General features: G+C 66.2%; 52 protein-coding genes. 28 read left to right on the top strand and 24 right to left on the bottom strand.

Going from position 1 to position 56,350, the window contains the following annotated elements; genetic code table 11:
- Positions 1-113: 113 nt before the first annotated feature.
- The 3 genes from mgrA (at position 114) to Q0982_RS07805 (ending at position 2,512) form a co-directional block, all read left to right on the top strand.
- Positions 114-1,157, top strand: a complete 1,044-nt coding sequence (gene mgrA / locus Q0982_RS07815; protein ID WP_299393852.1) for an L-glyceraldehyde 3-phosphate reductase — start codon at positions 114-116, stop codon at positions 1,155-1,157.
- 182 nt (positions 1,158-1,339) lie between these two features.
- Positions 1,340-1,885, top strand: a complete 546-nt coding sequence (locus Q0982_RS07810) for a PAS domain-containing protein (RefSeq protein ID WP_299393849.1) — start codon at positions 1,340-1,342, stop codon at positions 1,883-1,885.
- A 102-nt stretch (positions 1,886-1,987) separates the two neighbouring features.
- Positions 1,988-2,512: a DinB family protein gene (locus tag Q0982_RS07805; RefSeq protein WP_299393847.1), complete on the top strand. Its 525-nt coding sequence runs from the start codon at positions 1,988-1,990 to the stop codon at positions 2,510-2,512.
- 76 nt (positions 2,513-2,588) lie between these two features.
- On the opposite strand, the gene Q0982_RS07800 is transcribed toward Q0982_RS07805, so the two are convergent.
- Positions 2,589-2,930 (bottom strand): ribonuclease E inhibitor RraB, encoded by a 342-nt coding sequence (locus Q0982_RS07800; RefSeq protein WP_299393844.1) that lies wholly within the window; start codon positions 2,928-2,930, stop codon positions 2,589-2,591.
- 49 nt (positions 2,931-2,979) lie between these two features.
- Entirely contained in the window at positions 2,980-3,987 is a 1,008-nt protein-coding gene (locus tag Q0982_RS07795; protein ID WP_299393842.1) for an aldo/keto reductase, read from the bottom strand.
- A 221-nt stretch (positions 3,988-4,208) separates the two neighbouring features.
- On the opposite strand from Q0982_RS07795, the gene Q0982_RS07790 reads away from it, so the two are divergent.
- The 5 genes from Q0982_RS07790 to Q0982_RS07770 all read left to right on the top strand — a co-directional run bounded on the left by Q0982_RS07790 (position 4,209) and on the right by Q0982_RS07770 (position 7,623).
- Positions 4,209-5,168 (top strand): ABC transporter substrate-binding protein, encoded by a 960-nt coding sequence (locus Q0982_RS07790; protein ID WP_299393839.1) that lies wholly within the window; start codon positions 4,209-4,211, stop codon positions 5,166-5,168.
- Positions 5,169-5,222: 54 nt separating this feature from the next.
- Positions 5,223-6,125, top strand: a complete 903-nt coding sequence (locus Q0982_RS07785) for an ABC transporter permease (RefSeq protein WP_299393837.1) — start codon at positions 5,223-5,225, stop codon at positions 6,123-6,125.
- Positions 6,122-6,916 (top strand): ABC transporter ATP-binding protein, encoded by a 795-nt coding sequence (locus Q0982_RS07780; RefSeq protein WP_299393834.1) that lies wholly within the window; start codon positions 6,122-6,124, stop codon positions 6,914-6,916. Before Q0982_RS07785 ends, Q0982_RS07780 begins: the two co-directional genes overlap by 4 nt.
- An 84-nt stretch (positions 6,917-7,000) precedes the next feature.
- On the top strand, positions 7,001-7,225 hold the full coding sequence (locus Q0982_RS07775; RefSeq protein WP_299393832.1) for an AbrB family transcriptional regulator: 225 nt from the start codon (positions 7,001-7,003) through the stop codon (positions 7,223-7,225).
- Complete coding sequence (locus tag Q0982_RS07770) at positions 7,222-7,623, top strand: type II toxin-antitoxin system death-on-curing family toxin (RefSeq protein WP_299393829.1); 402 nt, start codon at positions 7,222-7,224, stop codon at positions 7,621-7,623. The genes Q0982_RS07775 and Q0982_RS07770 overlap by 4 nt, the downstream gene beginning before the upstream one ends.
- A gap of 28 nt (positions 7,624-7,651) precedes the next feature.
- Here Q0982_RS07770 and Q0982_RS07765 read toward each other — a convergent pair whose 3' ends face one another.
- The gene (locus Q0982_RS07765) at positions 7,652-8,293 is read right to left on the bottom strand and encodes a LysE family translocator (protein WP_299393828.1); all 642 of its coding nucleotides are present in this window, start codon (positions 8,291-8,293) and stop codon (positions 7,652-7,654) included.
- 83 nt (positions 8,294-8,376) lie between these two features.
- Positions 8,377-8,613, bottom strand: a complete 237-nt coding sequence (locus tag Q0982_RS07760; RefSeq protein ID WP_299393825.1) for a hypothetical protein — start codon at positions 8,611-8,613, stop codon at positions 8,377-8,379.
- A gap of 324 nt (positions 8,614-8,937) precedes the next feature.
- Between Q0982_RS07760 and Q0982_RS07755 the strand changes: the two genes are divergently transcribed.
- The 6 genes from Q0982_RS07755 (at position 8,938) to Q0982_RS07730 (ending at position 16,792) form a co-directional block, all read left to right on the top strand.
- Complete coding sequence (locus Q0982_RS07755; RefSeq protein ID WP_299393823.1) at positions 8,938-9,666, top strand: hypothetical protein; 729 nt, start codon at positions 8,938-8,940, stop codon at positions 9,664-9,666.
- A gap of 205 nt (positions 9,667-9,871) precedes the next feature.
- Entirely contained in the window at positions 9,872-12,406 is a 2,535-nt protein-coding gene (locus Q0982_RS07750) for a mechanosensitive ion channel domain-containing protein (RefSeq protein WP_299393821.1), read from the top strand.
- Between the two features lie 79 nt (positions 12,407-12,485).
- Positions 12,486-14,138, top strand: coding sequence for an ABC transporter substrate-binding protein (locus Q0982_RS07745; protein WP_299393820.1), 1,653 nt, complete (start codon positions 12,486-12,488; stop codon positions 14,136-14,138).
- Positions 14,139-14,270: 132 nt separating this feature from the next.
- Positions 14,271-14,693, top strand: coding sequence for a rhodanese-like domain-containing protein (locus tag Q0982_RS07740; protein ID WP_299393818.1), 423 nt, complete (start codon positions 14,271-14,273; stop codon positions 14,691-14,693).
- 51 nt (positions 14,694-14,744) lie between these two features.
- Positions 14,745-15,938 (top strand): O-succinylhomoserine sulfhydrylase, encoded by a 1,194-nt coding sequence (locus Q0982_RS07735; RefSeq protein WP_299393815.1) that lies wholly within the window; start codon positions 14,745-14,747, stop codon positions 15,936-15,938.
- A 62-nt stretch (positions 15,939-16,000) separates the two neighbouring features.
- Positions 16,001-16,792, top strand: coding sequence for a hypothetical protein (locus Q0982_RS07730; RefSeq protein ID WP_299393813.1), 792 nt, complete (start codon positions 16,001-16,003; stop codon positions 16,790-16,792).
- On the opposite strand, the gene Q0982_RS07725 is transcribed toward Q0982_RS07730, so the two are convergent.
- The 3 genes from Q0982_RS07725 to Q0982_RS07715 all read right to left on the bottom strand — a co-directional run bounded on the left by Q0982_RS07725 (position 16,768) and on the right by Q0982_RS07715 (position 18,389).
- Positions 16,768-17,205, bottom strand: coding sequence for a tellurite resistance TerB family protein (locus tag Q0982_RS07725; RefSeq protein ID WP_299393811.1), 438 nt, complete (start codon positions 17,203-17,205; stop codon positions 16,768-16,770). The genes Q0982_RS07730 and Q0982_RS07725 overlap by 25 nt on opposite strands.
- A gap of 83 nt (positions 17,206-17,288) precedes the next feature.
- Positions 17,289-17,789 (bottom strand): DUF4275 family protein, encoded by a 501-nt coding sequence (locus Q0982_RS07720; protein ID WP_299393809.1) that lies wholly within the window; start codon positions 17,787-17,789, stop codon positions 17,289-17,291.
- A 45-nt stretch (positions 17,790-17,834) separates the two neighbouring features.
- Entirely contained in the window at positions 17,835-18,389 is a 555-nt protein-coding gene (locus Q0982_RS07715; protein ID WP_299393807.1) for an AAA family ATPase, read from the bottom strand.
- 95 nt (positions 18,390-18,484) lie between these two features.
- Here Q0982_RS07715 and Q0982_RS07710 point away from each other — a divergent pair, with 95 nt between their 5' ends.
- Positions 18,485-18,907, top strand: a complete 423-nt coding sequence (locus Q0982_RS07710; protein ID WP_299393805.1) for a hypothetical protein — start codon at positions 18,485-18,487, stop codon at positions 18,905-18,907.
- Positions 18,908-18,961: 54 nt separating this feature from the next.
- Here Q0982_RS07710 and Q0982_RS07705 read toward each other — a convergent pair whose 3' ends face one another.
- From Q0982_RS07705 to Q0982_RS07695, 3 genes are all read right to left on the bottom strand, one after another.
- On the bottom strand, positions 18,962-19,471 hold the full coding sequence (locus Q0982_RS07705) for a hypothetical protein (RefSeq protein ID WP_299393802.1): 510 nt from the start codon (positions 19,469-19,471) through the stop codon (positions 18,962-18,964).
- Positions 19,472-19,520: 49 nt separating this feature from the next.
- Complete coding sequence (locus Q0982_RS07700; RefSeq protein ID WP_299393800.1) at positions 19,521-20,132, bottom strand: ABC transporter substrate-binding protein; 612 nt, start codon at positions 20,130-20,132, stop codon at positions 19,521-19,523.
- A 282-nt stretch (positions 20,133-20,414) separates the two neighbouring features.
- A complete protein-coding gene (locus Q0982_RS07695) occupies positions 20,415-21,947 on the bottom strand; it encodes a hypothetical protein (RefSeq protein ID WP_299393798.1) in 1,533 nt (510 codons plus the stop codon).
- A gap of 269 nt (positions 21,948-22,216) precedes the next feature.
- On the opposite strand from Q0982_RS07695, the gene hpnA reads away from it, so the two are divergent.
- Positions 22,217-23,209 (top strand): hopanoid-associated sugar epimerase, encoded by a 993-nt coding sequence (gene hpnA / locus Q0982_RS07690; protein ID WP_299393795.1) that lies wholly within the window; start codon positions 22,217-22,219, stop codon positions 23,207-23,209.
- A gap of 249 nt (positions 23,210-23,458) precedes the next feature.
- Positions 23,459-24,601: an adenosyl-hopene transferase HpnH gene (gene hpnH / locus Q0982_RS07685; protein ID WP_299393793.1), complete on the top strand. Its 1,143-nt coding sequence runs from the start codon at positions 23,459-23,461 to the stop codon at positions 24,599-24,601.
- Here the strand turns inward: hpnH and Q0982_RS07680 are convergent.
- From Q0982_RS07680 to Q0982_RS07650, 7 genes are all read right to left on the bottom strand, one after another.
- A complete protein-coding gene (locus Q0982_RS07680; protein ID WP_299393790.1) occupies positions 24,581-25,291 on the bottom strand; it encodes a hypothetical protein in 711 nt (236 codons plus the stop codon). The genes hpnH and Q0982_RS07680 overlap by 21 nt on opposite strands.
- 14 nt (positions 25,292-25,305) lie before the next feature.
- Complete coding sequence (gene shc / locus Q0982_RS07675) at positions 25,306-27,255, bottom strand: squalene--hopene cyclase (RefSeq protein WP_322096976.1); 1,950 nt, start codon at positions 27,253-27,255, stop codon at positions 25,306-25,308.
- Between the two features lie 200 nt (positions 27,256-27,455).
- Positions 27,456-28,754 (bottom strand): hydroxysqualene dehydroxylase HpnE, encoded by a 1,299-nt coding sequence (gene hpnE / locus Q0982_RS07670; protein WP_299393787.1) that lies wholly within the window; start codon positions 28,752-28,754, stop codon positions 27,456-27,458.
- A gap of 4 nt (positions 28,755-28,758) precedes the next feature.
- A complete protein-coding gene (hpnD, locus tag Q0982_RS07665; RefSeq protein WP_299393784.1) occupies positions 28,759-29,634 on the bottom strand; it encodes a presqualene diphosphate synthase HpnD in 876 nt (291 codons plus the stop codon).
- Positions 29,631-30,515, bottom strand: a complete 885-nt coding sequence (hpnC, locus tag Q0982_RS07660) for a squalene synthase HpnC (RefSeq protein WP_299393783.1) — start codon at positions 30,513-30,515, stop codon at positions 29,631-29,633. Before hpnC ends, hpnD begins: the two co-directional genes overlap by 4 nt.
- Positions 30,516-30,621: 106 nt before the next feature.
- The gene (locus tag Q0982_RS07655; protein ID WP_299393780.1) at positions 30,622-31,821 is read right to left on the bottom strand and encodes a glycosyltransferase; all 1,200 of its coding nucleotides are present in this window, start codon (positions 31,819-31,821) and stop codon (positions 30,622-30,624) included.
- Positions 31,818-32,411 (bottom strand): HD family hydrolase, encoded by a 594-nt coding sequence (locus tag Q0982_RS07650; RefSeq protein ID WP_299393779.1) that lies wholly within the window; start codon positions 32,409-32,411, stop codon positions 31,818-31,820. The genes Q0982_RS07655 and Q0982_RS07650 overlap by 4 nt, the downstream gene beginning before the upstream one ends.
- 220 nt (positions 32,412-32,631) lie before the next feature.
- Here Q0982_RS07650 and Q0982_RS07645 point away from each other — a divergent pair, with 220 nt between their 5' ends.
- Positions 32,632-33,786 carry a TIGR03364 family FAD-dependent oxidoreductase gene (locus Q0982_RS07645; RefSeq protein ID WP_299393778.1) on the top strand — a complete coding sequence of 385 codons (1,155 nt, stop codon included), beginning with the start codon at positions 32,632-32,634 and terminating at the stop codon, positions 33,784-33,786.
- Positions 33,783-34,595 carry a phosphonoacetaldehyde hydrolase gene (phnX, locus tag Q0982_RS07640; RefSeq protein ID WP_299393775.1) on the top strand — a complete coding sequence of 271 codons (813 nt, stop codon included), beginning with the start codon at positions 33,783-33,785 and terminating at the stop codon, positions 34,593-34,595. Before Q0982_RS07645 ends, phnX begins: the two co-directional genes overlap by 4 nt.
- 130 nt (positions 34,596-34,725) lie before the next feature.
- On the opposite strand, the gene Q0982_RS07635 is transcribed toward phnX, so the two are convergent.
- Complete coding sequence (locus Q0982_RS07635) at positions 34,726-35,727, bottom strand: Gfo/Idh/MocA family protein (protein ID WP_299393773.1); 1,002 nt, start codon at positions 35,725-35,727, stop codon at positions 34,726-34,728.
- Between the two features lie 34 nt (positions 35,728-35,761).
- On the bottom strand, positions 35,762-36,715 hold the full coding sequence (locus tag Q0982_RS07630) for an NAD(P)-dependent oxidoreductase (protein WP_299393770.1): 954 nt from the start codon (positions 36,713-36,715) through the stop codon (positions 35,762-35,764).
- A gap of 224 nt (positions 36,716-36,939) precedes the next feature.
- Here Q0982_RS07630 and Q0982_RS07625 point away from each other — a divergent pair, with 224 nt between their 5' ends.
- Positions 36,940-38,124 carry a mandelate racemase/muconate lactonizing enzyme family protein gene (locus tag Q0982_RS07625; RefSeq protein WP_299393768.1) on the top strand — a complete coding sequence of 395 codons (1,185 nt, stop codon included), beginning with the start codon at positions 36,940-36,942 and terminating at the stop codon, positions 38,122-38,124.
- Positions 38,125-38,259: 135 nt separating this feature from the next.
- Positions 38,260-39,858, top strand: a complete 1,599-nt coding sequence (locus Q0982_RS07620; RefSeq protein ID WP_299393766.1) for an MBL fold metallo-hydrolase — start codon at positions 38,260-38,262, stop codon at positions 39,856-39,858.
- A 15-nt stretch (positions 39,859-39,873) separates the two neighbouring features.
- Here Q0982_RS07620 and glsA read toward each other — a convergent pair whose 3' ends face one another.
- Together glsA and Q0982_RS07610 are read right to left on the bottom strand one after the other, a co-directional pair.
- The gene (gene glsA, locus Q0982_RS07615; protein ID WP_299393764.1) at positions 39,874-42,063 is read right to left on the bottom strand and encodes a glutaminase A; all 2,190 of its coding nucleotides are present in this window, start codon (positions 42,061-42,063) and stop codon (positions 39,874-39,876) included.
- A 132-nt stretch (positions 42,064-42,195) separates the two neighbouring features.
- A complete protein-coding gene (locus tag Q0982_RS07610) occupies positions 42,196-43,455 on the bottom strand; it encodes an ammonium transporter (protein ID WP_299393762.1) in 1,260 nt (419 codons plus the stop codon).
- 502 nt (positions 43,456-43,957) lie between these two features.
- Between Q0982_RS07610 and Q0982_RS07605 the strand changes: the two genes are divergently transcribed.
- Positions 43,958-45,556, top strand: coding sequence for an ABC transporter substrate-binding protein (locus Q0982_RS07605; RefSeq protein WP_299393761.1), 1,599 nt, complete (start codon positions 43,958-43,960; stop codon positions 45,554-45,556).
- 52 nt (positions 45,557-45,608) lie between these two features.
- Here the strand turns inward: Q0982_RS07605 and Q0982_RS07600 are convergent, their stop codons facing one another.
- Positions 45,609-45,851, bottom strand: a complete 243-nt coding sequence (locus Q0982_RS07600; RefSeq protein WP_299393758.1) for a YdcH family protein — start codon at positions 45,849-45,851, stop codon at positions 45,609-45,611.
- Between the two features lie 171 nt (positions 45,852-46,022).
- Between Q0982_RS07600 and Q0982_RS07595 the strand changes: the two genes are divergently transcribed.
- The 5 genes from Q0982_RS07595 to Q0982_RS07575 all read left to right on the top strand — a co-directional run bounded on the left by Q0982_RS07595 (position 46,023) and on the right by Q0982_RS07575 (position 52,169).
- Positions 46,023-46,412 carry a MerR family transcriptional regulator gene (locus Q0982_RS07595; protein ID WP_299393756.1) on the top strand — a complete coding sequence of 130 codons (390 nt, stop codon included), beginning with the start codon at positions 46,023-46,025 and terminating at the stop codon, positions 46,410-46,412.
- A gap of 113 nt (positions 46,413-46,525) precedes the next feature.
- Entirely contained in the window at positions 46,526-47,596 is a 1,071-nt protein-coding gene (locus Q0982_RS07590; RefSeq protein ID WP_299393753.1) for a nuclear transport factor 2 family protein, read from the top strand.
- Positions 47,597-47,741: 145 nt separating this feature from the next.
- Positions 47,742-48,914 (top strand): 4-hydroxybenzoate 3-monooxygenase, encoded by a 1,173-nt coding sequence (gene pobA, locus Q0982_RS07585; protein WP_299393751.1) that lies wholly within the window; start codon positions 47,742-47,744, stop codon positions 48,912-48,914.
- Positions 48,915-49,096: 182 nt separating this feature from the next.
- Entirely contained in the window at positions 49,097-51,307 is a 2,211-nt protein-coding gene (locus tag Q0982_RS07580; RefSeq protein WP_299393748.1) for a C45 family peptidase, read from the top strand.
- 445 nt (positions 51,308-51,752) lie between these two features.
- A complete protein-coding gene (locus Q0982_RS07575; RefSeq protein ID WP_299393746.1) occupies positions 51,753-52,169 on the top strand; it encodes a VOC family protein in 417 nt (138 codons plus the stop codon).
- 61 nt (positions 52,170-52,230) lie between these two features.
- Here the strand turns inward: Q0982_RS07575 and Q0982_RS07570 are convergent, their stop codons facing one another.
- Both Q0982_RS07570 and Q0982_RS07565 read right to left on the bottom strand, forming a co-directional pair.
- Positions 52,231-53,460 carry a YbiU family protein gene (locus Q0982_RS07570; protein ID WP_299393742.1) on the bottom strand — a complete coding sequence of 410 codons (1,230 nt, stop codon included), beginning with the start codon at positions 53,458-53,460 and terminating at the stop codon, positions 52,231-52,233.
- Positions 53,461-53,470: 10 nt separating this feature from the next.
- The gene (locus Q0982_RS07565) at positions 53,471-54,628 is read right to left on the bottom strand and encodes a LacI family transcriptional regulator (RefSeq protein ID WP_299393739.1); all 1,158 of its coding nucleotides are present in this window, start codon (positions 54,626-54,628) and stop codon (positions 53,471-53,473) included.
- Positions 54,629-54,880: 252 nt separating this feature from the next.
- Here Q0982_RS07565 and Q0982_RS07560 point away from each other — a divergent pair, with 252 nt between their 5' ends.
- Complete coding sequence (locus tag Q0982_RS07560; protein WP_322096975.1) at positions 54,881-56,152, top strand: ABC transporter substrate-binding protein; 1,272 nt, start codon at positions 54,881-54,883, stop codon at positions 56,150-56,152.
- Positions 56,153-56,350 lie beyond the last annotated feature (198 nt).

The following is a 56,350-nucleotide window of genomic DNA, read 5'->3' as shown; positions in this document are numbered from 1 at the left end:
ACCGTTGCCCTTGACACTAAGTTGTACTTTAACAATTCTAAGACCTGATCGGGGCGCCGCCGGTGCCCGGTTCCCGCCGTCTCTCCGTCCGCCCAACCTCTGGAGGCCCCGCCATGTCAGATACCGTCCCCTATGTCGCCCGCGACAAACGTTATGACGGCATGACTTTCCGGCGCTGCGGCCACAGCGGTCTCGACCTGCCGGCGATCTCCCTGGGACTGTGGCACAACTTCGGCGGTGACAGGCCCTACGAGAACGGCCGCGCCATCTGCCGCCGCGCCTTCGATCTCGGTATCACCCACTTCGACCTCGCCAACAACTACGGGCCGCCGCCGGGCTCGGCCGAGGCCAACTTTGGGCGCATGCTGGCGCGCGACTTCGCGCCCTACCGCGACGAACTCATCATCTCGACCAAGGCCGGCTACGACATGTGGCCCGGCCCCTACGGCATCTGGGGCAGCCGCAAGTATCTGACGGCCAGCCTCGACCAGAGCCTCAAGCGCATGGGGCTCGACTACGTCGACATCTTCTATTCTCACCGCTTCGATCCCAACACGCCGCTGGAAGAAACGATGGGCGCGCTCGATGCCGCTGTGCGCCAGGGCAAGGCGCTCTACGTCGGCATCTCCTCCTATGGGCCGCAGAAGACCCGTGAGGCGGCGAAGATCCTGCGCGACCTCGGCACGCCCTGCCTCATCCACCAGCCAAGCTATTCCATGCTCAATCGCTGGATCGAGGAGGAGGGCCTGCTCGACGTCCTCGACGATGCGGGCATCGGCTGCATCGCCTTCTCGCCGCTGGCCCAGGGCATGCTGAGCAGCAAATACCTCAAGGAGGTGCCGCAGGACAGCCGCGCCGCTGCCGACAAGTCGCTGCGCCCGGACTTCATCTCGGAGGAAAACCTCGCCAAGATCCGCGGCCTCAACGAGATCGCCCAGCGGCGCGGCCAGAGCCTGGCCCAGATGGCGATCGCCTGGGTGCTGCGCGACCGGCGGGTCACCTCTGCGCTGATCGGCGCGAGCCGGGTGGAGCAGGTGGAGGACTGCGTGGCCGCCCTCGACCACCTGACCTTTACCGAGGCCGAACTGGCTGAAATCGATTCCTTCGCGACCGAGAGCGGGCTTAATCTCTGGGCCGCGTCCAGCGCGCACGGGTGACCGCCGCAGGAGCCGCCGCAGGAACGGCCACCCCGCGCGCACATAGCAGTCTTTGCATTTCGCTCAACCAAGGCTTGTCTGTAGTCGATTCGTTCAACTTTTATCTCCTCCTGACGGGGCAAGCCTGTTAGGATTCGGAGCGGTCTTTGGGGGTAAGAGGACCGAGGCTAAGGGGCAAAGGGGTGTTCGGGCTGATCGAAAGCCAGCCGCTGAAGCTGCTGCTGACGCATTATCTGGAAGTACGGGGCGCGCGCCGCCTGCCGGCACGTCGTGATATCGACGCCCTCAAGCTGGGCCCGGTGCTGTCGGTCATCTGGATCAACGAGTACGAGCCGGAGGCCGGAACCTTCCGCTACCGCCTGGCCGGCGAGGAGGTGAACGCGGTCTTCGGCACCTCGGTTTCCGGCCGCCTGCTCTCCGACTTCGTCGCCGAGGAGTTCTTTGCGCCGGTGAACGAGAACTTCCTCAGGGTCATCGACGCTGAAGAGGCCATGCTGGTCAGCGGCCCCATGTACCGCTGTGCGGAGCGGGTGGCCATCGGCGAGCGCCTCGCCCTGCCGCTGTCAAGCGACGGCGAGAAAGCGGACGGGATCATCGGCGCGACGGTGCGGCGCTCCCTCGTCGATCTCGACAGCGTCGCCTTCCAGGACCAGCAGCGGACCTTCGTTTCCATTGATGACCTGGAAAACCCCGTTGCCGGACGGGCTGCCAACGGTCCCGGCTGCTAGCCGTTTCCAAGAACGGTTCCTCTGCTCTGTGGGCTTGAGCCCTTGGCTCCGCTGTGGTGCAGTGCCGGGCCATCGCATGCGGACAGCACGGAAGGAGCGCTCGTGGAACCACCCCGCGGCGGGCTGATCATGCCCGGCTATCTGAGAGAAATGACGGCCTACAACGCGTGGCAGACCGGCGTCGTCGTCGGCCACCTGGATGCACTCGGCGAGGCGGAGCGGACAGCGGAGCGCGGCCTCTTCTTCGGTTCCCTCCACCGCACCTTCGATCACATCGCCACCATCGACCGCTGGATTCTGGATGTGGTGGAAGACGTCGGGGTCAAGGCCATCGACCTGAAGGACATGGTCTTTGGTGACTGGCCTGATCTGAAGGCCGAGCGCGACCGCCTCGACCGCCGCATCGATGCCCTCGCAGCGCAGGCCGATCAGGCCTGGCTGGACGGCATCGTCGTAATCGAAAGCAGGTCCTTCGGGCGCACCCGCCGCATACCGCGCGGCCTCTACCTCGTGCAGATGTTCAACCACCAGACCCACCACCGCAGCCAGATCACCACCGAACTCTGGCGCATGGGCATCGACTACGGCGGCACCGACATCCCCTTCAGGCCGGACAGCCCTTACTAGGCTTTGCCGATAAGACTCTGGCAGTTTGTGTCAGCGGGGGCGCAAGACGATGACTGCGCTGAGTTGCGATCCCTGGCTAGTCCTCAAGGAAACCCCATCCATCCGGCTCGTAGCCGTGTTGCAAGGCGATTTCCGTTGTTTCCCGCTCGAGGTTCCAGATCGATTCCGGCGTCAGAACCATCGCCGGCGCCTTGGCTTCGATCGTGCGTTGGTCAGAGTAGGCGCGAGTCTCCATGCCGACTTTTCGCAGAGCTTCGACAAAGTCATCGGGGTTGCCGCCGCACGAACCCGGCACGAATTGGAGCTCCAAGTTATAGGGGCGGCTGAAGTCGACGCCCTTGGTCTTTAGGTCGTTCCAGACCCAGTCGGTTTCGCGGCGCTGTTTCTCCCAGTCACGGTGGCCTTCCGTCTCGGGCATTGGTTGGCTCTCCAGAAAACACAGGTTCCAGAAACAGGAGTGATGCCGCTCACCACCCCGGCCGGCCGGTCAGCGGATAGCGCGGGTCGTTGTAGCCGGGGGTGGAGGGATGGCCGGGCGCCACAAGGGAATTCATCAGCGCCTCGTCCTCTGGGTCGAAGCTGTGCTCGAGGGCGCCGAGATAGCCTTCCCAGTGTTCCATGGTGCGCGGGCCGGCGAGGATCGAGGTGACGATGGGGTTGGCCAGCACCCAGTTGATGGCGAAGTCGGCGGCGGTCATGCCCTTGGCCTCGGCATGGGCCCTGATGGTCTGGGCGATGATCAGGGACTCCTCGCGGAACTCGGTCTCCATGATGCGCACGTCGTTGCGTGCTGCGCGGGTGCCCTCGGCGGGCGCCGCGCCGGGCGCGTACTTGCCGGTCAGGACGCCGCGGGCCAGCGGGCTGTAGGGCACGACACCCAGGCCGTAGTATTCGCAGGCCGGCAGGATCTCCACCTCCGGCACGCGGATCATGGCGTTGTAGTAAGGCTGGCAGACCACCGGCCGGGCGAGCCCCGCCAGTTCGGCCAGGCGGACCAGTTCGCAGATGCGCCAGGCGCGGAAGTTGGAGACGCCCCAGTAGATCGCCTTGCCGGAGCTGATGACGTCGGCGACGGCGGTGATCACCTCCTCCAGCGGCGTGGAGTAGTCGTCCAGGTGCAGATACCAGATGTCGACGTAGTCGGTGTCCAGGCGGTCGAGGCTGTCTTCGATGGCCTGCAGCAGCCACTTGCGGCCCAGGCCGGCGGCGTTGGCGTGACCGTCCTTCACCGGATTGCCCGCCTTGGTGGCGAGAACCCAGGCATCGCGCTCGGCGGCGATGGCACGGCCGACGATTTCCTCCGAGCGGCCCTGGGCGTATTGATCGGCGGTATCGATGAAGTTCACCCCCTGGTCGCGGGCGTGATCGATGATGCGCCGCGCCTCGGCCTCTTCGGTCTGGTCGCCGAACATCATGGTGCCGAGACAGACGGGGGAGACGGTCAGGCCGCTGCGGCCAAGCTTGCGCATGTCCATGGGGGAACCTCGCTTCGGGATGGGGCTGAAGTCTTGGATGAGCTGGGAAATGACGGAGGCCAGTCTAGTCCGATCCCGGTCGGACGGGCAACGATCCGTCTCTTGTTGCAGCGGGTGTTGCAGGACTGAAACAGCTTCGGTCTTGGACTGCCGCGGGGCCGCATGCTAAGGCAATGGCAACACTCCGAACTTCCATAAACAGAGAGAACGGGAGCGGGACCATGCGCTTTGGAACCTTGCTATCCACCCTGGCCCTGGCGGCCTTCGCCGCGACGGCAACGCAGGCGGCCGATATCACCGTGGCCACCACCGCCATCGTTGAACACCCGGCCCTGGATGCCGCACGCGACGGCGTGCGCGACGAGCTGGCCGCCGCCGGCTACGAAGAAGGCCGGAACCTGCGCTTTCTTTATGAAAGCGCCCAGGGCAACCCGGCGACCGCCGCGCAGATCGCCCGCAAGTTCGTCGGCGAGGCGCCCGACGTGATCGTGCCGATTTCCACGCCATCGGCCCAGGCCGTGGTCTCGGCCACCAAGGATATTCCCATCGTCTTCACCGCCGTCACCGACCCGGTCGGGGCGAAGCTGGTGGGCGACCCGATGAAGCCCGGCGCCAACGTCACCGGCATGAGCGATCTCTCGCCCATCGGCAAGCACCTCGATCTCATCAAGCAGATCTCTCCCGACGCCGCCTCCATCGGGGTGCCCTTCAATCCCGGCGAAGCCAATTCCATGACCTTGCTGGAACTGGTAAAGCAGGAGGCGCCGGCGCGCGGCCTGACGGTCGTCGAAGCGCCGGCAACCAAGTCCTCGGAGGTTCTGGGCGCGGCCCAGAGCCTGGTCGGCAAGGCCGATGTCATCTACGTGCCGACCGACAACACCATCGTCTCGGCCTTCGAGGCCGTGGTGAAGGTCGGCATCGACAACAAGGTGCCGGTCTACGCCGGCGACACCGACTCGGTGGCGCGCGGCGCCATCGCCGCCCTCGGCTTCAACTACTACGACCTGGGGCGCCAGACCGGCCGCATGGTGCTGCGGGTGCTGAAAGGCGAGGCGCCCGGCGACATCGCGGTGGAGGGCGTGGAGATCACAGAGCTCTATGTGAACCCTGGCATGGCCGAGAAAATGGGCGTCGCCATTCCCGATGCGCTGATCCAGCAAGCCAAGGAGGTGGTGCGCTAGACACCGTCGCCGCCCGCTTCAGGGTCGCGCCGCCGCAAGCGGACCTGAACTGCCATGAACCTCGTTTCCTTCCTCGGGGCGGTCGAGATCGGCCTGGTCTACGGTCTCGTCGCCCTGGGGGTTTATCTCTCCTTCCGCATCCTGAACTTTCCCGATCTCACCGTCGACGGCAGCTTCCCATTGGGTGCGGCGGTGGCGGCGACGCTGATCGTCGCCGGCGTCGATCCCTTTGTCGCCACGGCGGTTGCGGTGGTGGCCGGGGGGATGGCCGGTCTGGTGACGGCCGTATTGAACCTGCGCTTCGGCATCCTGCACCTGCTCGCCTCCATCCTCACCATGATCGCGCTCTACTCGGTGAACCTGCGCATCATGGGCCGGCCCAACGTCGCCCTGATCACGGAGCCCACGGTTCTCACGCCTTTTGAGGGCTTCGGGCTCTCCGGCCTCTATCTGAAGCCCCTGGTGGGCTTTGTCGTGGTGGCGCTGGTAGCGGCCTGCATCGCCTGGTTCCTGATCACCAACTACGGCCTCGGCATGCGGGCCACCGGCGCCAACCCGCGCATGGCGCGCGCCCAGGGCATCGCCACCGCCAAGGTAACGGCCACCGGCATGGCGTTGTCCAATGCCATGGTTGCGCTGGGCGGCGCGCTCTTTGCCCAGATGAACGGCTTTGCCGACATCACCATCGGCACCGGCACCATCGTCGTCGGCCTTGCCGCCGTCATCGCAGGCGAGGCGATCTTCCGCGTGCGCGGCGTGGTGGTGGCGGTGGTGGCCTGCCTGCTGGGTTCCATCATCTACCGCCTTGCCATCGCCCTGGCGCTCAATGCCGATGCCCTGGGCCTGAAGGCCGCCGACCTCAACCTGGTCACCGCCGTGCTGGTGACCCTGGCGCTGATTCTGCCGGGCGCGCGCAACCCGCTGAAGAGTCTCTTGAAGAAGGGGAAGCGCGCATGATCCGGGTCGAGGACCTGCGGGTCACCTTCAACGCCGGCACCATCATGGAGACCCGCGCCCTCCAGGGGATGAGCGTCGAGATCGGCGCCGGCGAGTTCGTGACCGTGATCGGCTCCAACGGTGCCGGCAAGACGACGCTGCTGAACTGCCTCACCGGCGAGGTGCCGCTCACCTCCGGGCGCATCGTCATCGACGGCACCGACGTCACGGCCTGGCCGGCGCCGCGCCGTGCCGCCCTGGTGGCGCGCGTCTTTCAGGACCCCCTGGCCGGCACCTGCGAGGATCTCACCATCGAGGAGAACCTGGCCCTGGCGGCGGCGCGCGGCACCAGCCGCGGCCTCGACAAGGCTTTGACGGCTGCGCGGCGCGACGAGTTCCGGCAGAAGATCTCCCGCCTCGGCCTCAACCTCGAGAACCGCCTCGGCGACCGCATGGGGCTGCTCTCCGGCGGGCAGCGCCAGGCGGTCAGCCTGGTCATGGCAACCCTTCGGCCCACCAAGATCCTGCTGCTGGACGAGCACACGGCCGCGCTCGATCCGCGCATGCAGGCCTTCGTCCTCGACCTCACCCGGGACTTGGTGGAGGCGGAGAATCTCACCACCCTCATGGTGACCCACTCGATGCGCCAGGCCCTTTCCCTGGGCAGCCGCAGCCTGATGCTGCACGAGGGGCGGGTCGTCCTGGACGTCACCGGGGACGAGCGCGCCCGGCTGGGCGTGGGCGATCTCATGGCGCTCTTCGCCAAGGTGCGCGGCGAGGAACTCGACAGCGACTCCCTGTTGCTGAGCTAGGACCGCTTCAAGATAATTATACAAATGTATAATTCTGCGGGCTATGATCCGGGCGCGTTTTCCACCTCAGCAGGACCGCATGCCATGGCCGAACCCGTGAAGATCCGAAAGATCGGCAACTCCCTGGGCGTGACTCTTTCAGAGCATGTGAAGGCGATGGGCCTGAAGGAAGGCGACAGCCTGTACGTCGTGAAGACCCGCGAGGGCATCGAACTCACTCCCTTCGATCCCGATTTTGCCGAGGCCGTGGATGCCGCCGGCGACTTCATGCGGCGCTATCCGAGCGCCATGAAGAAGCTTGCGGAATGACGGACTATCGATGGCTGACCCAGGCCATGGTGGAGGCATTCCATCGCGAGTCCATCGCCCGCTTCGGCGGAAGCGATGGAATCCGCGATCCCGGTTTGCTGGAAAGTGCGCTGGCGCGGCCACGTAATCGCGCGGCCTATGAGGAGAGTGCGTCGCCCTTTGCATTGGCGGCGGAGTACACTCTCGGCATTGTCCGCAACCATCCCTTTGTCGATGGCAACAAGCGCAGCGGCATCCTGGCGGGCGCCGTCTTTCTGAGCATCAACGGTTGTGATTTCGAACCGGAAGAGACAGCCATCGTCCAGATGATCGTCGGTCTGGCGGCCAGCGAAGTGGACGAGACCGTTCTGACCGAATGGTTCCAGGAGTTCTCCAAACTCCGCGAAGCCGACGTGTGACTGCAGCCCGCGTCGCCGGGCACCGCGTTTAGCTCCGCCGTAGCGTAAGCGTAAAGAGGCCGGCGCCGATCAGCAGCGCGCCGCCGATGCGGTTCAGCAGGCGGCGCCAAGCGGCTGCGGCCAGCCGGCTTCTGAGCGCGCCGGCCATCATGGCGTAGGCCGAGTTGATCGGCAGGACCAGCAGCAGGAATGTGGCGCCGAGAAGGGCCATCTGCGGCAGCACGGGACGGCCGGGATCGAGAAACTGCGGGAAGAAGGCGGAGAAGAAGATGATGCCCTTGGGGTTCAGCAGGGTGACCAGAAAGGCATCGCGCAGCATCCGCCCCTGGGCGTCGCGGTCGTCTGCACCGGGGCCGTCGTTTGAACCCGGGAGCTCCGCCGGTGCGGCTGCCGCCCGCCACTGACGGACGCCGAGATAGATGAGGTAGGCGGCGCCGGCCCATTTCACAGCGGTGAAAACTTCCGCCGAAGCTGCAAGCAGGGCGCCGAGGCCGGCGAAGGACAGCATCATCGTGGTGGCGATCCCCGGCAGCACGCCCAAAACCGTCGTCAGCCCGGCTCTGCGCCCGCGGCGCAGCGTGTAGGCCACCACCACCAGGTTTGTGGGACCGGGAATCGCAATGACCACGGCGGCGGCGAGGAGAAAGGCGAACCAGACTTCGAACGGCATCGGCGGCGACTCCCGAGTTTTTCTTTGGTGCTGCGGTTCGTACCGCTGCCGATGCTCGCTGAACGCCGGACGTCAGTCCAGATTCATTCTTCCCCGTCTTTCTTCGTCAGCGCATGGCGCAGACGCTCCTGGAACTTGCCGCCGTCCTGACGGGTCGCCAGAAACTGCCGTACGGCCTCTCCGGCGGCCTCGCGGTCATAAGGCTCCCAACCGTCGATCTTGCGCAGGAACTGATTGATCGCCTGCGGATCGATACGATCGCGCAGGGCGCTCAGTTGCCGCAGAAGCTGACGGCGGGGATCGTCCGATGACTTGCTCATACCTGGTCCGGCGGGCCTTTCCGACGAAGCTGCTGTGCCTCACTTTTGTCACTCTACAGCGCTATGCGGTAAGGTTTCGTTAACGTCCTTTAAAGCCTGGAAGGCCGGGCGTTTCGGCGTCCGCCGGCTTGCCTGGCCTCTGGCGTGGTGGTAGAAGATGCTCCCATCTCGATCAAAGAGCACGCGATTTCAAGTGCTTAGCTTGGCGGCTCAGGCAACTGGCGGCTGTCTTGCCGGTCGGTTGAGGATCGCCGTCCCAATCTGCCGCCAGAGACCGGACCCAAAAACGGGGGGTAGCATGAACAAGCGAAAGTACCGAACGGTATGTCCTTAGGCCTACACGAAAACCGCCAGCGCCGCCGCCGGCGCTTCTGGTGGGCCGTGACCAAGTGGTCGCTGGCCCTGATCGCCATCGTTGCGGCCGGTGCCTACTCCTACCGTATCGGTTCCCAGCTTGCGGCCCGCGACGTGACCAAGGCCGAGCAGCGCATCGTCGAGCTCACAGAGGAAGTCGGTGGGCTGGAGCGGCAGTCCGCGGCCCTGGCCAGCGAGCTGGCGAAGTCCAAGGAGTCCATTGCCGCTTGGCAGGCGCGCTACGAGCGCGAGGTGCCGACGGGCTTCGTTCGCGAGCTGATGAGTCTCGTGCAGCAGAAGCTGGATGCGGGCGCCGATCAGGAGCGGCTCGCCTTCCTGGTTTCTACGGCACAGAAACCGCGCACCTGTGACGAGACGCCGCAGACCAAGCGTTTCATCGTCACCACCTCCCTGCAAAGTGGGGCGAACGACGCCGTCAGCTTCGCCGACCGCAGCATCACGGTCACGGCCAGCGGCACGGCGGCGCGCGATGCAAGCGGGAACATCGAGGCCTGGTTCGATCCCAACCAGCCCGTGAAGATTGCCTTTACGGAGCTGGGCGGAAAGTCCGTGACCGCCGAAGGGGCGCTGCCGCTGCACCGCTCCATCGTCGTCGGCGACGACGAGTACCGCTTCACCTTTCTGCCCGGCGCCCGGGGCTTTCTGTCTGTAACCGCCGACCGCTGCGACTATCCCTGAGCCGAATCGCAGGCGCTTGAGTGGGCGCTGATCCGCCAGCGGCGCGCCGGGCCGAGAACCCCGATCAATCACTGATTTCAGGGGCTGCTGCGCGGCTGGCGTGCCCGGATGCGCCGGGCCTTGAGCCACTGGGCTCGCGGTTTCCCCGGCCCGGTGCAGCATGCTAGGTTTTGGCGACCGCCCTTCGCCGGAAGAGGTGACAGCCTTGCGTTTTCCTGCCGCTTTTGACGTGCTTTGCGCTGCCGTCCTGGCGCTGATCCTCTTTCTTCCGCAGCCTTCCTCGGCGCAGTCGACAACGGGGCCCGAGACCTCGTCGGTCCTGGCCGAGCAGTGGACCCGCACGCTCGACCTCGTGGAGCAGCAGCTTCGGCGCGCCGACACCACAGCCGAGGACGCCCGCAGCTTTCTCGACGTCACCGCGCGTGTCCGCCGGGAAGCCACAGAGATCAAGGGTGTGGCCGAGGATAGTATCGGGGATCTGGAAAGAAGGCTCGAAGTCCTGGGGCCGGCTCCCGATGTCGAGGCGGCCTCGGAGGACGAGGAGCTTGCGGCACAGCGCCAAGAGATCGAGGACGAACTGAAGGGGCTGCGCGCCCGCGTCGTCCAGGCCAACCTCTCGATCGTTCGGGCCGACGAGTTGGACCGTCTGGTCGGCGCACTCTCCCAGCGCAAGCGCTTCGAGGCGCTGTTTCGGGTCTACCCTTTTCCTTGGTCGCCGGACACCTGGGCCCGCGGCGTCCCGGAGTTTTTCGACGTTCTGGGCAAGATCGCGCGCTCGCCGATCATATGGTGGCAGGCCCTGGAAGGGGAGGAACGGCGCGCTGCAGTTCCCACCCGTGTCGCGATCCTGCTCATTCTTGCGGTTGCCGTTGGCTGGCTGCTGCGGCGCTGGCTGCTGAGACGCTACGATCGCAATCCCGCACTCATGGAGCCCAGCTACGGATTTCGCCTGATCGCCGGCATCGCCAATGCCGCTGCCCGGGGCATCGTTCCGGCCCTCATGTTCGGCGGGCTGCTCTATCTCGCGATTTCCAGCGGTGCCGCGGAGCGCAGCCTGTTCTGGGCACTGCTCGCGCTCTGCTTTGCCGTGATGATCTTCTTTTCGCTGGCCTGGGCACTGCCCTATGCGGTGCTTTCGCCGGATATGCCGCAGTGGCGCCTGCTGAACGTTTCGCCCGACAACGCCCGCGTCCTCGGGCGCCGCTTCACCCTGCTGGCGGCGTTCGTGGCGGTCGAGGTTTTCTTGACCGAGGCGCACAAGCTGATCGGTGTGACCGACACCTACTTTGCCCTTTCGACCTTTGTCCTAAACGTTCTTCCGGCGCTGGTGCTGATCGACATGACGCGGCGCAGCCGCTGGCTGAAGGCGGCCGAGGCGGGCACGGGTGACGATGCGGTCCCGAGTGCGCCTCAGACGGTGGTCCAGTCGAGTTTCTGGAAACTGACGCGGCGTCTCTTCATGCTGCTGGCGATTGCCAGCCTTCTGGCCTCGCTGGTCGGCTATGTGGATCTCGGCGACTTTCTGCTGCTGAATCTCGTGCTCAGCGCCATCAGCCTGGGCGGGCTCGTGATCCTGCGCGGGCTGGGACGCGAGCTTGTCGGCGTCTATCTGCGCTCCGGTTTCATGACCGAATACCTGGCGATCCGTCACGTTGCCCGCAGACGGATCAAGTTCTGGCTGCGCATGCTGCTGGATGGGGCCCTTGCCGTAGTCGGTGCGCTGCTGATCGCCTCCATCTGGTTGTCGCCCTTCGGCGAGTTCTGGACCGACGCGCGCCGGCTGGCGACGGGGATTTCCATCGGCGGCGTCACCATCTCCCTGGCCGACGTCTTTGCGGCCATCGTCGTCTTTGCCGTCGCCCTGCTGTTGACGCGGCTGTTCCAGAGATTTCTGCGCAACCAGGTTCTGCCGGAGTCCGGTTTCGACTCCGGTGTCCAGCACTCGCTGGCTGCCGGCTTCGGCTACCTGGGGATCATCCTCGCGACGATGTTCGGCATTTCGGCGCTGGGCATCGACCTGTCCAACATCGCCCTCATCGCCGGTGCGCTCTCCGTCGGCATCGGCTTCGGCCTGCAGACCGTCGTCAGCAACTTCGTCTCGGGCATCATTCTGCTCATCGAACGACCGATCAAGGTGGGCGACTGGGTGGTGGTCGGCGCCAACGAGGGCTTCGTCAAGCAGATCACCGTGCGCTCCACGGAGTTGCAGACCTTTCAGCGTGCCTCGGTGATCATTCCCAATTCGGACTTCATCTCGACCCCGGTGATCAACTGGACCCACAAGGATCACTACGGCCGCATCGAAGTGCCGGTCGGCGTCGCCTACGGATCGGATGTGGAGAAGGTGAAAGAAATCCTGCTCGGCTGCGCGCAGCGCCACGAGCAGGTGCTGACCTCGCCGGAGCCCCATGTGTTGTTCATGAACTTCGGCAACAGCAGCCTCGACTTCGAACTGCGCTGCTTCACCAATGAAGTGAGCTATCGGCTTTTGATCGGCAGCGACCTGCGGTTCGAGATCGACCGGCAGTTCCGCGAGGCCGGGATCGAGATTCCCTTCCCGCAACGTGTCGTTCACATGGCGGATTCCGGCGCCGCTGCGCCGACAGAGGAAGCGCCCGTTGGTCCGTACTTCGGGTCCGGCCCCGAAGCTGCCGGGCCCAAGGCCCGCTCCGGCGATTCAAAGGCCCCCGATCCCAGGGTCCTGGGCTCGGAAAGCCCGGACTCCGATGGATCTACCTGAGCGGCCGGCCTAGTCGCCACGTTCAGCGGCGACTGGAAATTCCCCACGATAAGACTATCCTCTCTACTGGGGAGTGGCCATGGATCGAGACCATCACCACCCGCTAATCGGGTCTTTGCGCCGGCGATTGGCGGACGGCGCCTTGAGTCGTCGGGCCTTTCTGCGCCGGGCGACCTTGCTGGGGCTTGCCCCCGCGGCCGCCTACGCGATGGCGGGCCTGAAGGCGGCGCCGACGGCCGCTTTGGTGTCAGAGAGCCACCGCGGCGGACGCCTGACCCTCGGCATGAGGATCCAGCCGGTCACCGATCCCCATGCACTCAACTGGCTGCCGGCAGCCAATCTGGTGCATCAGGTCTGTCAGCCGCTGACCTGGACCGGCTTTGACAGTGTGACGCGTCCCAAGCTGTTGTCTTCTTGGTCGGTTTCGCCGGATCTGCGCAGTTGGGACTTGTTTCTGAGGCAGGACGTGACCTGGCACAGCGGCCGTGTCTTCACGGCCGACGACGTCATCTGGAACCTGCGCCGATTGCTCGACCCTGCAACCGGCTCTTCAGCGCTTGGTCTGATGCAGTCGTACCTGCTGGCGGACGGGCCCTGCGAAGCCTGCGACGGGCCGGCGCTCTGGGATGCTGCCGCAATCGAAAAGGTGGACGACTTCCATGTCCGGCTGAACCTCAGGCGCCCGCAGGTGGCGGTGCCTGAACACCTCTTCCACTACACCAACGTCATGCTGGATCCCGACGACGGCGGCCGTTTCGGTTTGGGTGCCAACGGGACCGGCCCCTTCGCGCTTGTCGACTTTGCCGTTGGCGAGGGTGCGGTCCTGCAGGCCCAGCACGGCCGCTCCACCTTTGCCGCCTGCCTGGACGAACTGCGGCTGATCGACCTGGGGGACGATCCGAATGCCGCGGCGGCGGCCCTGGTGTCGCGTCAGGTGGACGGCCTCGATCGTTGCGACTACGCGGTCGCCGAAGGTCTCGCCGACAATCCTGATTTTGAGATCCACCGGACCGCGACGACGGCCACCGCGCTCTTGCAGATGAAGGTCGACGTGCCGCCCTTTGATGACGTGCGCGTGCGCCGGGCGATGCGCCTGGCACTCGACCCGGATGCGATCACGCGGCTGGCGCTGCGCGGCTTCGGCGTTCCCGCCGAACATCATCTGGTGTCGCCCGCGCATCCGGACTACGCCGCGCTGCCGCCGATGGGCCGCGATCTTGACGAGGCGCGCCGGCTGTTGGCGGCGGCCGGGTATCCGGACGGCATCGAAATCCGGATCAGCTGCAAATCCTGGCCGGCCTGGGAGCTTTCAGCGGTTCAGGCCATGGTCGAGCAGTATGCCGAAGCGGGTATCCGCGCCGCCATCGAGGTGATGCCCGCGCCCCGCTTCTGGGAGGTCTGGGACAAGGTTCCGCTGGCCTTCGTCGAGTGGGCGCCGCGGCCGCTCGGTTTCATGCTTCTGGGTCTGACGGTCCGCTCCGGCGTGCCTTGGAACAGCACGGGCTTTTCCGACGCGCGCATCGATACCCTCCTGACAGAGGCGGAAGCGACCCTGGATCCGGCGGCGCGCCAGGGGCTGCTGCGCCAGGTCCAGACCCGGATGCAGGAAATCGGTCCTATGGTGCAGCCCTCCTGGCTTTCCGTGGTGACCGTGATGTCGAAGCGTGTGAAGGGCTTCCGCCTTCACCCCACGACCTTGCTTTCCGCGGCAGACTATTCGGTCGCGCCTTAGCTTTCGCTGTACAAAGGCGGTTGCGTCCGGTGACGGGATGCCTAAACTCGCCTGCCCCGAAAGGGGTCTTGGGCCATTGCGCAGGAGAGGCCGCAGGCGCCCGGGGCCCGGCGATCAATTGGGAGAGGCGTTATGCAAGACGGCTATGCGGGCGACCTGCGCCCGGCGGAGGCCTGGGAACTGCTGAAGGAAAACCCCAAGGCGGTTCTGGTCGACGTGCGCACCCTGCCGGAGTGGAACTTCGTCGGTCTGCCGCGGCTGGACAGCCTGAGCAAGGAGACCATCTGCGTGTCCTGGCAGAGCTTTCCGGACATGGGCATGAATGCAGCCTTTGTGGAAGAGGTGGCGGCCCGGGGTGTTGGCAAGGATCAGCCGGTTCTGCTGATCTGCCGTTCCGGCGCGCGCTCGCGCTCGGCGGCCATGGCACTCACCGCAGCCGGCTTCGGGCCCTGCTACAATGTTGCCGAGGGTTTCGAAGGCGACCGCGACGGCGATCTGCACCGTGGCTCCGTTGGCGGCTGGAAGGTGGCCGGCCTGCCCTGGGCCCAGGGCTGAGCCCGGGCGAAACCGGCAAGGGCAAGGCAAGGGCAGGAAGGAAACGAAAAGGTGCCCAAGGATTCCAACAGAACGCGGCGCTGGCGGCCGCAGACCGAGTTGGTGCGCGGCGGCCAGGCGCGCAGCGCTTTCGATGAGACCAGCGAAGCACTCTACCTGACCTCCGGCTATGTCTACTCTTCGGCAGAAGAGGCGGAAGCCGCCTTCAAGGGCGACAAGGAGCGTTTCGTCTATTCGCGCTACGCCAACCCCACGGTCGCCATGTTCGAAGAGCGTCTGCGCCTGCTTGAGGGTGCAGAGGCCTGCCGCGCGACCGCCAGCGGCATGGGCGCGGTCTTCGCCGCTTTGATCTGCCAACTCAAAGCCGGCGACCGGGTGGTGGCCTCCCGCGCGCTCTTCGGTTCCTGCCACTACATTGTCGCTGAGATGCTGCCGCGTTACGGCATCGAAACGCTGCTTGTCGACGGCACGGACATGGCGGCCTGGGAAGCCGCCCTGTCGAAGCCGGCCACCTGCGTGTTCCTGGAAACGCCCTCCAATCCGACGCTGGAGATCATCGATCTGAAGACAGTGAGCGACCTCGCTCATGCCGCCGGCGCCTCGGTGGTGGTGGACAATGTCTTCGCCACGCCGATGCTGCAGCGCCCGCTCGACTTCGGTGCCGACGTGGTGGTCTATTCCGCCACCAAGCACATCGACGGGCAGGGGCGCTGCATGGGCGGTGCGATCCTCTCCAGCGAGGCCTTCATCAAGGACCACCTGCAGAACTACTACCGCCACACCGGCCCCTCCATGAGCCCCTTCAATGCCTGGGTCATGCTGAAGGGCCTGGAGACCCTGGATCTGCGGGTCCAGCGCCACTGCGCGAATGCTTTGGCGGTGGCGGAATTCCTGGAGGCCCAGCCCGGCGTCACCCGGGTGTTCTATCCCGGCCTCGCCAGCCATCCCCAGGCGGCGCTGGCCAGGCGCCAGATGAAGGGTGCCAGCACCATGGTCGCCCTGGATCTGGAGGGCGGCAAGGAGCGTGCCTTCCGCTTCCTGAACGCGCTGGAGGTGATCGACATCTCCAACAACCTGGGCGACGCCAAGAGCCTCATCACCCATCCGGCCACCACCACCCACCAGCGCCTCTCGCCGGAAGACCGCGCCGAGCAGGGCATCGGCGACGGCCTGCTGCGGCTTTCCGTCGGCCTGGAAGACCCGGCCGACCTGATCGAGGACCTGGAACTGGCGTTGAAGGCCTGAACACCCGCCTCTAAGCTTGCTGGCGAGCCACATCGACTGGGGGACGAACGCGCAGCATGCAGATGACGCTCGATGCGGACAGGATCATCGCGACAATCGATACGCTGGCAAAGCGGATCGGCGAACGCTTCCCCGAGGCCGGGCTGCGCGAGGTGGCCGAGGACTTTACGCGGGTCGCCCGGGAGATGCGCAGCGACGCCCTGGCGCTGGGACGGCCCAACTGGCGCCTGCGGCTGATCACGGTCGGTATTCTTGCGGCCGGCGTTGTGCTCTTCGCGTTGGTCTTCAAGGAGCTTCACTTCAGCTCTCCGCTGCCCGAAGCCACGACCCTCGTGCAGATCATCGAACCGGCCGCCAACATCGCCATCATCATGGCGCTCGGCATCGCCTTCGTCGTCAGCCTTGAATCGCGCTGGAAGCGGAAGCGGGCCCTGACCTCGCTGCATTCCCTGCGCTCGATGATCCACGTGATCGACATGTACCAGCTCACCAAGAGCCCGAGCGTGCTCCTGGATGCGATCGAGCCCACCGCCAGCTCCCCGAAGCGCGAAATGGGCCGCCAGGAGATCGAACGCTATCTCGACTACTGCTCTGAGATGCTGTCGCTCTGCGGCAAGATTGCGGCCCTCTATACGCAGAGCGTTCAGGACGCGGTGGTCATCGACACCGTGAACGAGTTGGAGGAGCTCTCCACCAACCTCTCGCGCAAGATCTGGCAGAAGATCATGATTCTCGATCTCGCCGTCCAGGGCAGGGGGCAGAACAGGGGGCAGAACAGGGGGCAGAACAGGGGGCAGGGCGGGGAGCAGGGCAGCGAGCGCGCCGCGGTTCAGGAAACTGTGGGATCGGCGTAGCCGGCCGGGTCCAGCCCGAGGGCGCCGCAGATCTCTTCGAAGACCTGTCTCTCGCTTTCGCTGAAGACGCCGTCGGCGGCGCAGAGGGCCAGCACCACGCCGGGGATCACCGCGGCGCAGTCCCTGTCTTCGGCGATGCGCCGCAGCTTGCCGAGAAGCACGCTGCGGGCATGATCGCCCTCGCTGCGCAGGTCGTGGATGTACTCGTCCAGGATCGCCACGGCTTTCTGCGGATCGTAGACCTTGAGGCCTTCCAGGCGTTCCAGGATCTCGTCCAGGCGGTAGCGCTCGGAGAGCTGGATCTCGCCGTCCGCCAGCATGGCCATGGCAGACGCGGCCATGGTGGCCTTCAGGAACGGTTTGTTGCGCTGCCTTGCGACCGCGGTCTGGATGAACTCCAAGGACTCCAACACGATGCTGCACCTCTCCGGTCCGCCAAGCCGCCAGTGTGACTCGCTGGGCGACAGATTGCCATTACAGTTGTGGATCGAGGCCGTCAGCTACGGAAAACCCCGCGCTCACCCCACTCGGCTCGTGAGAAGTAGGGCCCATACCACTCATTCTCATGGGTGAAGACCATGGTCCATGCGAAGTCACTGGGTGCGACATAGACGTCGAAGCGAAGGCGGGAAGAGTCCGGAGGGACGGCGCTTGAACAGCGAAATGCCGCACTGGAACTGCGTTCCGGCAGCACGAGGAGTTCGCGCGCCGGCTGCGCGGAGTATTCCTGAAGAGCCTGCCGCCCGGCCACATGGGGGAAGTGGTTATGACTGAAGGTGTGCCAAGAGTAGCCGCCGGAGACGCCTAGGATGCGTTTGCCGAACGCAGCGGGAACCGGCGCACAGTAGAGTTTTCGCCAAGCCCGCAGCAGCGTCCAGCTTTCCTTGCGCGGGATTTCACTGACGCACCCTCCGGCTTCGACGACAATGCCAAGCAGATCGCTTCCTGGTCCTGCTCCTTCATGACGCCGGTCAAAAAGTCTCCGGCAGCTTTCCATAGCACTTTTAGCTCGCCCCGTAAGCCCGCGCAAAACCGGCGCAGGCTAACAAAGCGCCCGGCAGGCCGCCAGGATGAAGCGGGCCCGTTCCGCAACGCTGACCCGGGGCACCTCGATCAGCTCATAGCCCAGTTCGCTGTAGATCTCTGCCATAACCCGGCAGGTGGCGGCGGCGACCTCCGCCGTCTGCTTGCGCTCCGCATCGCCGCTGAAGATTTCCGGCCAGGGCGGAAAGAGAAAAACCTTTCGCGCATAGCGCCGATCTTGCGCGGCCTTCAGGACGTGAGCCGAGACCGGCAGCCCCTCCAGGCGCAGGTAGCCGACGATGTCCGGCAGCCCGCGGTCGAAGAACACGGGGCCGCTTGCCTCTGCCTGCGCCTCAAAGGCGCGCAATTCCCAGGACAGCATGACTTCGGCATAGAGGGCGCGGTCGCGCCAGGGCAGGGCGGCGCCGTCGATCGCCACCTGCTGGCGGATGATCGCGCGCCCGGCTTCCGCGGAGCAACGATGGCCGGCCGCACCGAGGGCCTCGATCACGCTGGTCTTGCCGGCCCCCGGCCCGCCGGTGAACGCGGTGAAGTGGTTGTTGCGCGCGCTCATAGGTGCGTTCCTTCAACAATGGCGCTTGGGAAGAGGGCGTGGGAGAGTGTCCCGGAGACTTGGCATCCGATTGGGGTCCGGTCACTATCGAACCCATGAAGACTCTCCAACTCAAGTGGGTGCTGCGCCACGGCAATGCCCAGCACAGCTTTCTGGACTTCGTCGTGTCCGGGCGCTCGCTTTATGGCGAGCTTCGTCGGCGCGGTGACGACTATGTGTCCTGTCTTGGCTGGTTGGCGGACCCTCAGGACGATCATGCCCGCGCCCGCCTCCTGTTAGAGCGCCCGGGGGACCTGCCGAGCGGCCGTGTTGCACTCTACATTTGTCCGCAGTGTGGCGACCTCGGTTGCGGAACCGTCTCGGTCGCGGTGGTGTGCGACGATGACGGTTTTGTCTGGCAGGACTTCGGCTATGAGAGCGATGACGGCGAAGCCTTCACGCCCTTGGAAAGGCTCGGACCTTTTCGGTTTCAGGCCGAAGCCTACAGAAGCGCCATCGTGACTTATCCGAAGCGTTGACGTGTTTCGGGCCTGCATGTTTCAGAGCCGGTTTGCGGCTGCCTCGATCACAGTTCAATCCCACCACATCGCGGTGCAGAGCCCGGCCCGGGCGGCCTCGTCATAGAATGCGGCAAGTGCTCTCATGTGGTCGGGAAACACCGCATCGGGATGATGGTCCAGCTGCATTTTGACAGCGTCGCAAGCCTTCTGCCGGTCAGTGGGCAGCCAGCCGGTCAGCTCTTCCCAAGCGATCGTCTGAAAGCCACTCGCGACCCGGGCAACTTCCTCTTTCGACAGACAGGTGACGTCCGAATAGACCCAGTCAGAGCCAGGCCCACGGCGGCAGTTGGTATTGACCAGGCGTGCGCCGTTGCAGGCGAGAAAGAGAGCGAGCTTCGCCTCAGGAAGCTGGTGGCTTGCTTCAAGGTAGTGTTCGAGCACCCTGGGCGCCCAATTGAGATCCAGATGATCGGTTTTGCAACGAAGTTCGTAGCCGATCAGCCTGTTGAGCTCCGCTTCGCTGTTGCTGCAGGCTTCAAGTTCGGCCTCGGTCAGGCGGACAATCTGTTGGGTAACTGCCATCTGGTTTGTGGCTTGCGTTGCGGGATCGGGGGCGCAGTGATCCTAGCCGTCACTGCTGCTGATCGCCATAGCCCGCCGTCTTGTCCTTCAGGGCGGTGATGAGGGCGTCGAGGCCCTGGTTCTGCACGATGCTGCTGTATTCCGAACGGCGGGCGGCGATCTCCGAGTACTTGGCGTCCAGGAAGGTATCGATGAGGCGCCAGCCCCCGCCCGCCTGATCCAGTCGGGCGAGATAGTCGATGGCGATGATCTCCCCATCGGTCTTCACCAGTTGGTTCCGGACCAGCACGGTGCCGCGGCGCGCCGGCTGCTCGCCGGTAACCTCGAAGCGCTCGCCGGAATAGCCGTCGAAGCGGTCAGCGAAGACGGCGATGCTGAAGGCGGTGAAGGCCTCGGTAAAGGCAGCCTGCTCCTCCGCGCTGGCGGTGCGCCAATGGCGCCCAAGGGCGGCCCGCGCCATCAGCGGGAAGTCGAAGACCGCCTCCAGGTCCGGGGCCAGGCGGTCGTAGCGCCCCTGATAGCCCAGGGCCTCGGCCTCCTGCATTACGCCGATCAGGGTTGCGTTCAGGCGCTCGACCGTGGCGCCGGCGCCCTCCTCGGCCTGCGCCGGTGCCAGGAGCAACAGGTAGCTAATGAGAGCAGTCAGGATGAAAGGACGCATGACAAGGTTAAGCGAGCGTGGGGCCTTTTGAAGCTTGGGCGCCCAGGTCGGTTGGCATGGCGCCCTGCGGATACCAGGGTGAGGTCGGTCCAGGGACCGACCGTTCGTTTGTTCAGCTTAGCCATGCATACTGCATCGCGACAAGCGCGATAGTGGCCAGGCAGCCGCACAGTTGTCTCGTCCGCCACTGCAGGAAACCCCGGCGCCTCGCAGTGAGAGCGCGGGAAACTGCAGTCCCTGCCAATGGGGACGGATTAGAGCAATCTGCTCGGCAGAACGGGTTCAGTGGACCGCAGCGTTTTCTCGACTCGAGCGGCGTTTCACCAGCCCTGAGACCTTTTTCTTCTTGTCGCAGCCTTTTGGAGCGCCGGAGCGGGTTCGCGAAGAGAGCGGCTCGCTCACGGACACTGTTCGTCGTTCCGGCTTGAGGCCCGGCGCTCGCGCACCGGTTTCCACATACGCGGGGTCCGGCATCTGAGGGGAAACGCCCTCCCACTCATTGGCTCGATAGATGCGCTGCAGGGTCGTTTGGGAGCGTTGAAGGACGTAGTCCTCTGGCTTCGGCAGTTCGGCGGTAAACGTCCAGCGGAAAGGCAACTTTTCACCGCTGACACCCGTTTTGATGTAGCCGTCTTCCGTGACAAGACCCCCATTGGCAAATATCAGATCCATGACGGAGATGTCTTCGCCGTCAGCGGTCATGAAGCGCGTTCCAAGGCGGATCAGCCCGGTTTCGCTGACCTTCATCATTCCGTTCTTCTGTGTCTCACCAATGACGGCATGGATAAAACGATCCCCCAGCGTGCCAAGCGCACATCCGGTGCCGGCTCGGACTTTGCTGCCATCCTCCATCACCAGCGCACCATCAGAGCGGAGAATGTCCAGAACAGGTACGTACCGGCCATCGAACCTGCCATCGCCGCACAGCGTTACATGGCCGGGTGTGATCATCAGGCCGAAGACATCCAGAATCTCTTTGGACCTGTTCTGGAACGTGCGCACGACGCGTCCGGGTTGGAGAGTCCCGTCTTTGTCGGGGGAAAGGACCCAGTCATTTCTGCGAATCTGCTCAATCGGCTTCTTTGAACCGTCTGCCATTGAAATCAGTGTGCCTGCAGCGAAACAGCGATCAGCGAACAGCTCATCGATATTGTGGTACTCTCGCAGGGATACATCTATCTCGTCTCTGTAGACCTTCTGAAGGACCAGCTTCCCATGTTTGTCGTACTGTTTGATGGTGATATTGATAACATTTGTGAATTTCCCAACACTGCCGCCTTGGCCGACGATCTCAGTCTTCTCTACGGTCTTTGAACCATCCAGATAGTTGTAAGTGATCTCCACCGGTCCGTCGCGGTATCCCAATGCGTCATGGAGTTCAACTGCTATCGCTCCGCAAACTTTGGACCCCAGTTCTCCGCCGAGATATCCGCCTGCAACAGCACCGATTCCAACTCCAGTTGCGGCGCCGGCCGCTCCTCCGGCTGCTCCTCCGGCCAACCCGCAGAGAAACGAACCGATTCCCTCGAAGATGTCTTTTGTTGTAACCGAACCGTCCGAAGCTTGATCGGCCGCGATTCCTACGGCGCCTATTGCCGCTCCGGCGAGTCCGCCTTTGGGAAGGTGCGGGTTGTTGCTGAAGGCCTCATTTACTGAGATGGACAGGTTGGCCGCACCTGCCATGTTTGAGCCGATCGAGTTTTCCTTCGCTGGACCCGGACCTCCATCACCACCCACAGGTCCATAGTACTTGGTGGTCACAGTTGCTGTATCGTAATACTGAGTAGTAACTGCGGGATTCGTGAAGCCGCCCATTTGATCGCTCTCCCTGTCCATAAAGACTAGACATGAAACAGTGTGGGTGAACGGCGGTCGGTTCACACTTCAAGCTAACAGTCGTTACGGACTTATGAAAGTGCAATTGTCGACGTTAAAGATCTTGATCCGCGTCTTCGCACACCGAAAGCTGGCACTGCCAACACCCAACAGTTGTTGTGATCCAGATTGCCTGATCTTCGCGTGTTTTTCGTAACGCAAGTTGTCTCAGGTTGCTGCGACCCGCTGCCGGAGGCAAGCTGTCGGCCATGACGATACTGGTAACCGGAGGCACGGGCTTCGTCGGTTCCGCCGTGGTGCGGGCGCTGATCGCGCGGGGCGAGCGGCCACGCTGTCTGGTGCGCCCGGGCAGCGACCGGCGCAACCTGGAGGGGCTGGGCGTCGACTTGGCCGAGGGCGATCTCACCCAGGGCGAGTCGCTGGCGGAAGCCCTGAAGGGCTGCACCGCGCTGTTCCACGTCGCCGCCGACTACCGCATTTGGGTGCGCGACCCGGAGACCATGCACCGCGCCAACGTCGAAGGCACGCGCCAACTCATGCAGCAGGCCCTCAGGCAGGGCGTGCAGCGCATCGTCTACACCTCCTCCGTTGCCGTTCTGGGCAAGGCACCGGGCGGTGCGCCGGCCAACGAGGAGACGCCGGTGACCCTGGATGACATGATCGGCGTCTACAAGCGCTCCAAGTTCCTGGCGGAGCAGGAGGTGCAGCGCCTCGAGCGGGAGGAGGGGCTGCCGGTGGTGACGGTCAATCCCTCCACCCCTATCGGGCCGCGCGACGTGAAGCCGACCCCCACCGGGCGCGTGGTGGTGGAGGCGGCGGCCGGGCGCATGCCGGCTTTCGTCGACACCGGGCTCAACGTGGTCCACGTCGACGACGTGGCGGAGGGCCACATGCAGGCCTACGACAAGGGCGCGGTGGGGCAGCGCTACGTGCTGGGCGGGGAGAATCTGGGCTTGGCCGAGATCCTGGCGGTAGTGGCCGCGCGGCGCGGGCGCAAGGCGCCGACGATCCGCCTGCCGCGCCGCCCGCTGATGCCCCTGGCCCATCTGGCGGAGGCCTGGGCCCGGCTCACCAAGGGCCCCGAGCCCCTGCTCACCGTCGACGGGCTTAAGATGGCGGCCCGGCCCATGTATTTCTCCCACGATAAGGCCGCCAAGGCCCTGGACTACCGCCCGCGCCCGGCCGCCGAGGCCATCCACGACGCCGTCGACTGGTTCGAATCGGCAGGCTATCTGCGCTAGAGGCTGCCCGCGCTGGCGTCCTTCGAGACGGCGCTGCCGCGCCTCCTCAGGACGAGGCCTAAGCTGGCGCCTCATCGTGAGGAGCCACCGCAGGTGGCGTCTCGAACCATGGGTCCCGTGCCCCAATACCCTTACGGCACCTATGTCCTTAAAGTGAATAGGGTGGTGTTGGGCCGCGAAATCGCTAGACTGCGGGGAGTCGGGCAAGAAACCCTGCTTTCCGTCCCCTGATCTTTCCGGAGCCTCGCCTTGGCGGTACCCCTGATTCAGCAGCTGCGCGTCGGCGCCTATATCATTAAGCAGCGCCTCAAGGGCAACGAGCGCTATCCTCTGGTGCTGATGCTGGAGCCCCTGTTCCGCTGCAATCTGGCCTGTCCGGGCTGCGGCAAGATCGACTATCCGGACGAGATCCTGAACCGCCGCCTTTCGGTGGCCGAGTGCATCGAGGCGGCGGAGGAAAGCGGCGCGCCCATCATCTCGATCCCCGGCGGCGAGCCGCTGATCCACAAGGAAATCGACCAGATCGTCGAGGCCCTGATCGCGCGCAAGCGCTTCGTCTATCTCTGCACCAACGCCCTGCTGCTGGAAAAGAAGATCGGCCTCTTCAAGCCCAGCCAGTACCTGACCTTCTCCATCCACCTCGACGGGCTGGAAGAAGAGCACGACCGGGCGGTGGACCAGAAGGGGGTCTTCAAGCGGGCGGTGCGCGCCATCGAACTGGCGCGCGACAAGGGCTTCCGCGTCAACGTGAACTGCACCCTCTTCAACAACGCCAAGGCCGAAGAGGTGGCCGAGTTCATGGACTTCGCCCGCGACCTCGGAGTCGAGGGTGTCACCATTTCGCCGGGCTATGCCTACGAGCGGGCGCCGGACCAGGAGCACTTCCTCAACCGGCGCCAGACCAAGGAGCTGTTCCGCGACCTCTTCCGCCGCGGCAAGGGGCGCCAGTGGCGCTTCTCCCAGTCCAGCCTGTTCCTCGACTTCCTGGCCGGGAACCAGAGCTACCACTGCACACCCTGGAGCAACCCGACCCGCAACGTCTTCGGCTGGCAGCGCCCCTGCTACCTGCTGAACGAGGGCTATGCGCCCAGCTTCAAGGCGCTGATGGAGGAGACCGACTGGGCGGGCTACGGCACCGGCAATTACGAGAAGTGCGCCGACTGCATGGTCCACTGCGGTTACGAAGGCACCGCGGTCGCCGACACGGTGAAGCATCCGTTGAAGGCCCTGGGCGTGGCCCTCAAGGGCATCAACACCGAAGGCGAGATGGCGCCGGAAATCGACCTCAGCAAGCAGCGCCCGGCGGTGTTCAGTTTCGAGGATTTCGTCGCCGAAGCCGCGGCCACGCCGAAACCGAAGTCGGCCTCCTCGTCAACCGAAGCCGCCGAATAACCCCTCAACATTCCGGCTCGCCGCCTTGAGGCTCGCCAATGCGCGGCGCGTCCGGCCCGCGAGACGCAGCATGGACGGCAGGTCGCCGGGCCGGCGCGCGAGCCCGCTCACGGCCGCTTGCCAGTCCGCCTTTCCCTCCGCTGTGACTGCCCGGGCCGCAAGCGCCGGCAGCGCATCGCCGGCGGTGTCGGCGATGGCCCGCAGCGCCAGGAAGGGCAGGCCGGCGCGGGCAGCGACGGCGGCGACGGCATGGCTTTCCATATCGACGGCAAGGCAGGCACTGGCGGCATGCGCCTGAGACTTCTGGGCGACGGTGAGCAGGGTTTCGGTGCTGCCGTAGATGGCGCCGCTGCGCAGAACGCTCGCGCTTTCGTTCAGTCTTGCATACAGCGAGCGATGCCAGCCGTCGTGGCAGGGATGATCCTGTCCGCTTGGCGATCGGATGCTCTCGGCGAGGACCAGATCGCCGACATCGAGTGCGGGATGGAGCGCGCCGGCGATGCCGAAGCTCAGAAGCGCGGTGGCGCCCCCGGCCACCAGGTCTTCCGCCAGTTGCACGGCGCGCGCGCTGTCGGCCCCGGCGCAGACAACGGTGATCCGTCTTGAGGATCCAGCGCCACTTGCTGCGATCAGCCGCGCCTCGGAGGCCAGGCCGGTGACGATGCCAAGCCGTGGCGCTGTCGTGCTCACTTGCCGCCCCGGGATTACATGCCGAAGGCGACGCGCCGCTCGTTACTGCGCATGAGGTTGCGGTAGCGCGCCAGGGCCATCAGCGGGAAGTAGGCGCTGTAGCCGTGATAGTGCAGGTAGAAGACCCGCGGGAAGCCGGTGCCGGTCCAATGACGGTCCAGCCAGCGCCGCTCGTCGCGCGGGAAGCCCTGCAGAAAGGCGATGCCGCGGTGCACGGCGTCGCTGTCCACCTCGCCGGCGGCCATCAGGCCGAGCACAGCCCAGGCGGTCTGCGCGGCGGTGGAGGCCTTGCTTTCGTCGCGCCGCTCCGCCCAGTAGGTGGCGCAATCCTCGCCCCAGCCGCCGTCATGGCGCTGGCGGCTCTCCAGCCAGGTGACGGCGCGGCGCACCGGCGTGGAGGAGGGGTCCACGCCGCAGGCGTTCAGCGCCGAGAGCGCCGACCAGGTGCCGTAGACGTAGTTGACCCCCCAGCGGCCGTACCAGGAGCCGTCCGCCTCCTGCTCGCGCAGCAGATAGTCGAGGCCGCGGCGCACGGCGGTGTGATCGCGCCCGTAGCCGAGCTGGGCCAGCATCGACAGGCAGCGCGCCGAGACATCGGCGGTCGGCGGGTCGAGCAGCGCGCCGTGGTCGGCGAAGGGAATGTGGTTCAGATAGTCGAAGGCGTTGTCGGCGTCGAAGGAGCCCCAGCCGCCGTTCTTGCTCTGCATGGCGATGATCCAGCGCGCCGCACGCTCCATCGCCTCCTTGGAGGCTTCGGAGCCGGCCCGGTCCATGGCCATGACCACCACCGCCGTGTCGTCGACGTCGGGGTAGTGGGCGTTCTGGTACTGGAACGGCCAGCCGCCGGCCGGCGCATTGGGGCGCCGCCATGCCCAGTCGCCGCGCACCTCGGTGATCTCCCGCTGCAGCAGCCAGTCGAAGGCCCGGTCGAAGGTGTCGCTGTCGCCGGCCTCGCCGGTCTCCAGCAGGGCGTGGGCCGCCAGGCAGGTGTCCCAGATCGGCGAGAGACAGGGCTGACAGGTGACATGGTCGTCGTCGCGGGCGATCAGCAGACGGTCGATCGCCTCCCGCGTCATGCGGAAGTTGGGCTCGTCCCAGTCGTAGCCGAGGGCGTGAAAGGCCATGGCGGCATTGGCCATGGCCGGGAAGATGCCGCCCAGGCCGTCCTCTCCGTTCAGGCGTTCCTTCACGAAGTCCATGGCGGCCTTGATGGCCTTGCGGCGCTGCGCGCGCGGACGCAGCGGGTCGCTCAACCGCAGTACCTTGTCGATGCCGGCGAAGATGGCGCCCAGCGGGCTGCCGGTCGCGTTCATCTGGTACTGGGCCCGCTCCGGCGCCTGCTCGAAAAGCTCGCGGATGGAAACGCCGCGCGGATTGGCGGCCTGCGGCTTCTGATCCATCAGGATCAGCAGCGGCGCGATCACCGTGCGCGACCAGTAGGACACCTTGGAAAGGTGGAAGGGAAACCAGCGCGGCAGCAGCATGATCTCCACCGGCATCTCCGGCACCGCGCGCCAGGGAACTTCCCCGAAGAGGGCGAGGGCGATACGGGTGAAGACGTTGCTCTGGGCGGCGCCGCCCCGGGCCAGAATGGCTTCGCGGGCGCGCAGCATGTGGGGCGCCTCCGGGTCGTCGCCGGCCAGCTTCAGCGCGAAGTAGGCCTTCACGCTGGCGCTCAGATCCATCTCGCCGTCGTGGAACAGCGGCCAGCCGCCGTCGCCGCCCTGTACGGCGCGCAGGTGGTTGGCGATCTTCGGCTCGACCGCGCGATAGGCATCGCCGTCAACACTGCCGAGAAAGTGCTGCAGGAAGATGTACTCGGCCGGAATGGTCGCGTCGGCTTCCAGCTCGAAGACCCAATGCCCGTCGTCGCGCTGCTGCGCCTTCAGGGCCTCGGTCATCGTCCCGACAAGCTCGTCGACGGCGTTCAGGTCCGGCTTTTGGACCTCAGCCGTCCGTGCCAAGGCCTCTTCGTTTCTGGCCGCGTTGCTCTGTGTCATATCCAGTTGAAGTAACGCCGCCCGGAGAAGGCAGCAAGAGGACCCCGATCTATCGTCACCACGCGACCCGGAAGGACGGCCCCGAATCCCCCGCCTCTCCGGTTCAATGAGCGCAATTGTGAAGAAGCCGGCGGTTGCTGACAAGTCCCTGCAATCGGGCAATTTCAGGGCAATGTCAGTGCCTTGGCGGCCGCGTCCCCGGAGCGGACGGCGGATTCGATGGTCGCCGGCAGGCCCGTTGCCGTCCAGTCACCGGCAAGAAAGAGGTTGCGCCAGGCACTGCGCGTCGGCGGGCGGCGGCGCAGGGCGGCGGGCGTCTGCGCGAAGGTCGCCCGCTTCTCGTTGATCACCCGAATCGGCGGGTTCAGAGCCGGATCGAGATTGAGGGCCCGGGCCGTGTCGGACCACAGCGCCGCGGCGATCTCGTCGTTGGGGCGCTGCGCCAGGGCCGTCGCCGCACTGACGGTGAGGCTGACGATGGATCCGCGCAGGAAAAGCCAATCGGCGGTGCCGCCCAGCAACCCCATGAAGGGCACGTCCTGAGCCCCCTCGGCTTGGCCGGCCTCGAAAGGCCAATGCGGTGCCTGCGGCAAGCGGATGTGGGCGTTTACGATGGCATGACTCTCCCGGGGGACATCCAGGCCCGGCAGCAGTCCTTCCGCGGCCTGCGGCGGCAGCGCCAGGATCACCTGATCGGCGCTGCCGAGCGGAACCGCCTGCCCGGCAAAGTCTAGCCGGGCCGCGCGCTCGCCGCTGAAGTCGATCTGCCGAAGTCGCTGGTTGAAGCGGATTTCGGCACCGCGGTCCGCCAGAAAGGCGAGGGCCGGGTCCACCAGCGCCGGGCCCAGCCCTTCGCGGGCGACCAGGGGCCTGCAGGCGGCCTCGCCGCGGGCGAAGGTCAACTGCAGCATCTGCCACAGCAGCCGGGCCGAGCCTTCCTCGGCCGGTGTGTTGAGCACGGCGACGATCAGCGGCTCCCAGAAGGGGCGCCACAGCGGGTCGCGCGTGTCCAGGCAATCGCCGATTCGCGTGTCGGCGCCGGCAATGGCCAGACGCAGACCCTTGAGGTAGGACGCCAGGCGGGTTCCCGGAACGCGCTGCTTGGGCTTGAGAATCCACCAGGGGATCCGGCCCGCGCTCGGCTTCAGGGTCCAGCGCTGCCCGCTTTCCAGGTCCAGAAAGGGAAAGGCGGCCTGCGCCGGCTGGGTCAGGGCGTCGCCGGCCTGAAGCAGATCGAGGTAATCCAGCACCGCGGTGTTGGCGGTCATCATCAGATGGTTGCCATTGTCGATCAGGCAGTCGAGGCGGGCATCGTGAAACGACCGGCAGCGCCCGCCAGCCTGCGCGGCGGCCTCGTAGAGCGTGACGGCGCGGCCCTGCGCCGCCAGGCGCACCGCCGCCGACAGCCCGGCCAGTCCGGCGCCGACGACGTGAACCCGGCCCGCAGCGGCCGCGTCTGTCATGGCCCTAGAGTCCGTTGCGCAGTGCGATCCACAGTTTCTCCGCCTTGGGAAGGCGCACGCGGGTCGCGTTGTCCCGCCAGCCCTGTTGTTGAAGGCGGGTCAGCAGACGGCGGTAAACGGCCAGCATGATCCGTGCCGGGCGCATGGGCCCGCGCCGGCAGCGCGCCATCAGGGCCTGGGCCTCGGTGAAGCGTTCCTCGGCCATGGCGGCCAGTTCGCGGCAGACGGCGGGCAGCCGCGCATCCTGCAGAACCGTCATGGGATCGCGGCTTTCGATGCCCTGGCGCAGCAGCAGTTCGCGCGGCAGGTAGAGGCGCCCGCGCTCTGCATCCTCGCGCAGATCGCGCAGGATGTTGGTGAACTGCAGCGCATCGCCTTCTGCCAGGGCAAGGCTCTGGGCCTCCGGCTCCTCGGCGCCGAAGGCATGCACCGAAAGCACCCCGACCGCGCCCGCCACGCGCCGGCAGTAAAGCCGGAAGGTCTCCATGTCGGGGGCGCGGATGTCCTCGCGGGCGTCCATTTCCATGCCGTCGATGACGGCGAGGAACTCCGCCTTTGGCAGGCCGTAACAGCGGCGTGGGTGCTGCAAGGCAAGCGTGATGGGGTGGGTCGGACGGCCGTCGTAGAGGCGCCCGATCTCTTCGCGCCAGAAAGCCAGGCCCCGGCGCTTTTCTTCGGCTGCGCCGTCGTCATCGGCGATGTCGTCGACCGCGCGGCAAAAGGCGTAGATCGCGTACATCGCGTGGCGCCGCGGTTTCGGCAGCAGGCGCATGCCCCAGAGGAAGGACGAGCCCGAGGCTGTGGCGATGCTGCGCACATGGGCCATGGCCGCCGCTTCGTCCGTCAGCGCAGCCGGGGTTTCGGGGCGGGCAAGGGTCATCCGCTCTGTCCGGCGATCTGTGGGGCGGCGAAAAGACGCTGGACCTGAACGCCTGCAGCGCCGCCCAGCCCCGCAAAGAGGAAGTCGGCCTTGCTGAGGGCAACGCGTTCGGCCAAAGGGTCGCCGCGGCGCAGACGCCGGCTGAGACGCAGCGCCAGCTTCACGATGACGGCCGACTCCATCGCCAGCCGGCTGGAGCGAAGCTGCCCGGGCAGGCGCTGGGCCTTGATCAGAAGCGCATCGACCCCATCGAGGCAGAGATCGATAACCCGGCGCAGGCCCGGTGGGCTCGCTTTGGCGTCGAGCACCGTCACCTCCAGGCCCTCCGCCGTCAGCCAATCAAGCGGCAGGTAGACGCGATCGAGGGCATGGTAGTCGTCCTGGCAGTCCTGCAGGTGATTCAGGATCTGCAGGGATGTGCAGAGCGCATCTGAGGCCGGATAGCCGCCCGGGTCCTCGCCATGCAGGTCGAGCAGGAAGCGGCCCACCGGATCGGCGGAAAGACGGCAGTAGCCCAGCAGGTCCTCCCAGTCGGTGTAGCGCAGTTTCACCGCGTCCTGGGTGAAGGCGGCCACCAGGTCGCTGCCGCGCGCCGTGGTGATGCCGCGCCGCGCCAGGGTCTCGCGCAGCCGCGCCGCCTTCTCCAGCCCCGGTGCGTCGTTGCCCGCCGATTGCAGGGCGGCGTCGAAGCGTTTCAGGCGGTCGATCTTGTCGTCCGGGGCGAGGGCGGGGTTGTCGGCAATGTCGTCGATGGCGCGCGCAAAGGCGTAGTAGGTCGCCACGTCCGGGCGCAGCGCGGCCGGCAACAGCCAGGAGCCGACGGGAAAGTTCTCGTCGCCCGATCCCTTGCCCGATGGTGTTTCGACGCTGGCAGGCGTCATCCGGTTCTCCTGCTGTGGCAATCCCCCAAGGCGACGATACCCCAAGCGTTTGGCGCTGCATTCGCCGACGCGGCGCTGTTGCGCGAACTTAGCCTGACGGCGCCGATCATTCCAGGCCGCGCTGTCCAGCCTGCACGCGCCCTTTCCAGGTGCCGCCATGGCCCCGCCAATGCCGCAGAGCCGAGTCGAAGGTCATGACGGAGTAGAGCAGGGCAGCCAGCGGCAGCAGCGGTGCCAGCCAGAGGCCCTGCCTGTAGAGCCGCAGAACCGGCAGGACCGTCAGGGTCATGGCGAGCCAGGCCAGCGCGGCGATCAGTGCCGCAGGTATCTGGCCATGCCAGGGTAGCCCCAGCACCAGCAGCGGCGGGGCCAGATAGGTCGCGAACATGCCGACCAGCGTGCCGAGCAGGATCAAAGGGTTGTGCCTCAACTGGGTATAGGCGCTGCGGGCGACCATGTCCCAGATCGCGCCCAGACCAGCATAGGGCCGGATGGAGCGGGCGGTCTCGGCCAGGCCCAGCCAGAGCCCGCGGCTGCCGGACCCGCGCACCTGCTTCACCTTGGCCGCCAGACTGCAGTCGTCGATCAGGGCGCCGCGCAGAACGGCCAGCCCGCCGACTTCTGCCAGCGTCGCGCGCCGCAGCAGGATGCAGCCGCCGGCGGCGGCCGCCGTGGCTTTCTTCGGATCGTTCACCCAGGCGAAGGGATAGAGCTTCTGGAAGAAGTAGATGAAGGGCGGGATCAGCAAGCGCTCCCACAGTCCTTCGCAGCGCAGGGCGACCATCAGGGAAACCAGATCGCGCCCCTCCGAGACCGCCTTGGCGACCAGCCGACGCAGCGCCTGCGGCGGCTGGGCGATGTCCGCATCGCTGAACCAGAGGTAACGGCTGTCCGGGTCGGACTGGCGCAGGCCCTGGTCGAGAGCCCAGAGCTTCCCGGTCCAGCCCTCCGGCAGCGCAGCCGCACGCACCAGATTGAATCGCTCCGGCCGGCTGCTGTCGGCGGCGGCCTGGCGGGCCGCCTCGACAGTGCCGTCCTCGCTGTGGTCGTCGACCAGTACGACGGAGAGATCGCCCGGATAGTCCTGCTCCAGGATGGAGGTCAGCGCGGCCGCGATGACCGCGGCTTCGTTGCGCGCCGGGATGATCGCCGTCACCGCCGGCCAGCGCTCCGGTTCCGGCGCGCTGCCGTCCAGGCGCTCCCGGCAGCGCCAGAAATCGCCGCGGAAGAACCAGAGGTAAGCCCAGATCGCGAGACTGAGTGCGGCGAGGCCCAGGGTAGCGAGGTCGGTGAGTGCCGCGCTCAAGGCGAGAGGGCCTTGTGCAGCGTCTGATAGCGCCGCAGGAACAGGCGCTTGGCCTTCTGCGCCGGCCAGGGCTCCAGATGAATGTCCTGAAAGCGCTTGTGCTGGCCGAACAGCCGGCGGCCCTCTGTGAGCGAGAAGCCGGCGAGCTGGGTTGCCTCCAGGTAGGCCGCCGTGCGGTCTGCGCGCTTGATCAGCTTGGTCAGGGCCTCCGGTTCCCGGCCGGTGAGGCCGAAGCGCAGGCGGATGGCGGTCATCAGGCGGCGCTCCAGGGCTTTGTAGTCCATCCCCACCGCCGCCTTGAAGGGCGTGATGAGGTCGCCGATGACGTACTCGGGCGCGTCATGCAGCAGCGCCGCCAGGCGCTCGGCGGCGGGGGCGGAAGGCTTGAGCGTGCCGACGATTGTCTCGACCAGCAGGCTGTGCTGGGCGACGGAAAACGCCGAAGGGCCGCTCGTCTGGCCATTCCAGCGGGCGACCCGGGCCAGGCCATGGGCGATGTCTTCGATCTCGATGTCCAGCGGCGAAGGATCCAGGAGATCGAGGCGCCGGCCCGACAGCATGCGCTGCCAGGCGCGGGGTTCCGCGCTCATGCCGTCTCCTTTCCCTCCGCGGTTGCGCACTTTGCACCCCAAGGCATACGCAGCGCCGGACGAGGACGCAAGGTCGTGAGAAAACACTTTATGGGGACCTGTGCTTGGCCTAGTGAGTAGGGCGACTAGGAGCCCGGGCGGAAATGCAGAGGGGCAGTAGGTGGCGGGCTGCTATGCAGGGGAAAGCGACGGGTAAGGCGAGGGGGACGGGCCGGCTCTGATGACGGAAACGTTCGATTTGGCGGTGGTCGGCGCCGGCATCGTCGGCCTGGCCCATGCCCTGGCCGCCGCACGCCAGGGCCGCAGGGTTGTGGTCATCGAGCGCGATGCGCGGGCGGCGGGCGCCTCCGTGCGCAACTTCGGCTTTGTCACCATCACCGGACAGCAGCGCGGCGCGCATTGGCGGCGGGCGCTGAGGTCACGGGACGTCTGGGCCGAGGTGGCGCCGCAGGCCGGCATCGATGTGCTCCAGCGTGGGCTCCTGGTGCTGGCCCGCCGGCCCGAAGCTGCGGCGGTTCTGGAGGCTTTTGCCGCGACGGAGATGGGCGAAAGCTGCCGCCTGCTTTCCGCGCAGGAGCTGCGCCGCCAGCATCCGGAGCTCGATCCCCGCCAGCTCTGCCTGGCGCTGCACAGCCCGCACGAACTGAGGGTCGAGTCGCGCGATGCGCTGCCGCGCCTTGCCGCCTGGCTGGAGGAGCGCTGGGGCGTCGCCTTCCGCTGGTCGACCGCCGTGCGGGGCCTCGATCTGCCGCGGCTGGACACCGACCGGGGGCCTGTCTTCGCCGAGGCCGCGGTGGTCTGCCCCAATGCCGATCTGACGACGCTGTTCGCCGAGGAGCTTGGAGGTTACCGCTTGCGGCCCTGCAAGCTGCATATGCTGCGCGTTGACCCGCCGGCCGGCTACCGGCTGCCGGCACCGGTGATGTCCGACCTGTCGCTTGTGCGCTACGAAGGCTACTCGGCCCTGGCGGAAGCGGCGCCCCTGAAAGACCGGCTGCTGCGCGAGCAGGGCGATGCACTGGGCCACGGCATTCATCTGATCGCCGTTCAGAGCGCCGACGGTTCGCTGGTGGTGGGCGATTCCCATCACTACGACGATCCGCCGTCGCCGTTTCAGAGTGAAGCGGTCGACCGCTTGATACTCGAAGAGCTCACCGCGGCCACCGGCCTGCAGGGCTGTTCGGTGCGCGAGCGCTGGACCGGCGTCTACCCCAGCAGCGACGAGCGTGTGGTGCTGGTCGATGCGCCGCGCCAGGACCTGCGCATCGTGATCGTCACCGGCGGGACCGGTGCCTCAACGGCCTTCGCCTTGGGGGAGGAAGTCATCGCCGGTCTTCTGGGTCCGGCGAATTCGGAAAAAGGGGCAGTGGCATGAGCCTTGTGAAGGCTGTCGTCTTCGATTGGGCGGGCACCATGATCGACTTCGGGTCGCGGGCGCCGATGGGCGCTTTCGTCGAGGTCTTCGGCGAATTCGGAGTCGAGCTGACGATTGCCGAGGCGCGGGGCCCCATGGGCCTGCCGAAACTGGAGCACATCAAGGCGCTGGGCGCCCTGCCGCGGGTGGCGGCGGCCTGGCAGGAGGCCCACGGCGGCGCGCCCTTCGACGACGACGCGGCGCAGCGGGTCTACGAGATCTTCGTACCCCTGAATGCGCGGATCGTATCGGACTACGCCGACCTGGTGCCCGGTGCCGCCGCGATGGTGGCCGATCTTCGGGCCCTTGGCGTCAAGATCGGCTCCACCACCGGCTACACCCGCGACATCATGGCGCCGGTGCTGCCCCTGGCGGCGGATCAGGGCTACACGCCGGACAACCTGGTCTGCGCCGGCGACCTGCCGGCCGGGCGGCCCTCGCCGCTGATGATGTACAAGTGCTTCATCGACCTGGCGGTCTGGCCGGCTTCGGCCTGCGTGAAGGTGGACGACACGGAGCCCGGCATAGCCGAGGGCCGCGCCGCGGGGAGCTGGACCGTCGGCGTGTCGCTTTCCGGCAACGAAGTGGGCCTCTCGCCGACGGAACTGGCCGCGGCGCCCGCCGAGGAGCGTGCGGCACTCAATGCCCGCGCCGTCGAGAAGCTGGAGGCCGCGGGGGCGGACTACGTGGTTGACACCGTCGCCGACCTGCCCGGTGTGCTGGACAGGATCGAGGCGCGCATCGCCGCGGGGGAAAGCCCGGGGCTCTGACCGGCCCTGCAGATCGCCCCCTCACCCAACTCCGGCTAACGCTCGGCCACAGCCTCGCCAAGCCTGCTCAACCCTCTCCCCCGCCGGGGGAGAGGGAAGGGTGAGGGGGGATCGGGTTGCATGCCGGGTTTCAGCCGACACTCTCCCACTGGCCGCTCTCGTCGGAACGGAAGAGGGCGTCGAGGATCGCCATGTTCTGGACCGCATCCTTGATCCCGTAGGGCAGCGGCGCTTCACCCAGAACCGCAGCGGCGAAGACGTCGGCCTGTTCGGCATACTGGTCGACGGCCTCCATGTCCTGAACCTGAATTCCGCCGCCGCGCAGATCGCTGCCGTCATCCAGGAACAGACGGGTGGCCTCCCCCTGGGGTGCGTTGAAGGGAATCTCGATCTCCAGGCGCCCGTCGGTGCCGATCAACTGCACGCGCTGATAGGGCACCACCTGGGTCGAGACCGTGAAGTCGACGCGGCGGCCGCCGCCGAAGTCCAACAGGGCGGAGGTCAGGCGGTCGACCTGGAAGTCGGGGTCGCGCTCGATCAGGGCCAGAACGCGCTGGGGTTCGCCCTCGAAGAAGAAGCGCCCCGCCACCATGGGATAGCAGCCGATATCGAGCAGCGCGCCGCCGCCGGTCTCCGGCGCGTTGCGGATGTTGGCGGGGTCGCGGTTGAAGTAGGAGAAGAAGGCCTGGATGGCGCGCAACTCCCCCAGGCGCCCGGCGCGAACCTGGTCCCGCGCCCAGAGCCACTGCGGGTGGAAGCGCACCATGAAGGCCTCCATCACCGGAACCTTGCCTTCGACCGCGCGCAGCCGCTCGGCATCGGCCTTGGTCATGGCGACGGGTTTCTCGCAGAGCACCGCCTTGCCCGCCGCCGCGGCCTGGAGCGTGAGGTCGACGTGCAGGTTGTTGGGCAGGGGGTTGTAGACCGCATCGATGTCCGGATCGGCCAGGAGCTCTTCATAGCTGCCGTAGGCCTTGTCGATCTTGAGGTCCGCAGCCGCCGCCTCGGCGCGGCCGAGATCGCGCGAGGCAATGGCCGTCACCCGGCCGCGCCGGGACCGCTGGATCCCCGGGATCACCTTTTCGGTTCCAATTCTCGCGGTGCTCAGCACCCCCCAACGCAGATCGCTCACACCCGGGCTCCTTCCCCAATTTTCTGGTTGTCTTTTACGCCTGAGACGGCTGCCGGGCCTCATCCTCGCCGCCGCCCATGCCGGCCAGCACCGGCGGAAAGCCCGGCGCGCGCAGCGGCTCCTGCAGCCGGTCTTCCAGCAGCTTTACCGCCTGTGTCGACCAGGCCTCGTCGCCGAAGGTCTGGCGCGCCTCTTCGAAAAGCCCGTTCACCAACTCCGCCATCGCCAAAGGCGTTTCGGTCTGCTGCGCCAATTTCATGGCAAGACGCATGTCCTTCAGCGCCAGCGCCAGGGTGAAGGCGCAGTTGTAGGAGCCGTTCAGCACAAGTTGGCCCTCGGTCTCATGAGCAAAGGAATTGCCGGAAGAGATGCGGATGCCGTGAAAGGCCCGCTCCAGGTCGATGCCGGCGCGCTTGGCCAGCATCATCGCCTCGCCGCTGGCCCAGAGGTGGACGAAGGCCAGCATGTTGGTGATCACCTTCACCACCGAGGCCGCGCCGATGGGGCCCATGTGCTCGATCGCGCCGCCCATGGCCGCCAGCAGCGGCCGGTAGCGCCGGAAGACGGCTTCCTCGCCGCCCACCAGGATGGAGATCTCGCCGCTCCAGGCCCGGTTGGCGCCGCCGGTGATGGGCGCCTCCAGCACGTCGATGCCGCGCCCGGCGGCTTCCTCGGCATAGCGGCGCATGTCGTCGGCGTCGGTGGTGCTCATCTCGAGCCAGAGGCTGCCCGCCGCAAGGGCCGACAGCAGGCCGCCTTCGCCCGGCACCACCGCTGCAACCGCCGCGGGGTTGGGCAGCGAGGTGACCGCGGCGTCGGCGCCCTCGGCGGCGGCAGAGGCGGACTCCGCAAGCCTGGCGCCGGCCTCCGCCAGGGGTGCCGCGCGCGCGGGATCGAGGTCGAAGACGGTGAGGTCGTGCCCGGCGCGTTGCAGGTTGCGCGCCAGGGGGAAGCCCACGTTGCCGAGGCCGATGAAAGCGATCCGCATGGCAGTCATCCGTTCGGGAGTTGCAAGGTTCGGGAAGCAGAGCCTTCCCGTGCGGCGCTGTCCAGCAAATTGCGCAGAGTCACATGAATGGGGCCCGATGTTCGGGGCCATACGTTTCATGGCTTGACGCGGCTCTCCGCAAGGCGTAATCGCCGCGGGTCCGGGGCCGCCTACTGCGAGTTCCCGGCGTCGTGGTCCGTCGTCTGCGCCTTGGGGGTGCCTTCATGAAAGTCAGCGGCTTTGAGGTCTTCGTGGTCGGTACGCCGCCGCCGCACTTCGGCGGGCGTTACTGGATCTTCGTGAAGCTGGAAACCGACAGCGGCGTGACGGGCATCGGCGAGATCTACTCGCTGCCCTTTCACCCCTCCGCGGTCGAGGGCCTGATCGCAGATGTCTGCGAGCGGATGGTGGTGGGCAGCGACCCTTTCCGGATCGAGCAGCTCTGGCGGCGCGTCTACAGCCGCGGCTACAGCCAGCGTCCCGACCCTTCCCTCCTCGCAGTGCTGAGCGGGATCGAGATGGCCTGCTGGGACATCATCGGCAAGGAACTGGGACGCCCTGTCTACGATCTGCTGGGCGGCCGCGTGCACGAGGCACTGCGCAGCTACACCTACCTCTACCCCAAGCCGGGCGAGGACGAGCAGGTCTACCGCGATCCCGACCTGGCGGCGGAGCGCGCGGCGGAGTGCGTGGCCCAGGGCTTCACGGCGGTGAAGTTCGACCCGGCCGGCCCCTACAGCGCTTTCGATCCGCGCCAGCTTTCTCTGGAGGCGCTGGACCGCTGCGCACTCTTCATGAAGCGCCTGCGCGAGGCTGTGGGCTCCTCCTGCGACCTCTTGTTCGGCACCCACGGGCAGATGACGCCGGCCGGCGCGATCCGCCTGGCCAAGCGCATCGAACCCTACGATCCGCTGTGGTTCGAGGAGCCGACCCCGCCGGAGATGCCCACCGCCATGGGGCAGGTGGCGCGGGGCACCTCGATCCCCGTAGCCAGCGGCGAGCGGCTTACCAGCAAGTACGAGTTCGCCGCCCTGCTGCGCGCCGAGGCGGCGGCCATCTTGCAGATGAACCTGGGCAAGGTCGGCGGCATCCTGGAAGCGAAGAAGATCGCTGGCATGGCCGAGACCTTCTATGCCCAGATCGCCCCGCATCTCTACTGCGGGCCGGTGGTCGGCGCCGCCAACATTCAGATCAGCGCCTGCAGCCCCAACTTCCTGATCCTCGAATCGATCCAGACCTGGGGCGGCTTTCATGCCGAGATCCTGAAGCAGCCGATCCGTTGGGAGAACGGCCATGTCCTGCCGCCGGAGGCGCCGGGCCTGGGCGTGGAACTGGACGAAGCGGTTGCCCGCGCCCATCCCTACGACGGCGATGCCCTGCATCTCGAGATGATCGAACGGCCGGCCTGACGCCGCGCCCGTCCGCCTCGATCACGCCGGCACAGAATTTCCTGGCGCCATCGCTCCGCTGCTCTGCCGATTTGGCTGGGCTGCACCGGCCGGCTGTGGGACTCTCCGCTCCGGGTGGACAGGCGGAGCCGAGCGATGCTGTTGAGCTTTTGCGGTGCTGCGGGAACGGTCACCGGGTCCTGCTACTGGCTGCGGACCGGGGACTGCCAGTTCCTCGTCGACTGCGGCATGTTCCAGGGTTCCAAGACCCTGAAGGCGCTGAACTACGGCGCCTTCCCCTTCGATCCCGCGAAGATCGACTTCGTTCTGCTGACCCATGCCCATACCGATCACTCCGGCCTTCTGCCGAAGCTGGTCAAACACGGCTTCAAGGGCCCGATCTTCGCCACCAGGGGCAGCTTCGAACTGCTCGGCTTCATGCTGCCCGACAGCGCCCACATCCAGGAGACCGAGGTCGAGCGGCTGAACCGCCGCAATGCCCGGCGCGGGCGACCGGCCGTCACGCCGATCTATGGCCGCGGTGACGTGGAAACCACACTGCAGGCTTTCTCCGTCGTCGACTACGAGACCTGGCGCGAGGTCGGCGCCGGCGTGCGGGCACGGTTCTGGAATGCCGGGCATATCCTGGGAGCGGCCTCCATCGAGGTGGAGGTCGCCACCGGCCAGCGCAATCCGCGCGTCATGCGGCTGCTGTTCTCCGGCGATATCGGCCCGGAGCACAAGCTCTTCCATCCCGACCCGGACGCACCGGACAATCTGGACTACGTCTGCTGCGAATCCACCTACGGCGGGCGCAGCCGGATCGATGCGGCGCCGGAGCGGCGCCGCCAGGCCCTGCTGCGCGAGGTCGAGGGGGCGCTGAAGCGCGGCGGCAATCTGCTGATCCCGGCCTTTGCCATCGAGCGCACGCAGGAACTGCTGCTCGATCTCTCGATCCTCTTCGATCAGGGAAAGCTGCCCAAGGTGCCGGTCTTTCTCGACTCGCCCCTGGCCATCAAAGCGACCCGCGTCTTTGCGAAGCATGCCGCGCGGCTGGAAGACACCGACTCCGTTCCCGATCCCTTCAGCCGGCCCAACTTCCGCTTCACGGAATCCGTCGAAGAAAGCAAGACCATCGAACGCGTCAGCGGCGGCGCCATCATCATCGCCGGCAGCGGTATGTGCGATGCGGGCCGCATCCGGCACCACCTGAAAGCCAACCTCTGGCGCCGCGACGCGACGGTGATGCTGGTCGGCTATCAGGCGCCGGGAACGCTCGGCAGTCTCCTGGCCGGCGGCGCCCGCGCCGTCAAGATCCAGGGCGAGGATCTGCGCGTCGGCGCCACGATCCGCCAGATCGAGGTCTACTCCGGCCATGCCGATGGCGACCAGTTGCTGGACTGGCTGACGGGGCGGCTTCCGGTGAAGGGCGCCGTCTTCCTGACCCATGGGGAGGACAGGGGTCTGACGGCCCTGCGCGACGGGCTTGAAGCGGCCGGCATGCCCGGCGAGCGCATTATCATTCCCCAGCTCGACGATGTCGTCGATCTGCTGGCCGGCGAGAGCAGGGTCGCGTTCCGCCCCGTGCCCCACCGCCTGCCGCGGGAATCCCTCGGCGCCCCGGACTGGCATAACGACCTGGCGGACTTCTCCCTCACCCTGCGCGAACGCCTCGACGAGGCGGCGGACGACAAGGCCCGCCGGGTCATCCTGCGCCGCGTCGTCCGGGCGCTGGAAGGGGAGGAGACCGGCTAAAGACCGGTCTGCCGGTCAGGCCGAGACCGCCCGCTGCTTGTCGCGGCGCCTGGTCCTGGCACGGCCCTCCTTCCCGCTAGACTCCTTTCCTGTGCCTTCCTTGCCCCCTTCCTTCCCGCGGTGGCGCCGCAACAGCGCCGCGACCTCCTCGCGGCCGTGGCGCTGGGCGTCGTCCAGCGGCGTGTTGCCCCAGCGGTCCCGCGGGCTGAGGCTCAGCCTCTGGCGGATGAAGTACTGCACCGTTTCCAGGTGCCCCTCGGCCGCGGCGAGGTGGAGCGGCGTGCGCGCGTCGTAGTCGGCGGCATCCAGGGGCACACCCTGGGCCACCAGCCGCCGGACGGTCACCAGATCGCCGCTGCTGGCGGCCCAGATCATCTCCGCCGTCTTGTGGGTATCGGTGGGCAAGGTTGCAGCCCCCTTGGCCACGCCGTGACTGGTTTGGTTGGTCATGACACCGCGTTTGCCGCCGGCGGCTTCCAGCAGGGCGATGATCTCGGTATTGCCGTGCAGGGTGGCGTCGTCCAGCGGCGTTCCGCCCCAGCGGTCACGGGGGTTGAGGTCGACGCTGCGGGTACCTTCGAGCTTCTGTTCGATGAAGAACTGGACCACCTCGGCCTGGTTCTCCGCCGCGGCCAGGTGAAGCGGCGTGCGCCGGTCGTAGTCGGCGGCGTTCAGATCGGCACCGCGCAGCAGCTGCTCGCGCATGGCACTGAGGTCGCCCTTGCTGGAGGCCCAGACCAGTTCGTTCACCTTCACCGCCTGCAGCTGGACGCGGCTGACCCGGGGGTCTTTCTTGTCGGAGTGGCCGGTTAGGTTGTCGTAGTTGTGGAAGTTGAAGGTCTCCACGAGGCGGCGGCAGAAGTCCAGTCCGCGCACCGAGTTGCCCAGCGCGTCGAGGCGCGGCGACCAGGTGCAGAGGCCCATGACGTTGGGGATCACGATCATGACCGCGCCGGAGACGCCGCTTTTGGCCGGCAGGCCGATAGTAAAGGCGAACTCGCCGGAGAAGTCGTACATGCCGCAGGAGGACATCAGCGACAGGCAGGACTGCACCGTCTCGGTCTGGAAGATGCGCCGCCCGCTCACCGGGCAGATGCCGCCGTTCGCCAGCGTGGCGGCGACCAGCGACATCATCTCGCAGGTCAGCTCGATGGAACAGCACTGGAAATAGAAGTCGAGCACGTCCTCAAGGTCCGCACCGGCGGGAAAGGCGTTCTTTTCCCGCATGTAATGGGCCAGCGCGAAGTTGCGGTCCGCCGTCGCCCGCTCCGAGAGGTAGACCGGCGTGCTGAAGCGTGGCTTCTCGCCGCCGCAGAGCGCCTGCCAGCGCTCCATCACAAAATCGATGCGGCTGCCCGACCAGCCGCGGGACTCGAGGTCGCCGAAGGCATAGCGCCGCTTCTTCTCGGTCTTCTCCTTGTGCTTGATGAGCGCGCAGCTGAGGATCGCACCGGCGTTGATCATCGGGTTGTGCGGGCGGCTCTGCTTGTCGAGCAGCAGTTCGTTGAAGCTGCTGCCGCTGGGCTCGTGACCGATGAAGGAGTGAACGGTCTCCGCGCCGTGTTCCTCCAGGGCCAGGCAGTACATCACCGGCTTGCAGACGGACTCGACGGGGAAGTAAACCCCGGCGTCGCCCGCTGCATGGCGCTGCCCGTCGATGGTGCAGAGCGCGAGGCCGAACTGGTCGGCAGCGGGCTCTGGCAGGTTGAGCTGGGGGATGTAGTCGGCCGGCTTGCCGTCGCGGTTTTTACGCGTCTCGGCGAACATGCGGTCGATCTCCCGGCAGAAGTCTTCGAAGTCGGGGACCACCAGGTTGCCCTGCAGCGCCCGCTCGATCAGCAGGATGTTGTGGCGGATCGCGCGGTAGAACGCGTCCTTGGGAATCCCCGGCTCCGGCTCTTCCTCGTCTTCGGCCTGCAGGCTTCGATGGTGCGCCTCCAGGGCGGTCATGCTTTCGTGCAGCCGCGGGTCGTCGGCGGACAGGCCGACCTCCTTCAGAACCTGCTCCAGATCGCTGCGCAGCACCTGATGATCGTTGTCCAGGTCCAGGGCGCGGAACAGCATCTCCTCGCGGGCGTCGATGACCGGATGGCCGTCATCGCTGTGGTCCTGCGGCTTTGCGGCGCTCTGGGGCTTCTTTCCGGCACCGCTCGGGCGCTCGGCATCGCGGAGGATACTCTGAGACCTTTTCAAACTGTTCGACATGGTCTTGTTTCCCCAAGTCTGTGACCCTGTCCAAGGGGTCAAAAGGAGACGGCGGGGGGCCGTGGCCCCCCACCTCCTGTTTGGCGCTTGTGTGCGGCGCTTGCCGGCGCCGGATGTGGTTGCGGTTTCCGGTTACCGCGATGAGAGGTTGAACTCCGGATAGGCCCGCATCCCGGTTTCGGCCTGATCGAGGCCGAGGGACTCGACCTGCTGGCTGATCCTCAGACCCATCACCGCTTTCAGAACCAGCCACACGACGGTGCTGACCGCGGTGACGAAACCGCCGACCGCCACGATGCCCAGCGCCTGGGTGGCGAAGCTGGCTTCGCCGTTGGTCAGCGGCACGGCCAGGGTGCCCCAGATGCCGGCGGCCAGGTGCACCGGGATGGCGCCCACCACATCGTCGATCTTCAGGCGGTCCAGCAGTGGCACCGTCGCCACCACCAGGGTTCCGCCGACCGCGCCGATCAGGAGCGCCATGCCGAGGCTCGGCGTGTCCGGCCCCGCCGTGATGCTCACCAGACCAGCCAGGGCGCCGTTCAGCGCCATGGTCAGATCGACCTTGCGGTTCAGAAGCTGCGACAGCCCCATCGCCGCCAGCACGCCGCCGGCCGAGGCGATGGTGGTGTTGGCGTAGATGTTGGCGATGGCGATGGCATCCGCCGCCGAGCCCAAGGCAAGCTGGGAGCCGCCGTTGAAGCCGAGCCAGCCGAACCAGAGGATGAAGGTCCCCAGGGTGGCCAGCGGCAAGGACGATCCGGGCATCGCCGCGACGCGGCCGTCCTCGCGGTACTTGCCGGCTCTGGCGCCGACGATGATGGCGCCGGTCAGCGCCGCCCAGCCGCCCACCGAGTGGACGATGGTCGAGCCGGCAAAGTCCGCGAAGCCGCGCTCGGCCAGCCAGCCGCCGCCCCAGTGCCAGGCGCCCTGAACGGGATAGATCACTGCCGTCAGGACGGTCACGAAGACCAGGAAGGGCCAGAGCTTGATGCGCTCCGCCAGCGCGCCGGACACGATCGAGGCCGCCGTGGCGACGAAAACCATCTGGAAGAACCAGTCGGAGGCTGCCGCATAGCCGGCCGAGAAATCGCCGTTCAGGGCTGCAGAGTCGTCGGCGCCCCACCAGCCCAGCGAACCCACAACGCCGCCGTCGACGCCGTCGTACATCAGGTTGTAGCCCACCAGGAAGTAAGTGACCCCGGCGATGGAGAACAGCGCCAGGTTCTTAAGCAGGATGGTGGTGACGCTTTTGGTGCGCACGAGGCCGGACTCCAGCATGGCGAAGCCCGCCGCCATCCAGAGAACCAGGGCACCGTGGATCAGAAAGGAGAATGTGTTGAAGATATAGGCCGTCTCGGATGTGACCGCGGCCTGGGCCGGCGCCGCGGCCATCAAGGCCACAGCGGCGGCAGGAAGTGCGAACCGGAGAGCGCGTCGACCGCGGCTCCGATCTCCAGAGAAAGACATTGCATGCTCCATAGAAGAAAGCGGGTTGGCGCGGAGGCTTCTTTGCCTCGGCGACGGCGCCCAGGAGCATGCGTAGTCCTGCCGTTTTTCAGAAAAATGTCTCTACGAAGTAAAATCATTTCGCCTGTTTCCGGCAGGGAAACCGAACTGAAAAATATAAACCCACGTTATGGACTCGATTACTTATTTCTATAATCCTGAATTTCGGCGGATACTTCCAATTTGTGCGCTTTGCGGTTGTCGTTTCACTCGGCGGCGGGATTCTCTTCGCATCCGACTGCAGTGACCTTTGGATGCGGATGTCGGCCAGGTCACGTTTCGGCTGACCGTTGGACCTCCGGCAAGCTCAGGAATACACTCGCCCGAAGGCTTCGGGACACGGCGACAGGCTGGCCGGTCCGGCCAAAGAACACGGGAGAGCGTGCTTATGAACCGCTGCATCTTCAAACGGCTGCTGGGTGCGGGGCTGGCGGTGCCGCTGGGGCTTAGCCTCGCGCTGGCCATCGCCCCCGTTGCCGCGGCCAAGGAGTTCCGCTGGGCCTCGACAACCGACCCACAGACCCTGGACCCCCATGCGGTCAACTCGGCGCCGGTCCTCGGGTTCCTCAACAACGTCTATGAGGGGCTGGTGCGCCGCGATCGCGACATGAAGATCGAGGGCGCCCTTGCGGAGCGCTGGCGCCCCCTGGGCACGGGCGGCTGGCGCTTTCACCTGCGCCGCGGCGTCACCTTCCACGACGGATCCGCCTTTACGTCCGAAGACGTGCTGTTCTCCTATCAGCGCGCCAGCGCGGAGGAAGCCGACGTACGCTCCTGGTTCGCGCCGGTGCGCGAGGTGAAGATCGTCGACGACTTCACCATCGACTTCATGACGACGGCGCCCAACCCGATCTTTCCCGGGTCCATCGCCAACTTCATGATCATGGACAAGGACTGGGCGGAAGCCAACGGAACCGCCCGCACCACCACCCAGGCCGAGACCTATGCCACCCTCAACGCCAATGGAACCGGCGCGTTCCGGGTGGTGGAGCGCTCGCCGGGCGTACGCACGGTGCTGGAGCCCTTCGAGAACTGGTGGGGTGAGCGGGAGCACAACCTGACCCGCGCGGTCTTTACGCCGATCACCCAGCAGGCCACCGCCGTGGCGGCGCTCATCTCCGGCGAGGTGGACTTCATCAATCCCGTCCCCCTGCAGGACGTGCCGCGGCTGGAAGCCGCTGCCGGGGTCAAGGTGCAGCAGGGCGTCGAGGCGCGGGTCATCATGCTGGGCTTCGCCCACAAGGCCGAGACGCTGAAGTTCTCCGACGAGACGACCGAATCGAACCCCCTGGCCGATGTGCGGGTGCGCCGGGCCATCTATCAGGCGATCGACGTCGATACCCTGATCAGCAAGGTGATGCGCGGCAACGCGGCACCGGCCAGTCTTCTGGTGAGCCCCGCCATGCGGGGCTACAGCCCGGACCTCGCGGCCCGTGAAGCCTTCGACCCGGCTGGCAGCAAGGCGCTGCTGGCGGAGGCCGGCTATCCGGAGGGATTCAGCTTTGGTCTTGCCTGCCCCAACGACCGCTACATCAACGACGCCAGCATCTGTACGGCGGTGGCCGGCATGCTGGCGAAGGTCGGCCTGACCGCCAAGCTGAACACCATGCCGGTGCGCCAGTACTGGCCGGAACTGCGCGCCGACCGCTTCGACATGTACCTGCTGGGCTGGTCACCCGGCACCTTCGATGCGGAGCACCCGATCCGCTTCCTGCTGGCCACGCCAAACACGGAGAAGAAGCTGGGAAGCTGGAACTTCGGCGGTTTCTCCGACGCGCGCATCGACGACCTGCTGCCGCTGATCCAGCGGGAACTCGATCCCGATATCCGGCAGTCCATGCTGGATGAAGTGCACCGGCGCCTGCAGGCGGAGGTGGCCTATGTGCCGCTCCACGTGCAGCCGCTGGTCTGGGGTATGAAGCAGACTGTCGAGGTGACCCAGAGGGCCGACAACTTCTTCATTCTGCGCTGGGTCCGGGTGAACTGAGCTACGCCTGTCAGGAAGAGGGCTTCATCGCCGGGGTATCAGAGCAGCGGCCTCAGGGCGCCGTCTGCAGCATTTCCGCGATCTCGTCCTTCAGCATCAAGCGTTCCTTCTTCAGGTCCTCGGTGCGCATGTCCGACGCCGCCTCGACCTCGCTCTCGATGCGGTGGATCTCTCGGTTCACGTGATGGTACTGGTCTGCCAGGCGGGCAAAGTGGGCTGATTCCATCTTCAGGCGATGGATCTTGTCGGCGGCATCGGGAAACTCTTCGGCCAACTCGTGGGGGGTATGGGTCATCTGTCGCTCACCGGATTCGTTGAGAAGTAAGCATCAGCAGGCCATGATCGTCCGTGGGAGACATTGATCCTGGTCAAGCCGGTCCCAGGGCCGCAGCATTGCTGAAAGAATGAGCCACCCCTTGACAGGCAGGGGCAGCATCACCAATCTACAGTCAACGTAAGGTGATGAATGAACAGAATGCGGATCGGCGAGCTTGCGGAGCGGACAGGGCTCAGCCAGCGCACCATACACTTCTACGAGGAAAGGGGGCTGATCGCGCCCAGCGAGCGAGAGGGCCGTGGTTACCGTTACTATGACGAAACCACCCTGAAGCGCCTGGAGAAGATCGCTGCCTTGAAGGATATCGGCCTGTCGCTGGAGGAGATCGCCGATGTGATCGATCTCTACTTCGTCGACGAGACGGGCATTCTGGGCAAGCGCCGGGTGCTGGAGATCCTTCACGGGCACCTTTCCGAGACCGAGAACCGGCTCTCTGCACTGCAGGGCTTCCGCAAGGACGTGAAGGCGAACATCAAAAGGCTCGAGGATTTGATCGAGGAAGCAAAGAAGTCCCGCTGATTTTTTTGGCCAAAACCTACAGTTAACGTCAACTGTTGAACATGAATGGAAACCATCGGCCCGTTGCCCCAGCGACGGCCATCGATCAACCACGCAACATGGAAAGGCGAGACATGCAGCTTCTATCGAACCGCAAGGGCTGGGCGGCTGTTGTGGCGGGACTTTCGATCCTGCTGTCGCCCTCGGCGGAAGCAGACAGGAAAGGAAACCAGATGCTTGCTAGCGCAACGGCCGGAACCCCATCTACGGAGGCCTTTCGCGATCTCCTGCCGCAAGACTATGTCGCGGTCCTGACCCTGGAAGGGGAGATGGACGGGACGCCGGTCGTCCTACACCGCTATCAACCGGGCGATACAGTAGATCCCAATCTGGGTGGCGCGCATGCGAGCCTGGTGGTGGAACGCGACGGCGGGCGTCTGAAAGGCTTCACCCGGCTCTATGCCGGCGTCTCCGACGGCGCCTTGCCGCAAGAGGACGCGGCGCGCGACGGCGCTCTTGCCTTTCTGCGGCAGCAGGCGCCCGACCTCCTGACCGACCACGAGGTTCTCTGGGTCGACCGCCATGACGAGGTCGTGAGGATCGCCGGCCATGACACCACGGTCAGCGGCACGAAGGTCAAGTTCCGTAACCTGGCGGACAGGCTTTATTTCTGGGTCATCCTGGCCGCTGACGGATCGGTTATGACCTTCGAGCGCGATATCCGCTGGATCACCTTTCCCGGGCGCCGGGGCACGGAGAAGTGGCTCCACGATGCCTGGCTTCAGGAGCAGGACGGCCTGGCCGCCGCCGGGACCGAGGCCCGCACCGAGGCCCGCACCGAGGCCCGCATCGCGACCGTGGTGGAGGAATACTTCCTGGGCGCCTTCCACGGCGACCGGGCGCGCCTTCTCGGAACCTTCGATTCCGACGCCCGCGTTGTCGGGTTCTTCGGCGACGAACCTATGGATCTCGGCGCGGAGGCCTTTGTCGACCGCGTGGTTTCCCAGCCGTCCCAGGCTTCGCAGGGGGCCATCATGGACAAGACGATCCTCTCCATGGAGGTGGTGGGGCGCATCGCCCTGGTGAAGGCGCGCGTGCGCGTTGGCGGCCACGTCTTCATCGATCTCCTGACCCTGCACCGCACGGCTGAAGGCTGGCGCATCCGCCACAAGAGCTTCGACGTGGAGCCCGGATCGGCGGCCTGAGGTCCGCATACCGCCCTTTCAACGTGACCGTTGCTTCGCAGCGCAAAGCCCGTCACCCTTGATGGCATAACGAAGAGCGTTCCGGTTGCTGCTCTCAGGCGCAGCCGCAACGTCACCACAGGGAAGCCAGTTCAAGGGGGCATCTATGCGCACGCAGGTGGCGATCATCGGCGCCGGACCGGCGGGCTTGTTGCTTGGCCAGCTTCTGCAGGTCGCGGGGATTGAAACGGTGATCCTCGAACGGCGCTCCGCCGACTACGTGCTCGGGCGCATCCGCGCCGGCGTCCTGGAACAGGGGACCGTGGACCTGATCGCCCGTGCCGGCTGTGATGCGCGGTTGCGGCAGGAGGGGTTGCCACACGCCGGCGTCAACCTCTGCTTTGACGGCAAGCGCCACCGCATCGATCTGGCCGCGCTGACCGCGGGCAAGGAAGTGGTGGTCTACGGTCAGACAGAGGTGACCCGCGACCTTATGGAGGCCCGCGCGGCCGCCGATGCCAGGACCGTTTACGAGGCGACCGGCGTCCACCTGGAAGGTTTCGAGCGTGCGCGGCCGGTGGTTCATTTCCGGAAAGGCGGCATCGCACAGACTCTGGAGTGCGATTTCATCGCCGGCTGCGACGGCTTCTACGGGGTCAGCCGGCAATCGGTTCCGGAAGGCGCGCTGGAAACCTTCGAGCGGGTCTACCCCTTCGGCTGGCTGGGGCTGCTGGCCGATGTGCCGCCGGCCAACGAAGAGCTGATCTACGTGAACCACGAAGACGGCTTTGCGCTCTGCTCCATGCGCTCGCCCACCCGCAGCCGCTACTACCTGCAGTGCGACGCCGACGAGAAGGTGGAGAACTGGAGCGATCAGCGCTTCTGGGACGAGCTGCGCCGCCGGCTCGACCCGGAGGCCGCAGCGGCGCTGGTCACGGGCCCCGCCCTCGAGAAGTCGATTGCGCCGCTGCGCAGTTTCGTTGCCGAGCCTCTGCGCTTCGGCCGGCTCTTTCTCGCCGGGGATGTCGCCCATATCGTGCCGCCGACCGGGGCAAAGGGCCTCAACCTCGCCGCCAGCGACGTGCACTACCTCTCCGAGGCGTTGATCGAGTACTACGGCGAAGGCTCCTCTGCGGGGATCGACGCCTACTCGGCCCGCGCGCTCGCCCGGGTCTGGAAGGCGGAGCGCTTTTCCTGGTGGATGACCTCGCTGCTGCATCGTTTCCCGGAAAACGGACGCTTCGGCCATCGTATACAACTTGCGGAGTTGGAGTACCTGGTGTCCTCCGACGCCGCCGCGGCCTCCCTGGCCGAGAACTACGTCGGTCTGCCCTTCTGAGCGCCTCGCTGCGGGCCTTTCCATTCGCCTTTTGTCCCCTGCGCCCCCTCTTTTGCCCTTTGGCTTGTGTGATCGTTTCGTGCTCTATGAGGCGGTGTGACTTTCTCCACAGCAGGCGGGCGCTGGGGACTTAGAGTGTCGCCCGCAAGTATCAAAGACCGAGTCTGCGATTGGGGGAGAGCATGAACGGGGTGATCGAAGGCTGGGAGCAGGCGCCTGAAGTCCTGCCCGACGGGCAGGGGCGTGCGGAGAGCAGCCTCAGACGCCTGACCATCGACGGCCAGCCTTTCTTCGTTCTGAAACAGCGCGGCCGCTTTCCCGACATGGCCTACGACCATGGCCGGCTGCTGGCCCAGGAGATTCAGGACGGCGCCTTTCCCGAGATCGTCTCGACCATCGCGCGCGCCGTGAACCTGGAAAGCGCCACCCTCAGCCACGTGGCCTCCGCGCTCTACCGCTGCTACAGCGACCGCATCCTCGAGCACTGCAGCGACGAATTCAAAGCCGCCGTCGATGGCCTTGCGGCAGGGTACCGCGAAGGGCTCGCCAACCCCGCCTTCTCCGATCTGGAAGTGCGCGATGCGCTGATCGCCATCGAGGTGGGGAACATCATCGATGCCGTGACGCGCATCTTTCAGATTCCCGGCGTGCGGGCCTTTAGGGCACCGGCCATCCTGGCGCTCGTAACCTCGAGACTGGCGGATCCGGACACCAAGGCGTACTTGGAGGAGGCCAAGGACGACGGCGACAAGCAACAGGACATCGCCGCCACCCTGAAGTCGATGGCAGGTCCCAACAACCGCATCGACTTCGCCTGCACCGGCTTTGCGGTGCCGGGGCGGCTGACCCGTGACGGTCGGCACCTGCATGCGCGCAATCTCGACGCCGACCTCTTCCACTGGAACAAGGCGCCGGTGCTCTCGCTTCTCGATGAGACCGAAGGCAATCCGGGCTGGCACAGGTATGCCGCCTTCGGCACCGCCGGGCTGATCTATCCAGGCGGCATCAGCGGCCTCAACGACGCCGGCCTCGCGGTCTCCCTGCACCAGATGTCGACCACGCAGTACGAAAGCGGCTTTCTCTTCGGTCATGCCGACATCTGCCCCTTCGTTGAACAACGGGTGCTGCGCGAAGCGGCGACGGTGGACGAGGCGGTCGACCTGGTAAAGGACAGCAAGCACTTCGCCGCCTGGACCATCTTTGTGTCGGAGGCGCGGACCGGGCGGGCCAGGCGTATCGAACTGAACGGCGAGCGTGTGCGGGTCACCAAGCACGAGGGCGACGCCGTTCCCCAGACCAACCACTTCCTGCACCACGACATGGCCGAGCGCCTCTTCGACGAAGACGACAACCACTTCAGCCCCACCTTTGGCAAGTGGCTGGAGACCCACGCCCGTTTCGAGTCCGTGGAGGCCGTGCTGAAGGAAGAGGGCGAGCAGCGCCGCATCGATCTCGACTGGGCCATCGACTGGCTGGCCTCCAGCCGCGATGGCGCACTGGAGAAGATCCGTACGGCCTTGCCCACACCGCCGGATCCGCTCTCGGCGGAACGCGCCTACGGGCGGGTGCCGCGCAAGGTCTACGGCCAGCTCGGCAGTGTCGTTCTGGCCGACCCTGAGCGCCGCAGGGGCAAGGACGAGGTCTGGATGACCACCGGCGACCGCGCGCCCAGCCCGCACAGCAGCTATGCGGGCTGGCAGGTGGACTGGGAGGCTTTCGAGCTGGCGCCGGTCGCGCCCGAACCGCTCCGCCGTGTCGGCCGCTACGCCGAGGACGGCCGCAGGAACTGGGAGGAATCCCTGGTCCGCTATCTCTGGGCGCGGCTGGCCGTCTCGCGGCCCCGCGATGCCGAGGGCGATCTTCTGCGGCGGCGTCTCAGCGATCAGGAGGAGGCGGAGGCCCTGGCCCGCGCCCTCCATCTGCTGGACTCCGCCATCGAACTGGCTGCGGCCGACCGTATCGTCGAGCCGCCCTATCACTACATGCGCGCGCGCTCCCGCCACGCCGCCGGCGACTATGCGGCGGCGGAGAAGGACTGGCGTCTGCTGCGTGCGATCTGGGCCTGGCAGAACGACGGCCCGCCCGTTGCCGCCGATTGGCCGGTCGCCACACCGCGGGTCATGCCCTTGATGCATCCTTTCGAGGCCGCCCTGGTCGCGCTGCTCTCCGCGGTGACCGAGGACCTGCGCCACGGCAACACAAACTGGGACGGCCGCGACTCACGGCTGGACGAGGCCAAGGCGCTTCTGGTGCAGCTCCAACGCGATTACTTCGGCAGCGACGGGCCCGTCCACTTCGATCTGGAGGACTGGATGGACCTGCTCGAGGAAGTGCGCGAACAGGGCGGCGCCGCCGTCGACCTGCCCGAAGCCAACTTCGTGACGGCGGAGTAGCGCTTGACTGGACCTCGGGTTCGGCAGGACTTCGGACATCCACCCGCGGACCGTGCAGGTCATAGATGTGCCAATGGGCGAAGTTTGGCCGGTCCATTCACATCATAGGTATCGACTCGAAGCAGCCACGCCGTTCCGGTCTAGCGCGCCTGCAATGTGGCGGCGATCATGACCGGGTGCTGGCCGGACACGGATCGTACGATCTGCCTAGTACGGCGAGGTAACAGCGTGGTACGAACGTGTCCGGTCTAAGCCCATCCAGTGAAGCCGTGACGGCATTGACAACGCTGCGCCCCGCGATGGCCGGCTCCACACGGTCCTCACGCATGTTGCGCAGCCTCGGCCGTGGTGCCTGAATGACCGGCCGGGTTCTGGTAAGTACAGTTGCCCGAAACGGAGGCGCGCTTGGCGCCTTCGGGGGCAGATTGCAGATAGGAGCGGCTGCATGCTGAGCTACATCAGGGTTGGTGCCAACGATACCGCGCTCTCAGGGCGTTTCTACACAGCCATCCTGACCCCACTGGGCTACAGGAAGGAGGAAGTGCCGGAAGGTATTGAATTCACCTTTCCGGACCGGCCCGGCCGGTCCCCCGGCCCCGCTGCGGTATACGTGGCAAAGCCATACGACGGGAAGGAGGCGACCGTTGGCAACGGCTCCATGACGGCCTTCCAAGCCGAGACGCAGGAGATGGTCCGCAGCCTTCACGCCGCGGGTCTTCAGGCGGGCGGCTCCGACGAGGGCGCTCCCGGCTTCCGCGCCGAGTACAGCGATCGCTTCTATGTCGGATATCTCCGCGATCCCCTGGGCAACAAGGTCGCGATCTTCTCTGTGAATCCGGCTGAGGGAACTCGGGGCCGCTGAATTCAGCCTTGGTACTGCGCCCCGCTGTCCGCTCATGGCTTCATACTTGTGGGCCTAGGGCTTACAAGGCCATCTGGGCGCGGCCCAGGTCGGTCAGGTCGTCCAGGGTCGCGCGGCCGCGGAAGTCCACCTCGTAGTTCTCCGGCGCGAAGTCCGGCGCGCTTTCCCCGGCGAGGAAGCTGGCGGCCTGCTTGCGGGCGTAGGCCTCGTTCTTGGGGCAGCGCGGCGAAGCGCCGACGTAGATCACGTTCGCTTCCTCCTTGCCGTTGTGTTGATCTTCCACGGCATGGATCAGGTCCGGGTGCCACCAGACGGTGTCACCCGGCTCCACCTTGGGGATCGAGACCAGGCCTTTCAGCAGGTCCGCGTGCCAGTCCGGATGGGCCACCAGGGCGCGGCCCGGCAGCGCGCCGCAGAGTTCGTCCTCGGCGACGTCGGGCTGCAACGCGCGCAGCAGCATGAAGGCCATGCCCTTGGCGATGGGCACCAACTGCAGGGTGCCGTCGTCCGGGCCCTGGGCGGTCAGCGCCGTCCAGCCCTGGAAGGAGCGGAACATGGAGCAGACGGCGGGGGAGGGGAATTCCCGTGTCTGCGTTCGGTAGGCTGCCTTCCAGGGGTCGTAGGCGCTCCAGTCGCCGGCGAAGACCGGCTCGTAGATCTTCTGGAAGGCCGGGTCGACCCAGCGCTCGTAGGAGCCGGCGTCGACATGCGGGGAGAGGCCCAGCTTGCTGTCGCCCGGCTGGCGCCGGCGCGTGCGGTCGGCATAGGCGTAGTCGTTGTCGGGGTCGAACTCCCGTCCCACCGGGCTGTCCACATCCCAGAGCCGGTTCAGGAAGCGCTTGGTGAGGGACATCTCCTCGGCCTGGCGTGCCTCGATCTGCGGCTTCGACCAGTAGAGCCCGTAAATCTGCGGCCGGTCCGCCTTCAGCTCCTCGAAGTATTTGTCCATGCCGGCCTTTTCCTGGGCCTTCTCGAGATAGTCGTTCTCGTCGATGTAGAGGCCGACCTGCTCGTTCCAGGCCTCCGCGCGGGCGCGCGGGAAAACGCCGCGGATCACGACGGCGCCGCGACGGCGGATTTGCGCGCGCTGGTCGTCGCTGACCTTGTCGGCCCTCACTGCTTCGAAGTCGAGGGAAGGAATCGCGGAACCGGTCTTCGCCTCTTCCTCGAAGATGGCCGCGACCTCCCGCTCCATGGCGTCGCGCACCTTGGCGAAAGCCGTTTCCACGTCCTGACGGGCGCGCAGGTCTTTTTTGGCCTCGATGATGTAGCGGCGGATGGTTTCGTCCATCGGCGTCTCCTCAAACCTGTTCGGGTTGGCTGCCCTGGGTCCGGCTATCCTGGCTTTGGCCAATAGGGGCGCTTGTCGCCGGGGCGGCGGTTCTGAAGCGCAGTTCCGGTTCTCTCACGGTCTGCAGGCTCTCCACCGGCTCGTCGTTGATGCGGCGCACCAGCAGGCTGGCCAGGGTGTGGCCGGTGGCGGTCAGATCCTCGAAGATCGTGTCGATGGCCGGCGTCGTGTGGTCGAGCGCCGAGGAGGTCTGCTTGGCCACCAGGTCGAACTCCCTGCCGGGCGTCATGCCGGCATCGCGCAGCCCCGCGGTCAGGGCGAGGGCCGAGATGTCGCCGGAGCAGATGAAGCCGTCGGGCGGATCGCTCTCTGCCATCATCTGCCGCAGGGTGCTGCGGATGTCCTCGGGCGCCGTGTCGGTGTTTATGCTTGGGGCGGGGAGCGCTACTGCGCCGAACTGATGGGCGGCCCGCTCGAAGCCCATCATCATGTGGTTGTGATAGGTGACGCCTTCGGGCGGCGCGATGATGCACAGCCGCCGGCGGCCCTTCTCGATGAGCCGTTTGGCGGCTTCGAAGGCAAAGGCGTAGTTGTCGAAGTCGTGAAAGGGGTGGGGCGTGGCCAGCTCGCTGCGCCCATGACAGACGAAGGGAAAGCCCATTTCCAGCAGGTAGCGGATGCGCTCGTCCTGCGGACGGGTGCGCGACAGGATGATGCCGTCGGCCGAGCCGGTCTCGATGATGTAGCGGATCGGCTCCATGGGATCGCCTTCCAGGAAGTGCGGCGTCACCACCAGGTGATAGGCGGTGTCGCGCAGAGCCTGGGAGATGCCGAAGATCATCGAGGTGCCGTAGCCCATGACCTCCTCGTGGGGGTTCAGGACCAGGGAGATCACGTTGGTCTTGCCGGTGCGCAGCCGCACCCCGGCCCGGTCGGGCCGGTAGCCGATGTCGCGGGCAATGCGGCGTACCCGCTTCTTGGTGTCCTCGCCGATCTCCGGGCCATCCTTCAGGGCGCGGGACACCGTGGTCACGCCGAGATTGGCGATCTCGGCAATCGTCTTCAGGGTCGGCCGCTTGCCGGGCTCGACGGCACCGGCCGTCGGGCCGCGCAGAGCGGTCTCCGGTGCTGCTCTGGCTGCGGTTTCCGACTTGTCCCTGGGTGCCACGAATCACCATCTCCCGGCCGCTGAAGGCCATGTAAAATCCTCGCAACTATACCTGTATCGTTACAGATAACAAGGCAGGTTGTCGGAATGAGGGGAACGGTATAGCCGAGTCCATCAAAATACCTATTTATTATCAGATATATAGTGGGAGGTAGAAAGATTTGATCCGGTCGCCTGTTGACGCTTCTGAACTGTAACGTTACAGATAAGGCAGATGCGAATTTCATCGCGCAGACAACTGGGAGGACCCACATGACCCGATTTGCCCTGAAGCTCACCACGAGCTTCGTCGCCCCCGGCCTGATGGCCCTGGGCCTTTTGGCGGCTGCGCCGGCGGCGCAGGCGGAAGACGTCGAAGTCCTGCACTGGTGGACCTCGGGCGGCGAGGCGGCCGCGCTCAACGTTCTGAAGGAAGACCTGGAAGGCAAGGGCGTCGGCTGGCAGGACATGCCCGTGGCCGGTGGCGGCGGCGAGCAGGCGATGACCGTGCTGCGCGCCCGGGTGACGGCCGGCAACGCGCCCACCGCCGTGCAGATGCTCGGCTTCGACATTCAGGACTGGGCGCAGGAAGGCGCGCTGGCCGACCTGAACACCGTGGCCGCCGCGGAGAACTGGGACACGGTGGTGCCCGCCGCGCTGCAGCGCTTCGCCAAGCACGACGGCAAGTGGATCTCGGCGCCGGTAAACGTGCACTCGACCAACTGGGTCTGGGCCAACAAGAAGATCTTCGACGAACTGGGCATCGCCCAGCCGACCTCCTGGGACGAGCTGATTGCCGCCCTCACCAAGATCAAGGACGCCGGCTACGTTGCCGTTGCCCACGGCGGTCAGGCCTGGCAGGACGCGACCATCTTCGATGCCGTCGTGATGAGCGTCGGCGGGCCCGAGTTCTACAAGGCCGCCTTCATCGACCTCGACCCGGATACTCTGGGCGGTGCGCAGATGGTCGAGGCCTTCCAGCGCATGGGAACCCTGCGCGGCTTCGTCGACGAGAACTTCTCCGGGCGTGACTGGAACCTGGCCTCGGCCATGGTGATCGAAGGCAAGGCCGGTGTGCAGTTCATGGGCGACTGGGCCAAGGGCGAATTCCTCAAGGCGGGCCTGACCCCGGATCAGGACTTCCTCTGCTTCCGTTTCCCGGGCACCCAGGACACGGTCACCTTCAACTCCGACCAGTTCGCCATGTTCTCGGTCGGGGAAGGGCGCCGCGACGCCCAGGTGAAGCTGGCCTCCTCGATCATGGCGCCGTCCTTCCAGTCGGCCTTCAACGTGGTCAAGGGTTCGGTCCCGGCGCGCACCGACGTTTCCGATGCCGACTTCGATGCCTGCGGCAAGAAGGGCATGGCGGAACTGGCCGCAGCCAGTTCCTCCGGCACGCTCTTCGGCTCCATGGCCCACGGCCATGCGGCGCCGGCGGCGGTGAAGAACGCGGTCTACGACGTGGTGACCGCCCACTTCAACGGCGAGTTCGACGCCGCGACGGCCGCCGAGGAACTGGTCAACGCGGTGGACGGCGCCCAATAGCGCCGGCCGTACCGCCTGAAAAGACCTCCCATGCTGTGACGGCGCCCGGATCTGAAACCTGACTCAGGTTCGGGCGCCGCCTTTTTTGTGGGACCGTTGTTTTTTGGGCCAGTCAATTTCTGGGCCAGTCAATTTCTGGGCCAGTCAATTTCTGGGCCAGTCAATTTCTGGGCCAGTCAATTTCTGGGCCAGTCAATT

The organism is Pelagibius sp. (assembly GCF_028281305.1).
Classification (GTDB): Bacteria; Pseudomonadota; Alphaproteobacteria; order Kiloniellales; family Kiloniellaceae; genus Pelagibius.
Note: the sequence above shows the minus strand (reverse complement) of the source record. Positions and strands in the feature narration are given on the sequence as shown.

Excerpts from the sequence above, each read along its gene's own strand:
- Q0982_RS07645 (WP_299393778.1), top strand. The coding sequence starts at position 32,632 with ATGACGGAAACGTTCGATTTGGCGGTGGTCGGCGCCGGCATCGTCGGC.
- Q0982_RS07580 (WP_299393748.1), top strand. The coding sequence starts at position 49,097 with ATGAACGGGGTGATCGAAGGCTGGGAGCAGGCGCCTGAAGTCCTGCCC.
- hpnD (WP_299393784.1), bottom strand. The coding sequence starts at position 29,634 with ATGACCCTTGCCCGCCCCGAAACCCCGGCTGCGCTGACGGACGAAGCG.
- Q0982_RS07745 (WP_299393820.1), top strand. The coding sequence starts at position 12,486 with ATGGATCGAGACCATCACCACCCGCTAATCGGGTCTTTGCGCCGGCGA.
- Q0982_RS07625 (WP_299393768.1), top strand. The coding sequence starts at position 36,940 with ATGAAAGTCAGCGGCTTTGAGGTCTTCGTGGTCGGTACGCCGCCGCCG.
- Q0982_RS07720 (WP_299393809.1), bottom strand. The coding sequence starts at position 17,789 with ATGGAAAGCTGCCGGAGACTTTTTGACCGGCGTCATGAAGGAGCAGGA.
- Q0982_RS07740 (WP_299393818.1), top strand. The coding sequence starts at position 14,271 with ATGCAAGACGGCTATGCGGGCGACCTGCGCCCGGCGGAGGCCTGGGAA.
- Q0982_RS07710 (WP_299393805.1), top strand. The coding sequence starts at position 18,485 with ATGAAGACTCTCCAACTCAAGTGGGTGCTGCGCCACGGCAATGCCCAG.
- Q0982_RS07705 (WP_299393802.1), bottom strand. The coding sequence starts at position 19,471 with ATGGCAGTTACCCAACAGATTGTCCGCCTGACCGAGGCCGAACTTGAA.
- Q0982_RS07575 (WP_299393746.1), top strand. The coding sequence starts at position 51,753 with ATGCTGAGCTACATCAGGGTTGGTGCCAACGATACCGCGCTCTCAGGG.
- Q0982_RS07790 (WP_299393839.1), top strand. The coding sequence starts at position 4,209 with ATGCGCTTTGGAACCTTGCTATCCACCCTGGCCCTGGCGGCCTTCGCC.
- Q0982_RS07560 (WP_322096975.1), top strand. The coding sequence starts at position 54,881 with ATGACCCGATTTGCCCTGAAGCTCACCACGAGCTTCGTCGCCCCCGGC.
- Q0982_RS07605 (WP_299393761.1), top strand. The coding sequence starts at position 43,958 with ATGAACCGCTGCATCTTCAAACGGCTGCTGGGTGCGGGGCTGGCGGTG.
- Q0982_RS07765 (WP_299393828.1), bottom strand. The coding sequence starts at position 8,293 with ATGCCGTTCGAAGTCTGGTTCGCCTTTCTCCTCGCCGCCGCCGTGGTC.
- pobA (WP_299393751.1), top strand. The coding sequence starts at position 47,742 with ATGCGCACGCAGGTGGCGATCATCGGCGCCGGACCGGCGGGCTTGTTG.
- Q0982_RS07620 (WP_299393766.1), top strand. The coding sequence starts at position 38,260 with ATGCTGTTGAGCTTTTGCGGTGCTGCGGGAACGGTCACCGGGTCCTGC.
- Q0982_RS07785 (WP_299393837.1), top strand. The coding sequence starts at position 5,223 with ATGAACCTCGTTTCCTTCCTCGGGGCGGTCGAGATCGGCCTGGTCTAC.
- Q0982_RS07780 (WP_299393834.1), top strand. The coding sequence starts at position 6,122 with ATGATCCGGGTCGAGGACCTGCGGGTCACCTTCAACGCCGGCACCATC.
- Q0982_RS07590 (WP_299393753.1), top strand. The coding sequence starts at position 46,526 with ATGCAGCTTCTATCGAACCGCAAGGGCTGGGCGGCTGTTGTGGCGGGA.
- Q0982_RS07760 (WP_299393825.1), bottom strand. The coding sequence starts at position 8,613 with ATGAGCAAGTCATCGGACGATCCCCGCCGTCAGCTTCTGCGGCAACTG.
- Q0982_RS07775 (WP_299393832.1), top strand. The coding sequence starts at position 7,001 with ATGGCCGAACCCGTGAAGATCCGAAAGATCGGCAACTCCCTGGGCGTG.
- Q0982_RS07695 (WP_299393798.1), bottom strand. The coding sequence starts at position 21,947 with ATGGGCGGCTTCACGAATCCCGCAGTTACTACTCAGTATTACGATACA.
- Q0982_RS07570 (WP_299393742.1), bottom strand. The coding sequence starts at position 53,460 with ATGGACGAAACCATCCGCCGCTACATCATCGAGGCCAAAAAAGACCTG.
- Q0982_RS07795 (WP_299393842.1), bottom strand. The coding sequence starts at position 3,987 with ATGGACATGCGCAAGCTTGGCCGCAGCGGCCTGACCGTCTCCCCCGTC.
- Q0982_RS07755 (WP_299393823.1), top strand. The coding sequence starts at position 8,938 with ATGTCCTTAGGCCTACACGAAAACCGCCAGCGCCGCCGCCGGCGCTTC.
- hpnA (WP_299393795.1), top strand. The coding sequence starts at position 22,217 with ATGACGATACTGGTAACCGGAGGCACGGGCTTCGTCGGTTCCGCCGTG.
- Q0982_RS07610 (WP_299393762.1), bottom strand. The coding sequence starts at position 43,455 with ATGGCCGCGGCGCCGGCCCAGGCCGCGGTCACATCCGAGACGGCCTAT.
- mgrA (WP_299393852.1), top strand. The coding sequence starts at position 114 with ATGTCAGATACCGTCCCCTATGTCGCCCGCGACAAACGTTATGACGGC.
- Q0982_RS07630 (WP_299393770.1), bottom strand. The coding sequence starts at position 36,715 with ATGCGGATCGCTTTCATCGGCCTCGGCAACGTGGGCTTCCCCCTGGCG.
- glsA (WP_299393764.1), bottom strand. The coding sequence starts at position 42,063 with ATGTCGAACAGTTTGAAAAGGTCTCAGAGTATCCTCCGCGATGCCGAG.
- Q0982_RS07600 (WP_299393758.1), bottom strand. The coding sequence starts at position 45,851 with ATGACCCATACCCCCCACGAGTTGGCCGAAGAGTTTCCCGATGCCGCC.
- Q0982_RS07650 (WP_299393779.1), bottom strand. The coding sequence starts at position 32,411 with ATGAGCGCGGAACCCCGCGCCTGGCAGCGCATGCTGTCGGGCCGGCGC.
- hpnE (WP_299393787.1), bottom strand. The coding sequence starts at position 28,754 with ATGACAGACGCGGCCGCTGCGGGCCGGGTTCACGTCGTCGGCGCCGGA.
- Q0982_RS07770 (WP_299393829.1), top strand. The coding sequence starts at position 7,222 with ATGACGGACTATCGATGGCTGACCCAGGCCATGGTGGAGGCATTCCAT.
- Q0982_RS07800 (WP_299393844.1), bottom strand. The coding sequence starts at position 2,930 with ATGCCCGAGACGGAAGGCCACCGTGACTGGGAGAAACAGCGCCGCGAA.
- Q0982_RS07700 (WP_299393800.1), bottom strand. The coding sequence starts at position 20,132 with ATGCGTCCTTTCATCCTGACTGCTCTCATTAGCTACCTGTTGCTCCTG.
- Q0982_RS07715 (WP_299393807.1), bottom strand. The coding sequence starts at position 18,389 with ATGAGCGCGCGCAACAACCACTTCACCGCGTTCACCGGCGGGCCGGGG.
- hpnC (WP_299393783.1), bottom strand. The coding sequence starts at position 30,515 with ATGACGCCTGCCAGCGTCGAAACACCATCGGGCAAGGGATCGGGCGAC.
- phnX (WP_299393775.1), top strand. The coding sequence starts at position 33,783 with ATGAGCCTTGTGAAGGCTGTCGTCTTCGATTGGGCGGGCACCATGATC.
- Q0982_RS07595 (WP_299393756.1), top strand. The coding sequence starts at position 46,023 with ATGAACAGAATGCGGATCGGCGAGCTTGCGGAGCGGACAGGGCTCAGC.
- Q0982_RS07730 (WP_299393813.1), top strand. The coding sequence starts at position 16,001 with ATGACGCTCGATGCGGACAGGATCATCGCGACAATCGATACGCTGGCA.